The organism is Ignicoccus sp., from assembly GCF_056435145.1.
In genome coordinates, this window is record NZ_JBWNMZ010000016.1 from 55882 (window position 1) to 96334 (window position 40453).

Here is a 40453-nt window from a genome sequence, read left to right on the forward strand (position 1 = left end):
GGTCCGACGAGCTCCGCTCCGGCCACTCATAGCCGCACTCTTCTCTGAGCTTCCTCGTAGCGTCCACTATCATTTTGCTCCCCACAGGGGGGTTAGGCGACGTGTGGTCCAACACGTCAGTTACGTCATTGCTAACGATCTCCACGTCTCTCTCCGGGTCCACCGTGGAAGCCACCGCGTAGGCGACTTCGCCCCAGTCGTGAACGTTGACGTCGTGGTCCACCACTATTATGATTTTCGTAAAGCTCATCTGGCCTAAGCCCAACAAAGCGTGCGCGACCTTTCGCGCGTGGCCAGGGTACTTCTTCCTTATGGATACTATCGCGATGCCGTGGAACAGCCCTTCTGGAGGCAAATTTACGTCCACCACCTCCGGCACGAGCCACTTGATTAGGGGTAGGAATATTCTCTCCGTGGCCTTACCTATGTAGGAATCTTCCATGGGCGGCCTCCCAACCACCGTTCCGTAATATATTGGGTTAGACCTCACGAAGAAGCGCTCAGCCCGGAAGACCGGGTACAAGCCCCTAGGGGTATAGTAGCCGGTGTGGTCGCCGAAGGGGCCCTCCCAAGCGAGCTCCCCTATCCTTACGTGGCCCGTTATCACGACTTCCGCGAAGGCGGGAACCAAGAGTTCGCCCGCCTCAACTACCTTGACGGGCGAGCTCCTCAAGACCCCGGCGAACGCGTACTTGTCTATCCCCTCCGGAACAGGAAGGGCCCCGGTCAGCAAGGTCGCGGGGTCCCCGCCTATTACCACGGCCACCGGCATCTTCTCGTAGCCTAGTTCTTTGTACTTGGTGTAGTGTGAGGCCCCCCTCTTGTGGATCTGCCAGTGTATGACTGCCCTCTTGGGCGAGTACAACATTATCCGGTACACGCCGAAGTTGTGGACGCCGCTTTCGGGGTCCTTTGTCACGGTCAACGCATAAGTCAAATACCTTGAGGCGTCCTTCGGCCACGTCTTGAAGGCGGGCAACGAGAAGAAGTCGGGGTCTTTCTCGTTCTCCAAAACGGGTCCCTTGCGAACCTTCTTGGGCAAATACTTCCCTATGTTTATGAATTCCATTAATGTCTTGACCTTGTCTCCAAAGCTACGCCTCCCGGAGGCCTTGAACGGCGCTACGAGTTTCTCTCCGATCTCTTCGAGCCTTTCCCTCCCCAAGGCTAACTTTATCAAGTCCATTGAGCCGAACAGGTTACCGGCCACCCTCCAGTCGGGGTAACCCTTAAGCCTCTCGAAGAGAACGGCCTTGTCGAACCTTCTCCACATGAGCCTTCTGAGGACCTCAGGGACCTCCTCTACGGGGTCCACCTCGACTTCAACTTTATGCAGTAGCCCCTTTTCGTCGAGTAAGTTCAAGTAGTCTCTTAAGTCATCTAGCAAGCTAGCCCCGCTCAGCTAAACAAAGAAAACCAAATTAACGCTCATCCAGAGAGCCAGCCGAGGGCTCTAAGAGTCATGTGCTTGGGCATACCCGCGACCGTGAAGGAAGTGTACGAGGATGGCACAGCCGCCGTGGACGTGTTCGGCAACGAGGCTATAGTGGACTTAACCTTAGTGCCGGACGTTAAGCCCGGAGATAAGGTGATAGTCCACGCGGGCGCCGCCATAGCGAAAGTGGACGAGGAGCGGTGGCGGGAGGCCTACGAGCTCTGGAAGCAAGTCCTCGAGACGCTCGACAAGCTTTACGAGGAGCAAGCTCAAAGCCAATAAGTAGTTCGGACATGCAGCTGCGGAGCAACCAAAATGAAAGAGCTAGGGCTTGCCGAGGCCGTCGCCCTGGGTGTCGGGATAATAATAGGTGCCAGCATATTCTCGTTGACCGGGGTGGGGGTCAAACTAGCCGGGCCCAACTTACCCGAGGCCTTCGCCCTCTCGGCCGCGTACGCGTTACTGATAGCCTACTCGTACTCTACGCTAAGTAAAAAGTTCGTTTCCAACGCCGGCCCCATAGAGTACGTCGTCCAGGCCTTTGGAGACAACGTGTTAGTCGGTGTATTGGCCTTAATGTACTGGCTTAACTTTGTGTTTTCCATATCATTGTTTGCATACACGATAGCTGGTTATGCCCTAGGCATGCTCGGTCTCTCGAAAAACATCCTCTTGTTTTCTTTGTCTCAAGCCGTGATTATCTCCATATTTGTTGCTCTAAACTTTAAAGGATCAAAGGCAATAGCTGATGCTGAACTTGTACTAGTAATCTTTAAGTTGACTGTACTGTTAATCTTAATATTATTTGGTTTAAGGTTGATTAACCCTAACTTATTGAAGCCCGACTTAGGGCTACAAGGCGCCTTAAACACGCTAGTTGCCTCGAGCTTGTTCTTGCTCAGTTACGCAGGCTTCGGGGTAATAACCAACGCCTCGGAGAACATAAGGGACCCAGAAAAGAACGTCCCCCGAGCGATTTACCTAAGCTTGCTCGTGTCGGCCGCGATTTACCTAGGGGTCTCTACAGTGACCGTAGGCACGACAGAGCTGTCTGCAATAGTTAGGGCCGAGGAACACGCGCTGGCAGTAGTAGCAGAGAAGGCGATAGGCCCTTGGGGATCCACGCTGTTAACGTTAGGGGCTATAGTGTCTGCCTCCACTGCGCTCAACTCAGCCCTATACGGAGGGGCGAACGTGGCCTACTCGTTGGCTAGGAAGGGAGAGCTGCCGGAGTCCTTTGACCGGAGGGTTTGGTTCGGCGAGCCGGAGGGCCTCTACATAACCGCAGCCTTAGCGCTGATATTTTCACTAACGTTGAACCTCGAAGGAGTAGCCGAAGTAACTACTGTATCATTAATATTCACGTACATCGCTGTGGTTCTCTCTCATTGGAAGCTGAGGAGGGTGGTCGGAGGGAACTCCGCCGTGCTGACGCTAGCGTTAGTAACGCTACTCTTCAACGCAGCAATCATACTGCGCCACGAGTTCTTCTCTAACCCATTAGCCTTCCGAATTTCTGTTGGAACGGCTGTGGGTGCGTTAATGTTCGAGGTGATTTACAAATCTTGGAAGAAGCGGGAGATCGAGGCGAGAGCCCTACGGCTCGACAAAAACCACCAACGATAGCCAGTAGAGACAAGCTAACCTCTTAACGCTTCCCTCTACCTCGACCTTGGGTAAGCCTAAGTCGGGGCAGCCTCGGTCTTGATACTTCACCTCCCAGAACCTTTTGTCCTCCTCGAGCTCCCGGGGGTCGTTCACTACAAAGGCGTGCTCCACTAGGCCTGCCTTGACGGAGAGGACTACCAGAGGACTTCGGCCACAACAGACAGCTACGCTACTTCCCCTCTTCAAGTTCTCTCACGAACCGGTTTAGGTAATCTATTGCTTCATCAATAGTTTCCAACAAGACCTTGTAAGGGTCGACTGAGCCGTCGGTCCTTATGGTTATCCACAGCACTTGTCTAAGCGGGTGCTCTACCATGTAAAGCGCAGTGACCCCCTTCTTCTTAGAGGCGAGCTTAGTAATTAGGTTTCCTAGAGTGTGACTCTCGTTTGGTATCCTTATTCGAACTTCCTTGTCGCTCCTGACTACAACCTCGGGGTTAGCGATCACTTGAGCCACAGTCCTCACCATTCTTCGTTGAGCCGCTCTGAGATCTGCCTTATTACTTTCCTCCACTCCCCCCTCTGTTCGTACTTGAAGTCGCCCTCTTCCAGGAAGCCCTCTCGTAGCATAACGTTGACCACCTCGTTAGGGCTCAGCCCGTAGACCGCGCTCAGAACGGCCACGGCCTTCTTCATGCTGTGGGGGAGTCGGAACCTCACCACGTCAGAATCCATAGCTTCCTTCATTTTCCTAGCAAGGGCCGCCACCTCCTCAAAGGGGGCGTCGGACACCAGAGTCCTCCCTTCCACTTTTGCTGAGTAGCCCATCAACTTGAGCGCTTCGACCAACGCGTCCGTTGGGACAGCGGCCTTGACGAGTTTGGGGAGCTCGTCTACGCTTACCCTCGTATATGGCAACGTAACTGACTCTATCTCTTTTTTGAGCTCTTCGATCTCGTACCTTAGTTCCTTTAGTTCGTAGGGTAGACCTAAAGCCTCGATGAACAACTTATTTTCGTGAACCTCGCCCTTAATCCACCTCGTGCTCACCTCTTCGCTTATCCTGTTGAGGAGCTCGTAGCAAACTTCCTCGTTAACACACTTAATAACGAACCGTCTGATTTTCATTATCTTCCTTACTTCTTGGGCTGGTGCTTGGCTTTAAGTATGTAATCGGGAGAGATCAGCCTGTCCTCAACTCTCCCGCAGTAGGGGCACTGGAGCTGGTTGCCCACCTTGTACAAGGGATGGCCGCAGTTGCTGCAGTAAGCCAGTATGACCCCTAACCTGGGGCCCCTGAGGCTCAGCTGGTAGGGCGATGTAGAGAGCACCCTCGCTTTGACCACGTCGCCCGGCCTCACGACATCGTACAAGCTCTCAACGGGCCTTCCAGTTTGACTTATATGGAGGACCGCGCTGAACGCCCTTGCGCTGAAGACCTCGTCAAAGTTCCTGGCTACCTTCAGCTGAGCCAACTCGTTCCTCATACTTATAACCTCTCCGTAGACGACCTCCTTGGGCATCAACACCTTCTTCTCGGCATTGGGTCCCCTTACCTCAATCACGTAATTAACGGCGTCTACCCTCACGACCCCCGGCACGCTAGCCCTAACTATTCCGTCATCCTCGTAAGTCCCCGGCCCCGGCGCGTACTCCTCTATTACGCAGAGGGGGTCCCCGGGGGCCACCACGTCACCGCTCTTGACGAACGGCACTTCTGAACCCCCTTCGGCTCCCAACAGAAGGGATTTTAGGGAGTGACATCTATGAGGGTGAGACTGCGGAACCCAAATCCCAGCGACGCTAAGAGGATATACGAAATCGAGGTGGTCTCCTTCAATCACCCATTCTCGTTCCTCATAATACTCTCCCAAGTGATACTGCACGGAGACACTAGCTTGGTCGCAGAAGTAGAGGGGAAGGTAGTGGGTTACGCCATAGCGGCCAAGGAAGTGGGTAATAGACTACATTTGCTTAACTTTGCAGTCGATCCCCAGTATAGAGGCTTGGGGATAGGTTCTGCACTCTTGAGGGCGCTAGAGAAGTTAGCAAAGAGGAAAGGATTAAAGAAGATATATCTAGAAGTAGAGGAAGACAACTATAGAGCGATAAGGTTGTATAGAAAGGCCGGATTCGCGGAAGTCAAGAGGATGAAGAACTATTACCCTTGGGGCAAGGACGCAATAGTAATGGTTAAAGAGTTAACTTGAGTCCGCTCCTCACTGCAATCTCCGTCACCCCGGGGAAGGGACAAGTTCCCTTGGCCTTTACACCCTCGGGCGTAACTAGGGCCTCGAAAGTTCCCTTGTTGCCCTCTGCAGTAACAAATAACTTAGCCGAGACATGTGACTTAGCAACGTTCAAGTAACCGTCGCCGATGCACTTACGGAGCTCGAGGGTCCCGTCGCCGAACATCAACCTCCACAATTCTTCAGGCGCCTTGGTTGTTAAGTATATTTCAGTGACCTTTTCCGTGCACCGGACCTCCGCCACCGGACCCTCCTCGTCCAGAGACTGGATAGCCTTCACTCCCCCTCCTTCTAAGTAGTCTACGAAATCCAAATATCTCTTCAACAAATTGATTACCTCTTCGGGAGTTGCCTTACACCCCAAGATGTCGGCGCCGTACAAGGGCTCCTCCTCTCCGAAGGCCCAAGGTTCTCCTTATAATCTCCCTCCATCGTGCGGTGACGGTTGATGCCTATTGTGTGGATCGGAGATGCCGTAGGAAACACTCCAGCCGTCCTGTTAAGGAACCTCGTTAGCGGTAAGGGAAATGTGATGGTCAAGCTGGAATTTATGAACCCCAGCGGCAGCATAAAGGACAGGCCAGCCCTATACATGATTAAGGAAGCAGAGGAAGAGGGCGTCTTGAAGCCCGGTTCTACTATAATCGAGCCCTCATCGGGAAACACCGCGCTCTCGCTGGCCATGCTCGCGGCCGCCAGAGGCTACAAAATGGTTGCCGTGGTTCCAGAAACAACAAGTAAGCAAAAAGTGAAAATGATGGAACTATTGGGGGCTAAGGTGATCTTCTCTAAGGCCGGTGTGCCCCTAGGCCACCCAGAACACCACTACACCTTAGCGAGGAGGTTGGCCGAAGAAAACGGGTGGGTTATGCTCGACCAGTACAGAAACGAAGCAAACGTGAGGGCCCACTACGAGACTACTGGGCCGGAGGTGCTCAAGCAAGCAAAAGAGCTAATGAACGGCCTCGACGCGTTCGTAGCGGGGGTAGGCACGGGAGGAACGGTAATAGGCGTAGGAAAGTTCCTAAAGGAAAAACTTAAGGGAGTTAAGGTAGTCGCCGTAGTTCCCAAGGGGACCAAGATAGCCAACTTCTTCGGCTCTGAAGGCGAGAGGCTCAACCACGTAATAGAGGGACTAACCGCTATGCCGGTCAGCAAACTAATCAAAAAGTATAAGGACGTAATAGATGAAATAATAGAGGTGGACGACGAGGAAGCCGTGCAGACCGCGAGGGAGCTCGCCTCGAAAGAGGGCCTCTTGGCCGGCTTGAGCGCCGGCGCCAACGTCCGAGCTGCGTTGGAGCTGGAGAAGGAGGGCTTGAGGGTCGCAACGGTAGCGCCGGACGGGGCTATAAGGTACCTCGAGAGGCTCACTTAATGAAGACCTTGAACTCACAATAAGGATCTCCTTTGGCCTCGCAAGCCACTTCCTTCACATCGACCCTCTTCTCGGTAAGGCCTTCCAAGAGGCCAGCTATTATGCCCGCGACCATAGCGTCCGCCGGCTCGGAGCTCTTTAAGCGGGAGCCGAAGATGAGGCCTTTGCCCCTGATAACCATCCTCTTTTCATCAACTTCTATACTCTTTGCAAAACCGTTGTTCACCAAATAGTCAGCAGTGAAGTACAATGGATTCCCCACCCAACCTTTCATCTCTTTGCCGAGCTTCTTAGCAGACGCCTTGGCTATATTATACAAGAACGCATTGGTAGTATTCATCACCCTCTTCATCTCTGTATACATCATCACGAACAAGTTCTCTGTCTCAAGGGGTTCCTTTTCCTTCGCTTCTTTTAGTCGGGAAGAAATCAAGACTTGTTCACCGCTTACCACTACTTTCCCACCACTATAGTATTCATAGCTGAGAATTGTGTGGGTCAAAGATCTTAACAGAACCAAAAAGTGGCGGCCTTCGACTTATTATTACTCTACAAGCAAGGGAGGAGGAAGCCCATGCCGGCCAACTTAACGCCCGAGGCCCAAGCGAAGCTCGCGGAATATTCCGAGGCAAAGACCGTCGAAGCAAAAATAAGGGCCTTGGAAGAGTTTTTGAAGGTAGCCCCCAAGCACAAGGGAGCAGAGAACCTCCTGTACTGGGCCAGGAGGAGGCTGGCTGAGCTCAAGGATCAACTGGAGACGGAGAAGAAGAAAAGAAGGGGCGGCAAGAATCCCTTTGTTGTTGAGAAGGAGGGTGCGGCCCAAGTTGTTCTCTTTGGGATCCCCAACTCCGGTAAGAGCAGCATAATAGCGACGACGACCAGAGCCAAGGTAGAGGTCTCGCCGAGGCCGTACACGACCTTAGTGCCGGCAGTGGGCATGCTGCCCTTCGATGACGTCCAGTTCCAGCTAGTTGAGGCGCCCGGCGTCGCGCCCGGGGTAAGCTGGATCCACCGGAGCGTGGGGCTAGTCCGAAACGCAGACTTGGTTGCCCTTGTATTGGACTTGAGTTTGAATCCAATTAAACAATATAACTATTTAAAGAACCTCCTCGAAGACAGCGGAATTAGCTTGAAGAAGCCTGAAGGAACGGTCGAGATAACCAAAGAGAGGGCTGGAGGTATAAAGGTAGCGATCATGGGCGAGCTAGTGGACGGCGACGTAGAGGATGTCAAGAAGCTCTTGAGGGAGTACAGAATTCACAGCGCCACCGTGAAGCTAGTAGGTAAGGTCACTCTCGACGACGTCGAAAAAGCGATATTGGGAACGAACCAGTACAAGCCTTCTATAATAATACTGAACAAAGTCGACGTTCCCGGAGGCGAGGAAAAGGCAAAGGAGTTTATCTCCACCTACGACGGAGAGGCGCCTGTGTTGGTGGTTTCGGCGAAGGAGGGCAAGGGACTGGAAGGGTTGGGAGCCACGATATTCAAAGTCCTAGACCTAGTTAGGGTGTACACTAAGAAGCCCAACGGACCGAAGGCAGACAAACCCTTGGTCTTGAAGAGGGGGGCAACGGTGGAGGACGTGGCACGTTCAATACACTCCAAGATGCTCGAGGGCTTTAAGTTCGCGAAGGTTTGGGGGCCCTCGGCGAAGTATCCCGGAGAGAGGGTTGGACTGGACCACAAGGTCCTCGACGGGGACGTAATCGAGATACATTACAAAGGGTAGAATGCTCTCAACACAGCCTTGAGCAGCTTAAAGGCCTTCTTATCGCGGAGCAGCTCGGTCAAGGTTTTCAAGTGGTTGTCGTACTCAGCAACCCTCAGCACTTCTCCGTCTAAAGCACTGAATAGCTTAACGTAAGCCCTTTGCGGCGCGTTGTGGAGGGCCTTGGCAAGCGCCGTTTCAGCCAACAGTCTAGGCACTATCTTGCTATAAGCCCTAACCATCTTGTCGGCGTTTGAGGGGTAACGCGAGGCTACGTAAAGCGAGGGGTAGAGGCCGCCGCCGGTCACCGGCTTGTTCAAACCCGCCGCGTCGCCCGTAGCGCAGACCTTGGAGACGCAAGGGGTTAAGGAGGGTGGGCCCGTTTGAACTACGCCCCCGTACTCCTTCCTCACCTCCCCTTTGACCAACCCCCTCCTCTCGGCCACTTCCAGCACCTTCCTAACCAAGGCCCTTACGTTGTAGCCTCTAGTCGCCGCCGTGCCAACGACGGCCTTCCCCTCGAGCATAACTACCCAAGAAAAGAAGCCTGGGGCCAGCTCCTTGTCGAACCAAACCTCCGTTCTGCCGGGCTGGGCGGTCCTCCCTACAACCTCGACGTTCAAACCGTAAACTCTGCGGGGCTTAGCGGCGATGCCGAGCCTGGCGGAGAGCTCAGCCCTCCACCCCTCGGCGATCACCGCTCCGTCGTACATCTCGTCGTCAACATAGCCCTTTGGAGTTACTCTGAGGACCAGCTTCTTGACGAACTTAACGCCGTCCGCAAGTGCCCTCTCCAATAGTTCCTCTTCAAGTTTCTTTCTGTGGAGCTTTACGGCGAAGCCCTTAGGCCCCCTGAGGGTTAACCCCACGCCCTCCGGGAGACCTAAGAAAAACTCGTCCAACGTTCCTTCAATAACGTCCGAACTAACGAAGGAGGACAAGGTGTCCCACACCGCTCCTGAGACGATCCCGGTGCAATGCTCGGGAACCCCAACTTCGTCGTGCTCCTCGAAAAGCGTCACGTTAGCTACCTTGCTTAAATAAATACTGGAGACGAGGCCGGAGAACCCTGCCCCCACCACGGCCACTCTCATGATAAAGCACCGAATAGGCCCCCGCTCGGCCCTCCTGGGGGGTTAAACTTGCTCGCGTGGCTTGCCGACGCGCGTGAGGGTCCCGGTCTATATAGTGACGACGTCGCGCTCGACGAGCTCAACGAAAAGGGAAGTATAACAGTGGATTCGCTGTTCAAAGTTAAATAAGGAAAACACGCGTACCCGTTCGACGTAATAATTACAGCCGCCCAGAACAAGTTCGGGGCCGATATTGGCTTGGCGCGCCCGCCTCCGGCGCACTCCAGGGGTAAATAACGCGATCGCCCTCGCGGCTGATTGTCGGATACAACGATCGACAACGGGGAGAACAGCACTAGGGTCTCTCGCCTTTTCGCTGAGGAAGCCAACCCCCGTTACGTCAAAAAGTCGCTTATTCACTCACCGCTACTAGGAATGGCTAGCTGGGGGTGGGCGAGTTGTTGCCCGTAAAGAGGTTGGAGAAACACGCCGCGGTGCCGAAGAGGGCTAACCCGTGGGACGCCGGCTTGGACCTCTACGCGCTGGAGGAGGTAGCAGTGGAGCCCGGGGAGGTTAAGCTAGTCCGCACCGGTATAGCTGTGGCCATACCAAAGGGCTTCGTCGGCCTCATCAGGGAGCGCTCATCCAGAGCGTTGAAGGGGTTGCACACCTTGGCAGGGGTGATAGACCCGGGTTATCGGGAGGAAGTCAAAGTTGTTGTTACGAACTTGAGTCGAAATAAAATAGTTATCAAGAAGGGTGAAAGGTTCGCACAAATAATTATAATTCCGGTAGCCTACTTAGAGCCTGTAGAGGTAGAGGAGCTCCCTCCCAACGACGGGAGATCGGGGGGCTTCGGCTCCACGGGATGAGGAGTTGGTCCGGGTCGCGAGGGATGAGCGAGAACGGCCCCCCTAGCCGACTTCATACTTCATCAGCGCCCGAACCTCCTTTGCCTCCGCTGGTAGTCTCTGAGGGCCCTCAGTATGTCTATCTTCCTTATTTCTGGCCAGTAGATATTGGCAAAGTAGAGCTCGCTGTAAGCTGACTGCCACAACAAGAAGTTGCTTATCCTCTCCTCCCCGCTGGTCCTTATTATCAAGTCAGGGTCCGGCAAGTTCTCCGTATACAAGTGTTGGGTTATGACGTTCTCGTCTATCTGGTCCGGCTCCAACTCCCCTCGCTTCACCTTCCAAGCTATCTTCTTCACCGCGTCAACTATTTCTTGGCGTCCCCCGTAGCACACGGCGATGTTGATTACTCTTTTGTTGTAGTGTTTCGTAACCTCCTCTGCCTCCCTCGCTGCTGCTAGGAGGTCTTCGGGCCACAAGTCCTTTCTGCCTATCACCATGACTCTGACCTTGTTGCGGTGGACTATCTCATCCTTGGCGAGTTCCCTCAGCCCGCCGGCGATCAACTCGTAAAGCTTCTCCCTCTCTTCTGGGCTCCTCCGCGTGCAGTTCTCGGTAGACATCGCAAAGACCGTTACTACCTCTATTCCTAGGTCTAACAGCCATAGCAAGACCTCTCTCATCTTCTTGTAGCCTTCTCTATGTCCCAACCACTCTTGCAGCCCCCTCATTCGAGCCCACCTTCTGTTTCCGTCTGGAATTATGGCTACGTGGCTCGGCAAGTGGTCCTTGCTTATCTCGACCTCAAGCTTCTTTTCGTAGAGTTTGTACATCGGCCTCAGCAAGATCTCTGCTGCCCTTAACCCCTTGCTTGTCAGCATCGCTCTAGTTCGCAAAGCATTAGCTCCCGCTCAGCGGGTTCGTAGGAATTAAAATTAAAGTATGAGGAGCTTGGACCCGCGCGGGGATTCAGGAACTTCTAGAAGCCTCGCGAACGGGTTGGCGAGGATGAGAGCGATCGTTCGGGAGGAAGGTTTGAGGGTGGTGGCGGGGCCCCGCATGGTAGCGGGGGGTGGATTTGAACCACCGACCTCGGGGTTATGAGCCCCGCGGGCTACCAGGCTGCCCTACCCCGCTAGGTCTCCCCGCCGTTCATCAGCTTCCATACTGAGTTAATAAGTTTTGCTACATGGTGTGTATCTGCATGGACGCTGCTTCCTTACCGTGGACGCGGTAGTTCGCGCCGGCCCTCTTTCTCATAACTTTGTCGACTGCAGCTATGAAGTCTTCCATAGTTACGTACTTCCTCTTGTTCCTGAGCGCGTTGTAACCGGCTTCCGTGACTATCGCCTTTAAGTCTGCCCCGGTAGCCCCTTCGGTAATTTCGGCGATTTTCTCTAAGTCCACGTCGTCGCCCATCTTCATGTTTCTTGTATGGATTTGTAATATCTCAAGCCTGCCCTTCTTGTCGGGCGGCGGGATGTAGATTATTCGATCAAACCGTCCAGGCCTTAGAATCGCTGGATCTAATATATCCAACCTGTTGGTCGCTGCTATGACGGCTACTCCACTCAACGGGTCGAAACCGTCAAGCTCCGCTAGGAGTTGCATCAGCGTCCTCTGGACCTCCCTCTCGCCCGAAGTGCCCATCTCTATCCTCCTTGCCGCTATGGCGTCTATCTCATCTATGAATATTATGCTGGGTGCCTTCTTCCTAGCCATGTTAAAGACTTCTCTAACTATCCTAGCTCCCTCGCCTATGAACTTGTTGACGAGTTCGCTCCCGACCACCCTTATAAAGGTCGCTCCTACCTCGCCCGCCACCGCCCTTGCTATCAAGGTCTTCCCGCAGCCCGGCGGACCGTAAAGCAAGACCCCCTTCAGCGGTTCAATTCCTATCTCCTTGAACATCTCTGGGTTCTTCAAAGGGAGCTCGACGACTTCCCTAACCTCTTCCAGTTGTTGCTTCAAACCTCCCACGTCGCTGTACCTAGTCTTTGGACGATCTACAACTTCCATTGCTTTCACATACGGGTCTTCCAGCCCTTTTAGCACGTCCACTACGGTTGAGCCCCTCTGGTTGACCGCCACGCTTATGCCGGGTTTTAACATCTCCTTGGGTACGCGGGAGCTAACCTCCACGACCAATACCGGGCCGGCGCTAGACTTAACGATGGCCCTCCCGTCGGGCAAGAGGTCGAGTAACGTCGCCTCTATGAGTGGCGGGTTGGTCAGCTTGTTGACCTCTCCCTTCCAATACTCCAACTCAGACTTAAGCCTTTTAATTTCCTTTGTTAACCTGTTTATCTTTCTCTTGAGTAGTTCGACGTCCTCTATGCCGCTTTCCTCGTCGTCCCTATATTTTCTATCAACATCGAACGCTACCACTAAGCATCCCGTCTTCTAGATAGCTAGCTAAGGAAGTTTTGAGATTGAGCGGCGTGTGTTAACCCGTTATCATAGGGGCCAGTCACAATTTCGAAAAAGAGAATTGAGCTTTATTAGAATCTTCCCGGAGGACCGCGGGGTATCGAAATTTGGAAGTGCCGACTGCGTGGAAGAAGTTCAGGTACCGTGGGAAGACTTTAGAGGAGCTGTTAGAAATGCCCTTGGACGACTTCATAGAGTTGCTTCCGGCCAGGCAGAGGAGGAGCTTGAAGAGAGGCTTCACTGACGCCCAGAGGAGGCTTCTGGAGAAGGTATTGAAGGCAAGGAAGGAGATAGAAAAAGGCAAAAAGGTTAAGATAAGGACGCATGTCAGGGATATGGTTATACTCCCGATAATGGTCGGCTTAACGATAGAGGTGTACAACGGTAAGGAGTTCGTACCGGTTAAGATCGCGCCAGAGATGATAGGTCATTACTTGGGAGAGTTCAGTCACACGACCGCCGTCGTTAAACACGGCGAGCCCGGGCTGAAGGCCACCAGGAGCAGCCTCTTCGTAGCCGCCAAGTGAGGTGTGAACCGTGCCTACGTGGCACTACTCCAGCGATATAGCTGAGAAGAACCCGGAGAAGACCGCTAAAGCGATGATGTGGGATGCGCCGATCTCACCCAAGGAAGCCACGGAGCTGGCGAGGGTGATAAGGGGAATGAAGCTAACCGAGGCCAAAGCGTATCTGGAGAGAGTGATAAAGATGGAAGAAGCCGTGCCGTACAGGAGGTACCACGGGAAAGTAGCCCACAAGAGAGGGTTGGCCGATAAGTACGGGATTCCCATGGGAAGGTACCCTGTGAAAACAGCCAAGTACTTCCTAAAGCTGCTGAAAAACGTCGAGGCGAACGCGGAGTTCAAGGGGCTTGAGGTAGAGAAGTTGAAGATAGTGCACATAGCCTCCCACAAGGGAATGACAATTAAAAGGTGGATGCCGCGTGCCTTCGGAAGGGCCACGCCCGAGTTCGAGAGGAGGACGCACTTAGAGGTGATAGTGGAGGAGGTGGAGTGAGATGAGTGTGACCAAAAAGAACATAAAGAGGTACTTCTTGGAACAGTCCCTCATACAAGTCAAAGTTGACGAGTACTTAGCACACAAGTTCCACAGCGTAGGATACAGCAAGGTGGATCTGCAGAAGACCCCCATGGGCACGAGAGTAGTAATATACGCGGAGAGGTCGGGCGCGATAATAGGTAGAAGGGGACAGACCATCAAACAAATAACTAAGGTCTTGGAAGAGTGGTTCGGAATACCCAACCCCCAGATAACCGTCGTAAAGGTTGAAGAGCCCGAACTCGATGCAAGGGTCATGGCCTTCAGGCTAGCGAACGCCCTCCAGAGAGGCTTCCACTTCAGAAGGGCGGCCTATACCACGCTTAGGAGGATAATGGGGGCCGGCGCTATAGGGGCTCAAGTAAAGGTCTCCGGCAAGCTAAGAGGAGAGAGGGCGCGCTTCGAGAAGTACATAGCGGGCAAGGTCTACAAGAGCGGGAACCAAGTGGTCAGGCTGACGGACAGAGCGATAGCTCACGTCTTACTCAAGGTAGGCGTAGAGGGCGTGGAGGTTATCATATCGAGGAAGAGCGAAGAGGAGAGGCCTGACGACGAAGTCAGGATAAAGAAACCAGAGGAAGTTCAAGAAGTGATCCAGAAGATAAGGGAGGAAATGCAACAGTCCCAGCCCGAGGCCCCCACGTTGGAAGAAGTGGCCCAACAAGGCGGGGGTGAGGCACAATGACTACCTTGAAGCCCAGCGAAATAAGAAAGATGAGTAGAGAAGAGAGGGAACAGAAGCTGAAGGAACTGAAGAGCGAGTTAATAAAGCTAAGGTATCAAGCGAAAATGGGACACATAGACAACCCGGCAAAGATCAGGAACATCAAGAAGACCATTGCTCGGATACTCACAATAAATAGAGAAGAAGAAATGGGCTTGAGAAGGGGCAAACAGTGAAACACAGTCCCAAGAACGTCATTTACCACAACTTAGTAGGTCTCTTGATCGAAGTCGTAACGCACCCCGACCCCTCCTTGAAGGGGTTGAGGGGTCGCATAGTGGGCGAGACCAAATCTTTTCTTCTAATAGATAAAGGAAAGAAGGTCGTGAAGGTACAAAAGCTCGGCATCTTCATCTTAGATCTTCCCAGCGGGAAGAGAGTTCAAGTGAGGGGAGAGCTGTTAAAGGGGAGGCCCGAGGAGAGGCTGAAAAAATTCCTAAAGGCCTAGACTCGAAGACCTTGTTAGAGCTGGTTCGAAGGAAGCCTACGGGACGCGAAATGGTATTACTGAAGTTCCCTAACGAAGTTTCTACATGCGAAGAATGTATATACTACTCGAGGCTCCTCAAGTACTGCCTTAAGTACAAAGTTCCGGTGGAGGACCCGCGCTCCCCTCCGTGCAAACCCAAGGGTTACTTCATGTACACCCGACCCGACGAGAACACTCTAGTAGGCGAGCTGTGTCTTCCGGACGTTAGAATCTTGAGCAAGGTGATTCCATTAAAGCCTAAGGTGCGTGTGGGCGAGATACTCGACGCCTTAGAGGAGGTCGGGTGCAAACCCAAAGAGAGTAAGAGGGTGAAGGAATACGTTACGATTTACTTGACGTGCCCGTGCGCCGTTCGGGCCAGCGTTAAGTGCACTGAAGAGGCGTGCGTCTACAGGATAATGGGTAAAGGAAGGTGAAAGGTGCTCCCAGCGCGCTGATACTCCCGTTCAATTACTTTTTCGAGCTACAAGAGAAGTTCTACTCTCTCGTCGCTGGCAAGGAGGCGTACTTAGTTTCTTCGCCATTCGTGGTAAAGGCCTACTGCAGGGCTGAGAGGCTCTTATTGAGCGTCCCTCCGGGCAGCCTCGTAGCCTACGAGGAGGACCTCCTAGAGTTAGGGGCGTGTGTCGCCCTTGAGTACTTCTGGTTTGAGGGTTGGGAGCTGGGGTGGGAGGTCGAGGACTGGCCCGACTGGGTGGAGGGGGTCGCGAGGAAGGCGGGGTTCCGGAAGGGGAAGGGGAGGCGCTTGAGGGGGCTTGAGGGGAAAGTGGGTGAGATTGAGGTGGTCAAACCGTGGCACCCGGCCGCGAGGGCCCTCGAGGGGCACTGCGAGGGGGGCGAGGCCGAGGGGGTACTGTTGGCTAAGTGCGGCGACTCGAAGTTCCTAGTGGACGGCGGCGAGGAGATATTTATAGGAAAGATAGAGGAGCCTTGGAGGCTCTTGCCCGTTGTAGCCTACGCCTCAAGGCGATGAGGTTTGCACGTCAGACCGATAGGTGAGGAGGGTTGGCCTTTCTGAGCCAAACCCCTTTTACCGCTAAGTACTCAGCTGGTAGCGGCGACAGCAATGGGGCTTCGTAAACCAGAAGAATACATAAGCGCTCTTAGAGAGAGGAGCAAGAGAGCCAAGATCTACGTCCTGGGAGAAGAGGTGGACGACGTAACCAAGCATCCGTTCACGCTACCGGCCGTCAAGGCTTTCGAGTGGACCTACAAGGCCCCGTGGGACCCATACTTCTATGATAAAGAGATGGGAATTCATTTAGCCAAGGCTCACTCGCCTTTTATAAATGAGGAGATAAACCGCTTCAACCACATCCACCAGAGCCCGCAAGATTTGGCCATCAAGGTTAAGTACTTCAGGAAGCTATCCCATAAGGCCGGCTCATGTTTCCAGAGGTGCGTCGGCTGGGACGCGATAAACACCATAAGCATAATCTCCTACGATATAGACAAGTGGTACGAACAGAAGGGCGAGAGGCCGGAGCACTTCGAGCACTTCGGCAGCTACTACGAGAGGTTCCTCAAGTTCCTTAAATACGTACAGAAGGAAGACATCGCCTTGGCCGGAGTGATGACCGACGCCAAAGGAGTTAGATCTCTGAGGCCCCACGAACAGCCCAACAAAGACGTGTATGTGCACGTGAAGGAAGTAACTGACGAAGGGATAATAGTAAGGGGTGCGAAGGCAAACATAACGGGGGTCATAGCTAGCGAAGAAATGATAGTAATGCCCACAAGATCGATGACCGAGAAGGACAAGGACTTCGCCATAGCTTTCGCCGTACCGATAGACGCTGATGGAGTTACCTTGGTCGTGGGGAGGTACACGAACGACACCAGGAGGTTCGAGGAACCCAACGTAGACGCGCTCCCCGGGGTGTTCCCCGCCGAGGCCATAGTAATCTTCGACGACGTGTTCGTTCCGTGGGAGAGGGTATTCATGTTTAGGGAGTATCAATTCGCTGCAGAGCTGGTAGAAATATTCTCTAGCTACCACAGACAAGCCTACGGCGGCTGCAAGCCTGGCTTGGCGGACGTTATAATAGGCGGTGCTTACCACTTAGCGAAACAGATGGGCGTGGCCAATAAGTGCCACATCAAAGAGAAGATAACCGAAATGATATTCCTCACCGAAGCCATGCACGCCGGCGGGCTCGCCGCCGCTTGGGAGGGCAAGAAGGCCGCCTCCGGCACCTACTACGTCGACCAGATGAAGGCAAACGTGACCAAACAGATGGTAACCAGGTTCCCCTACGAGATAGCCAGGCTGGCCCACGACATAGCGGGCGGCCTGATAGGTACTCTGCCCTCCTACAAGGACTTAATGCACGAGAAGATAGGGAAGTACCTACAGCAGTACTTACAGTGCTTGCCCGACTACCCTGCCGAGTGGAGGCACCGCGTCCTCCGCTTACTGGAGAACCTCACCTTGAGCGTAGAATTCTTAATCGAGAGCGTCCACGGAGCCGGGAGCCCAGAGGCCCAGAGGATATGGATGAGGAGGTTCTACCCGCTCGAGGATATGGAAGACGTCGCCCTCACACTGGCCGGCATAAACCCGGAGGAGAAGCCGGATAGGAAAAAGCAGAAGGAGTAACTTCAATAATAGAAGTTTCCGCCAAAGTACCTCATTTTTCCCCTGATCACCGTGGCCACCACCTCTCCCCAGAGGTCCATGCCCCCGAAGGGGCTGTACTTAGCTTTGGACTCGAACTCCCATGGCTCCACCCTTTTCCTCTCGTTCAAGTCCACAACAACGAAAGAGGCCAAGGAGCCCGTCTCCAGCTTCCCTAACTCCGGCCAGAGGCCCAACAGCTTCGCGGGGAGCTCAGAGTAGCTCTTCACTACCTTATTAAGGGAAATTATGCCCCTCTTGTACAAGGTTATCAACAAAGGCAGCGCCGTCTCCAGCCCGGGGAAGCCGGGGGGACACTCGTAGAACGGGAGCTCCTTTTCCCAGAGCGCGTGTGGGGCGTGGTCCGTGACGATCACTACGTCCTCGTTAACGAATATGTCGAACAACATGTCCCTCCGCGCCTCGTCCCGCAGAGGGGGATTTACCTTGGCAATACAACCCTTTTCCTTTTCTACTTCGTTATTCAAGAGTAGGTGATGGGGCGTTACGTCGAACGTGAATCCCATCTCTTTGACTTTTCTAGCCCCCTCGGGGGTGCTCACGTGGGTAAAGTGAACCTTCGAGAACTCCTTGAACAGTTCTACGGCTGCTGGTTCGGCGAATGGAGACCTAGAGAGCCCTCTCTCGCCCGGATCCGGGCTCTCCTTGACGAAAGCCGGGTGCTCTGGGTGAACCACTATCAAGCCTTCGTACCCCCTCAGGGCGCGCAGCTTGAAATAGTCCTCAGGGTACACCTTAACGCCGATCACGTATTTGGACATGGCCCTCAGCTCCTCCGGCTCTTCCGGGACCCCGGCGTACTGGTAACAGTCGACCAAGCAATGCCGCTTAAATTCTTCAATCCGTCTCTTCAACGCTTCTAAATTGTTTATTCTCGGCAAAGTGTTCGGCATGTCTGCGACCGCGACCACCCCTCCCTTGAGGGCCGCGCGGGAAGCCGTCAACGGGTCCTCTTTGTAGGATAGCATGAGTCCCCTCGTGTGCACGTGAGCGTCGACCATCCCGGGTAAGGCAACGGTTCCACTCATCTCCAGGCAAGCGTCGCAGTTGCAAGGGGCTGAGGGACCGCGCACGACCAAACGCTCCCCTTCGGCGAGGAGGGTCGCCTCTACCACTTCTCCCTTATAAAGTATCTTCCCCTTGTATCCTGTGGCGCACTCCTTCACCAACGTTGTTAACCTCTTCCGTGCCCACACCCCTAACGCGGGGCTTGATAATGCAATCAGTTCCCTCGACCCTAGCGGAAGCGTCCCAAGGGGCTCTGCAGAGCCCGCTCATCATTCCGGCCACCAGTCCCCTCTCGAAAGGACAGCCGTAGCTGAAGCCGGGCGCGTCCCTAACTACGATCTCTTCGTCGTCCTTCTCAGCCTCCAAGCCTATCCACCTAACCAGCTCCGGCACCTTCTCTAACGCTTCGCGGGGCTCGAAGTATTTCTTGAAGGCGGAGGAGGCTATGCGAGAGCCTACCTCCCACCCGAACTCGTAGAGGACTAACGTGGCCAGTATTTCGTCCCCCCTCTTGCTGACCTTGTCGTAGATTAAGGTAGGGGCGTCTATCGGCAGCAAGAGCGCCCTTACCTTTCCGATCTTTATCAATGTTCGCACACAAAAACGATCCACTAGGGGCCTTTATTAGCAGTAGAAGAAGTGGAGGAGCAACAGCAAGCTTTCCAGTATGTCCCTGAAAGCCACCACTCCGACCGGCCTCCCCTTATCGTCCACCACCGGCAAGTGCCTCACGTTTGCATCCTTCATTATCTTTATTGCTTCCATTATATCCGTTTTAGCCTTAACACTTATTGGGTCTTCGGTCATTACGTCACTAGCCTTGAGCTTGACCCCGTCCTCGCCTTCGCTTAACGCGTACAACAAGTCCCTCTCGGTCACAATGCCTACCAACTTATCGTCTTCTATCACCAAAGCCGAACCATAGCCGTGTTCCAACATCTTCTTGGCAACGTCAACAACACTCTCGTCCGGACTAACTACCAAGGGCGGTGTGGTCATAATATCGTCTACCGTAAGCGGGATCTTCCTCCTACGACGCACCACGCCTCCCTACGGGGCTTGGAAGAGAAGGTTATTTGGTTAGAGGAAAACACTGTTATTTACTTTCAACGATATTGCCCAGAAGGTGCTAGGGGTTTGAAGCCTCTCCCGGCCTTGCTCGCGCTCGCCGTCATTGTGGCCGCCGAACCGTGGTCCACACCAGGCTTCAGTTTGATTTACATGTACCACGTGAAGGCCTCCGGCTTGCTTTCCCTTAGGGGGAAAGAGATCGATGGTACCATAACCTATACCTACCTCAACACCACTGATAATACAATATATGTAAATATGACTATTAACGCTAACATAACGCTTCTTAACGGTAAGACGAAGAAGCTTACAACTTCATCGATAGTGAAGTTTAGAAAAGACATGTCTTTAGTGTTCCTTACGAACGAGACACTAGAAAAGCTGAAGGAACGGTTGCGCTGTGACGGCAGCTCGTGCACGCTGAATATGTCAGTGGAGCGGACGTTGAAAACCGGAGCTAAGGTATTCTTGAACGCTACATCTAAGTTCGATTTGAAATACATGGTTCTGACGCAGAGCCGTAGCAGCTTAGAAATGACTACCTTAAGCGGGAGGGTCCTAGGGAGGATGTCTAACGAGGTGATGTTGATTAAAATCATTCCCCGCTCAACGGGTACCTCCCGGTGAAGCAGCCCATACAAGCCTTGAGAGGTATTAGCTTTTCCAGCTCTTCGGGCGGGAGCCATTCTATACTCTTAGCTCCTATATACTCGGCGATTTTTTCGTTGTCCATCTTAGCAGCGATCAGCTGGTCCGTAGGAGGCACTTCCACTCCATAAGGGCAGTGGCTTATTATCTTCGGGCTTCCTACTAGCACGTCCACGCTCACAGCCCCCACCTTACTCTTTAAGGTTTGTATCACGGTCCTCAAAGTTAAACCCCTAACCACGCTGTCATCGATGACTAGTGCCCTCTTCTTCTTGAAGGTACTCCTTATTGGGTTCAGCTTCAATTGCACTCCTATCAACCTTTCACTTAAGTCTGGTCTTATGGCAGTCCTCGCCTTCCTTCCGGTCGCGACGAAGCCCAGACGGTAATCCTTCTTGGCTTCCTTCGAATATCCTATCGCAAAGGGTATTGCCGTCTCCGGCACGCCAACCACTACGTCTACCTCCCTAGGGTAGAGTTGGGCCAGCCTCTTGCCTATCTTCTCCCTCACTTCATAAACCTCGACGCCGTCGATGACGGAGTCCGGCCTGGCGTTGTATATGTACTCGAACGCACAGACCACCTTCTCGCTCGGGTTGACCGAGACCTCGTTGAAGTACAGCTGCGAAGCGTAGAAGCCCGTCCCGGGGTCTAGGTCCTTCTTTAGGTCGGCCCCTATCACGTCGAACGCGCTGCTCTCGGACGCGAAGGTGACCATGTCGAAACCCAGCCCCCCGAGTTGGAGCGGCCTCAGCCCCGGCGGGGAGCGGTAGGCTAGGAGCTCTCCGGAGGCCGTCAAGGCTAACATGCTAAACGCGCCCTTTAGGTCCCTCACAAGCTCTTTGAGGAGCTCCTCCCCTTGATAGTCGCTCGCCTTCAGTTCAGAGAGCTTCTTGGCGACGTCGTAGGGAGCCGCGTTAAACAGCTTGCCGTCCAAGACCACGGCCGCCTCTACGGGCTCCTCCGAGTAGGCCCGGTAGCCCGGGTGTTGACTCCACACACCTCCTATGGCCGCCCAGCCCGCCAAGTTGGTCGCTGGGGGGAGCACCTCGTCGACGAAACCCTTGCCGCAGACCCACTCTATTTTCTCGCCGTCCGAAACGTAAAGACACGCCTCCTCTTGGCCCCTGTGCTGGAGAGAGAGCAAGGAGTAGTACACGAACCTAGCTACGTTCCACACCGGATCGAAGGCTAGCGCGCCCGCTATTCCGGCCAATCCTCACTACCGTCGCCACGTTCCTCCTCTTAGGTTAAATTCGGCCCCGCCGAACAGGGCCTTGTAGGCGTTCAGCTCGCTACAGTAGCTTATCCCCCCTATCTCGAGCTGGGAGGTGAGCTGCCACAAGGCCTTCACCGGGTCCTCCCAACCCCTCCTGACCCCCTCTTGTTCGTAGACGCAACCCAATGTGAGCAACACGAGTTTCGCCACCGTCTGAGGGGGCAACATCCCTTGCTTGTACTTAGCGTAGCACTCCTTGCACAAAACTACTCTGAGTACGTCCTCTGATTTATTTAAGAAGCTGGATACGTCGAATACGTTACTAAACTCCCCTTGGGCAATCCTCTCGACAAATTTTTCAATAGTGTTTATATATTCTTTGACATCTACGTCCAAGAACTTATCACAGACCGCGCACTTAGGTCTGAATACATTCTTAACAACTACGTTTTTCCACGTACAATCGCCCTTACTTTCGACAACCCTTATCATCTTTATTCCCAAACCTAAGGAGTCGAGCTTCTTCTGAACGGGGCAAGCCCTCACGCACGCGTGACAGCCCACACAAGCCGCTGGCAAGTGGGTCAAGACGGCCAAGGCGGGAGTGGGAGTTCTCAGCACCAACGAACGCGTGGGACACGCCTCGCTGCACGCAGTACACGCGTCGCAGAACTTCGGGTTTATCACAACTTCGTAGAAGTCCTCCAATGAGTAAGCTATCTTTACCAAGACCAAAGGGGAGACCTCCTCAGGGAGGGAGTGGTCGCAGTGTCGAGGCTCAACCTTGGAAGGGGGGACACAACCCTTATCGTCGCAGTACTCCCAACCCAAGACCTTTGTGAAGTATTCAACAATTATTCTCACGCGCAAGGGTATTCCCAACATGACCAGCGTCCTTTCCTTGAAGTCCGAGGGGGAGACCGTCTCGGGCGTCCTCCGGATTATCCTCTCGGCTACTCCGGCCTTGGCCGGAGGGATAGCCGCGAAGAGCTCGTTGGGCGCGAGGCCCGGCATGTCTAGGGAGTAGAGAGGACAAGCGGCCACGCAAAGCCCACACGACGTACACTTGTCTGGGTCTACCGTCACCTTGCCTTCTTTGAGCTTTATCGCGCCCGAGGGGCACGCTGACTTACACATCTTGCATAGGGGAGACGCACAAGCGAAGGTGTTTTCTGGAAGGGCGACCATCCTAGCCTTGAACCCTTCCTTTACGAGCTTTTGGAGGGCTCCCCTGCGGTCGACCTTCCCCTTCGGGTACTGAAAGCTCAAGGAGTAGTGTACCTCCCAGTGGTCCGCCAACTTAGCGAGGGTCTCCACAACCTCCTCAGGACAGCCCTCGTGGCACAAGAAGAGCCGGTACCAGAAGGACTCTCCGGCCTCCCTCGCGAGCTCCGTCAACCCCCTCGGGTCTCCGACGGCCACTACGCTTCCCCTCTTCAAGGCGTTTCTGAGGTCGTCCTTCACCCTCGGATACTTGTCGAAAATGCTGGGCCTGTCGCTTAACTTGATCACTTCTACCATCTGTGCTCGCGAGGACCTTCGGCGGGGGAAGTAATATCGTGAGGGCCTCAAAAACTTAATAATCCCTTAAGTGACGCCGTATGACGGCGATAGGGCCCGTCGTCTAGCCTGGACTAGGATGCGGGGTACGCCGGCAGCCCCGCGGAAGGGTCCGGCGCCCGACTCGGGTCCCCGTGGCCCCGGGTTCAAATCCCGGCGGGCCCACCACTCAAAACTCCTATGCTAAGACCCGTTGCAGTGGGCCCACAGGTATTGAGACCGCCGAAGTTCGTTCTGGATGAGATAGCAAAGAGCGTGGCCGGGGAGATAGCTCTCTCCGACGACCCTGGTTCCACCTTGAAGAAGTGGAGAGAAATCTTTGGGGTCGGTATAAGGGAGTTGGCGAGGAAAATGAACGTCTCGCCGAGCGTTATAAGCGACTATGAAAAGAACAAAAGGGCTCCGGGCAGCAAGTACATCAAGAAGTTCGTGAGGGCGCTGATAGAAATAGACGCCGAGAGGGACTGGATAGTAATAAATTCCCTAGCCCAAAAGATGCTTGGTATAAAGAGTAAGGCACTAGACATCTACGAGTACAAGAGGAGCGTGCGTTTGGAGGAATTGGTCAACGCGTCCAAGGGCTACATCGTTAACTCGCGGTTCGACCCGAACGAGGCCGTCTACGGCTTCATTATTTTGGATAGCTTGAGAAGCATAGAAGAATTCGACTCTAAAGATTTCTTGTTACTCATGTCAATGTCGTACAAGAAGGCTTTGGTCTTTACTAAGGTAGGCACCGGCAGGCCGCCGATGGTAGCGGTGAGAATATCCCAGATAAAGCCGGTAGTGGTCATACTTCACAAACCAATCAACTTGGACCGTCTGGCCGTGAGAATAGCCGAAAAAGAGGGGGTGGCGCTGATAGTCTCCTTATGCTCGGAACCGGGCGAACTAATGGACAGGCTTAGGATGTTGGACGATCAACAGCCCTCTTCTTGAAGCTTAACTATCGCCTCGGCTATGTCCCCCTTGGTCTCGACCAAGGCTTGTCTAGCCCTCTCTGGGGAACAGCCGGTCTGTTCAACTACGACCTTCACGTCGTCCTCGGAGATCTCTTGAGTCTCTTGAACCTCCTCAACCTTTTTCTCCTTGAATATCTCCTTAGGAGCGATTATCTGGTACGCCTTCGTTTGTCCAGGCAGCTCCAGCTCCAACACCCTCGGTTCGACAAGTATTATCTTCTCATCGGCTCCTTCTATTATCACGCGTTCCACTCCTTCCAGCTCGTAGACCTTTAGGCCAGCCTTCTTTAACATCTTTTCCAAAGCCTTCACGTTGAAGCCGAACGGGAGCACCGCGTTACCACCTCCCTTAAATTACCTTTGTGAAACGGTCCAAAAGGGTTTAGATGAGCGGTGGTGGGGAATGAGCGCAGAGATAACTTTCTTGGGCGGGGCTAGGGAGGTCGGAAGAGCGGCCTACTTGATCAGGGACGGCAAGGCTAGCCTCCTCCTTGACTATGGAGTCAGTTTCGACGAAGAGGACAAGCCGGTGTTCCCAGAATACGTGTCCCCGAAGGACATCGGCGCAGTGGTGCTCAGCCACGCCCACTTGGACCACTCCGGCGCGGTGCCGATGCTTTATTCCGCGATCAGAAGGCCGGCCTACATGACAAGGCTGACTAAGGAGCTTGCTGCAATACTGATAAACGATTTCTTGAAGCTTTCTGGGTACTACGCGACCTACGGAGAAACAGAAGTCAAGGAGTTCTTGGAATCTGTGAGGACCCTAGACTACAGAAGGACTGTGGAGGTTCCTGAGGCCGGCGGGACCCTCTTGACCTTCTACGACGCGGGCCACATACCCGGCAGCGCTATGGTGAAGCTCGAACTGCCCAGCGGACTGAAGGTGCTCTACACCGGCGACGTGAGGCTGAGCGAGACCCAGCTGCTGGGCGGGGCTGACGTGAGCGGTTTGGAGGCCGACGTGTTAATTATAGAAGCAACATACGGGAAGTCAGACCATCCCCCTAGGGAGAACGTAGAGGCCTTATTTGTGAGCGACGTGAAGGAGGTATTGCAAGGCGGCGGGACGGTGCTGGTCCCCGCCTTCGGCGTGGGGAGGGGGCAAGAGATACTCGCGGTAATCGCAGATCACGAGGTGGAGGGCGACGTTTACCTAGATGGCATGGTGAGGAACGTAACTGAGATATTAATTCAAGGTGAAAACAAAAAGTTTCTAAAGAATCCAGACATGTTGGAGAAGGCCTACGAGGAGGCCAGAGTGGTAAGGGGTTGGCAAGACCGGAGGAGGGTTTGGAAGAAGACCGGAGTAATAATAGCTTCTGCCGGAATGCTCAGAGGGGGTCCCTCCCTCTACTATGCGAGGAAGATCCAAGGAATACCGAAGGACTCCATCTTCTTGGTGTCCTTCCAAGCCCCGGGAACGCCCGGGCGCAGGTTGGTAGAGGAAGGGGTCATCGAGGAGGGCGGCCCTAGAGTGGAGGCCAGGACGCAGTGGTTCGACTTCTCGAGCCACGCGGGGGCTAGCGAGCTATTGGAAATAATAAAATCGGTGAACAAGCTAAAAAAAGTCATAATTGTCCACTCTGAAGAAAAGACTGCCCTCTACTTTGCACAGAGAGTGAGAGAGGAAACCGGACTCGACGTAATAGTCCCGAAAATTATGGAGACGTTAAAGATAGAGGTTTGAATTACTTCTTGTAAAGCGCCTTTTTAACTTCGTACACTTCCACTTCCAAGTCTTCCTTACCCACCTCCTTCTTTATGCTCTCTAAGACCTCTTCGAGCATATCAGACTGTACTATAGTGACGTACATCCTCCTGTTAGTCACGACCTTCACCTTGCTGTAGTCAGGGGCCTTAGTTACCTTCACCTTCTTAACCGCGTCCTTGGCCTTTACCAACACCCTGGACTTGAGCTCCTCGACGTCCTTGAGGAGTACCGGCAAGACTGGCCCACCCGGGGCTACGTGTTGCTGGTCCCCAGTTAAACGCTTCTGCTGCCGCACCTCTCTGCGTACTCCTTCTTTAAGTCCCTCTCCTTTACCTCTCCCTTGGGCTCCAATTCCGTCCAAGTCCTACCTCTATAAAGCACGGCTTCCGTGCCATCGTCCAACCAACAGTCCGGCGGCATGCCAGCCTTCACGCACGTCTCTGCAATGAAGGTTTCTGGGTCCCAACAGTACTCAACTGGAACCTCGGGCAAGAGGACTCCGGAGAAGGGGCCGTGCTTTATTATTATTCCGGTCTCCCCTATCCTTATGTAGGGTAGAGCCAGCCTAGCCGGTTTGAAGGGGGTGTGATCGCCCAAGACGCTGACCTCTATAACCACATTGTCCAGTTCCTCCGGAGTCATAGGGGGGAACCTTGGGTCTTGGGTGGCCGCTGCCACAGCGACCTCCACAACGGTCTGGACTAAGGGCTTCACGGGCTCTACGTAGCCTATGCACCCTCTGAGCTCTCTTTCGGGGTAGGTCAAGATAGTAACGAAGGCTGCCCCCAGCTTCTTTAGCTTCTCAGAAGCTTCGAGCGGGGGGAGCCTTCCCGCAATTAAGTAACTCTCTATAGCCTTCCTAGCCAGCCTCACTAGGAACTCGCCGTCCTCCTGGGTGAGCTCGTCCAGCGAGATTATCATTACGAATCCCTTTAAGGGATCCCGCTAGTCAGCTTTTTATGCATGGGGCCTGTGAGGAGGCTTTCAAGGCTCGAGTGGTGAAGAGCCCGCGCAGGGCCGAGGCCCCGGCTCACTCCGGGTAGCGCCCCTCGACAACGAAGACCACTTGGCTGGCCACTTGCACGCTGTGGTCGGCTGCTCTCTCTAGGAACTTTATAGAAAGGGCCTCAACAACTGCGCAAGGCACGTTTTCGTAGTTCTTGATTATGTTCATTAGCATACTGTGGTATGTTTCGTCCACCTCGTCATCCTTTGCTATTACTTTCATTGCATTGAGTATGTCCATCTTCTTTAAAGCTTCTATGCTACCCTCTATCATAGATTTCACTATCGGCACGAGGTTCGCGAAGTGAGTTGGCTCGCACCTAACCCCTAAGCTCTCCAAGCGCGCGAAGGCAGAAAGGGCATCATAGGCGTAACGGGCGAAGCGGAAGAACGCGTAGCTCAACTCGAGAGATGCCTTGACCTTCCTCAAGTCCTTAGCTACGGGCTGGTAGCGCGCTATTATCTCCAACGCTAGTTCGTTCACTTCCTCCCTTAGTTGCCTCAACTCAGTAACCATCTTCTTTACTTCGTCCTTTAACTCGCTGGCCCTCCTCTCTTCTATTGCATTGGTGGAGAGTTCGAAGGCCTTTTTGCTGAGTTCTGCCATCTTCATTATTTGATTGTCCAACTCTTTAAGGCCTATCTCCACGAGTCTCAAGACGTTGCCCGTGGGACTGGAGCGCTTGGGGCTTCTAAGTTTAGGAAGTTAGCGGAGAAATAGGGTTTAAACGCAACAACCTTGTAGCGCGTAGGTGTGAGTGTGGCCCAAATATGGAGAGACGATGACGTATCCTTAGAAGCACTAAAGGGTAAGAAAGTGGCGATCATAGGGTACGGCTCCCAAGGCAGGGCATGGGCGCTGAACATAAGGGATAGCGGCGTCGATGTGGTAGTCGGGCTGAGGCCCGGAGGCAAGAGCTGGGAGCTGGCTACGAAGGACGGCTTCGAACCCAAACCAATACCAGAGGCCGCTAAGGAGGGCGACGTCATAGCTATGTTAATCCCCGACATGGCCCAGCCCGAGATTTACGAGAAATACGTAGAGCCAAACCTCCATGAAGGCAACGCGTTGGTGTTCGCACACGGCTTCAACATCCACTACGGCTTAATAAAACCTCCGAAGAACGTGGATGTCGTGATGGTCGCCCCGAAGAGTCCGGGGCCGAAGGTAAGGGAGGCCTTCCTCTCTGGAAGGGGCGTCCCGGCCCTAGTCGCTGTCTACCAAGACCACACCGGAAAGGCTTGGGACCTCGTGCTGGCGTTGGCCAAAGCGCTAGGGTGTACGAGGGCCGGCGTCATAAGGACCACTTTCAAGGAAGAGACTGAGAGCGACCTCATAGGCGAGCAGACCGTGCTCGTGGGCGGACTGATGGAGCTGTTGAAGAAGGGGTTCGAGAACCTAGTAGAGCTGGGCTACCAGCCGGAGGTGGCTTACTTCGAAGCCATAAATGAGGCGAAGCTTATAATGGACCTCATCTGGCAGTACGGCTTCTACGGTATGCTCTTGAGGGTGAGCGACACCGCGAAGTACGGAGGCCTTACCGTAGGACCCAAGGTCATTGACGAACACGTGAAGGATAACATGAAGAAGGCCTCAGATAGAGTCATAAACGGCGAATTCGCGAGAGAATGGGTCGAAGAATACAAGAAGGGTATGCCCACCCTGAAGGACTTGATGGAGAAGATAAAGGAGCACCAGGCTGAGAAGGTGGGTAAAGAACTAAGGAGGCTCATGGGCCTGGAGGAGTAAAAGGAGTAAAGCTGGAGGCACCGTTTTTCATAACCTTTACACGACCCGAGCCTTTCCAAAAACTCACTTTATAAGAGACAAGATGAAGCTGCCGTATGCGTAAATTACAATTACGAGTGCGCTTAGCAAGTATACATATAACAAAACTCTCAAGAGGTCGTCGTAGTTCATTTGCATTCACCTTTTTGAGAGGGCAAGAAGGCGCTTACTTAAAAATTCAGAAATCTCGCCTCCTTATTGCTCTATGACTATCTTGGTGTACTGGACCGCAGGCTCGAAGAGCTTTCCGCGGTCTACGTAGAACTTAGTGAACCATTCGTAGAAGTGAAGCCTTAAGTTATGGATGAAGCTCACCAGACCCTCTAGCATTATCACCATTATGTTTGCCAACACATAGAGCACGGCTAGCAACACCGGCCCGCCTATCTCGCCTATCACTTGGAAGGCGAACACTAAGCCCCAGTGTGCCAAGGCTAGCGCCATAATCCTCACATACGATATTATGTTGCTTATCACCAGCAAGAAGTTGTCGAACATCTCCATACCTATTATGCTTGCTTGTGCACGCCCATGCTCGTGTTCTAGCTCCAGCTTGATGCCGTAGCCTCTCCAGAGCAATGCCAGGACGAAGAGCGCGAACAGCGGACCGACGTAGCCTGTCTTCAAGTCGAACATCCACTCGTTGAAGTAGAGCCCAGTTAGGTACATCATCTGTTGTATGTCGCTGCCGAAGCCGCTGGCGATAAAGCCGGCAGCGAAGGGGGCTCCCGCTGTAGCATACATCAGCATGAACGGGAAGACGTAGTGGAGTGCCTTCCACGAGCGCCCGAACCTGAGTTCGTTGATTATCCCTATCAAGAACCCTATTAGCAAGTGGAAGTAACCTATCGTTATGCTCAACAGTACATACTTAATCACGGTGTCTCCTAAGTGCTCAAGCCAGAAGCTGAGCGGGGGTGTCATGCCCAGCGCTCCCCATAGCCACGTGGCTGGATCCGCCACACTCTCCCCTATCAATGGGCCGAAGAATTCAGCTGAGAGCCAGCCAGTTACTATGGACGCTGTACCTACTAGCATCATAATGCGTCCTAGGAACTCGGTTCCTTTCGTGAACCTCTTCAAGCCGAAGGGCTTGAAGACTGCTAGGGCCCAACTCTTGCGGTTGGTGAGCCCCCAGCCGAACAAGAGTAACACTAACGCGTGACCCCAGTCCGGGAACATGAACATATAAATGAACGGCAGCGTGAAGGCCATTATTGCGGCCGGGACGAGCTCCCGAGGGTCTGGAGGGCCGTAGATGTTTTCTACGTCATAAGCAGTCTTGGCGCTTTCACTCTCTACCTTAACGTACGTGGGTGGTTTTTCTGAGTCGTAGTCGACCATGTGAATTACCGCGAAGCCCGAGTCGGCCACGTACTCTTTTATGGTTTTTAACGCGTTCTTGAAGAAGCTCTCGGGGACGTAGCCCTCCAAGTAGACGAAGTAATTGCTTTCTCTCCCTTTCGAGAATACTTCTAAGGCACTCTTAACGCTCAAGAGTAGCGAATACACGTCGCTTATTTCTATCTCATAATCGCTGGCCCAAGCCTTAGCTTCCTCTATCAAGAACTTCTTTTCTTCCTCTAGAAGCTTCAACAACTCTAGGGCTATCTTTCTCACGATCTCAGTGCTTACCTTCAAAGCCTCTTTGGCTGCCAAGTCGACTACAGCTAGGTCCTTCCTCAGGTCGGCGGGCACCTCACGAGATATTATTAGATTGAACGTTTCCTTCAACTTTTCGACTACATCCCTTGGGAGCTCTGTGGGTTTGGATATTATGGTACTTACGTCAAATATTTTAGCCTCTATTTCTTTAATCTTGGCCACGTATTTCTCGAACTCCTCTTCTATCTTCTTAGCCTTCTCCACAGCCACCTTAGCTGCTTCTTCCCAACTCTTGACCTTTAGGGGCTCTCCCATCTCTGGCTCTATGCTGAGCTCAAAGTACTCGAAGTATTGTTCGAGCTTGTTAATGTGGTCCATTACTATGAGTAGCTCTCTGCGGGCCCACTCGATCGGTGCTCCGAACTCTACATTGATTTCGGCTGGCTCGTAGATTCCCAAGTTCACTATCTTTTCCACTAGTTTGTCTGCGTTGTCTTTAGGCACGACTATTCTCACTTTGAACATTCTGTCAGGGAACAGCGCAGCCTTTAGGCACACGTCACTTCTCCCTATCCCTTCACAGCGAAGCCATTTTATAAAGATCTTGAAGGAGGGCGGAAGAAGGTCTTCAAATAACTCTCCGACGTTAAATGGTGTGGAAGGTAAGCTTGAAGATCGTGTACCCAGAGGCAAAAATATTCCAAAGCTTGGTAGAGGCGGTAGGAAAGATCGTTGACGAAGTAGCCTTAGTAGCTAGGCCGGAAGGGGTAGAGATGAAGGCAATCGATCCCGCCCAAGTCGTAATGATAAGGATCCACATCCCTGCCGACGCTTTCAGCGAGTACGAAGTAGAGGAAGAAGAGACCTTCGGCTTCAACATAGGTGGCGTACTCAAGTTCTTCAAAAGGGCGAAGAAGGGTTACAAACTAGAGCTCGGGAGCGAGGCCGAAGGGTCCAAGATAAGGATCGTCCTAGAAGGAGCCTTGATAAAGAAGTACGTCATACCAAACCTGGAAGTGGTATCCGAGGAGCTACCCGACTTGAGCAACTTGGACTTCAAAGTACGAGCACTACTGCTGGCTTCAGTAATAAAAGAAGCCATTAAAGACATAGAGGCGGTGAGCGACGCCATTGTAATAGAGGCTCCGGACGCAGACAACTTGTACTTGAAAGGGGCTGGCGTAGCCGAAGCTGTTACCAGAGTTTCCAGGGCCTCTTCGGCCCTCTTGGAATTGGAGGTAGAGGAACCGTCTAAGGCTGCCTATGATTTAGCGTATCTCAAGCATATAATTGGAATTACGAAAGTATCCGACAACGTAGAGTTGAAATTCGGAACCGACATGCCGTTGTATTTGAAATTCAATATATTGACGGGGGGCGAGGCGGAGTACGTGGTGGCACCTCAGGCTCTATAGGTAATAAAAAACGTATTTAAGACCTATACCCCGTCGCCCTCGATCAGAGAGCGGTCAGCGTTGCCCTCGACGACCTTCTTAGCCTCTAGGTTGCGGACGATGAAATCGAAAGCCTTGCGGGGGTTGGTATGGCTCCCGCAAGAGTAAACGTCTACCGTAGCGAAGGCGAACTCAGGCCACGTGTGGATCGTTATGTGGCTCTCGAGCACTATGGCCACGACGCTCACACCCTCCCCCATCTTCCAAGACTTGACGTCTAGCAGAGTCATATTGCCTATCTTTGCCGCCTCGACTACCAGCTCCCTCAAGTAGTCTTCATCCTTCAACTTCTCTACGTTACATCCGTAGAGGTTGCCGTAGTAATGCTTTCCGTAAACCTTCACCGCCGGGCCTCTCTCAGCTATGTTCAGCGTCTCTCTACTCGCCATCATGGTCCGTCCCCTTTCGGGAAGGGGGCTATTGGGGAGACCTTATATCTGAAACCCCCCTCTAAGGCCGGGCCCCAAGGAGATGAGCTCGGACGCCCAACGGCGCGCTGTGAATCATGCCATACTGGTCGTCGATCCTTTTCTTAAGAGCGCTATAGAAAACATGATGAGAGAGGGCTTGATAGGCAACCTCTCCGAAACCACCTTCCCTGACATAGTATTCACCAAGTCGTGGACTAACGAGTTGGCCTTGCTAACCTTCGCGGACTCCCAGTATCTAGCTGAAGCCATATTAGAGGTTAAGGTACTTGGCGTGAGGAAGATGGTCTTTTTGGACGTGGCAACGGCGCTTAAACCAAGCTTGAAAGTATCCCAAGCGTACCCAGTTTACGCCACCAGCTCGCCGGTAAAGGAGGATTTCTACCTCCCCTTGGTGCCTAGCGTGCAACTGTTTAACGCTATAATAGAGCTCTTAAAACCAGAGAGAGAAGTGATTGCTTTCACTTCGCGTTTACCCCCTCAAGACATCGCTATAACAGACCTCCTTAAGAAGAAGGGATTCGACGTCATTGACAAGAACTCCGGATTAATTTATAAGGTATGCAGAGGGAGCGTGGAGTGTGTAGTACTAGACTTGATCGACTCAAACCTCGCCAAGGGTATAGAGAAGGGAACCGTGTGGGAAGAAGGGGGTAAGTACTATTCGGGTATTCTGGTTGCACTGACAGACTTATTCAAGAAGCTTCTGAGCGCCGAACTGTAGGGGGAGCATGAAATTCGATATCTCTAAAATAAGAACGATGTTAGAGCAGCTGTCCGCAAAAGAGAGAAAGAGGAGGAGACCCGGAGAGCGCGCAGTGCCTGCATACTTGCGGAAGTGCAAATATTGCAAACATCTCGAGTTGACGTATTGTAGGTTCCACGCAGTCACTATACACCCGGAGTCAAGGGCGTGTCCGGCCTTCGTCCTAAGGGAGGAGTTCACCACCCAGACCAAGAAGGAGGAGAGTACCTTTACGTGAGCTTCCCCTTCGGAGAAGGGTAGGTTAACCCTTCTTATAGGGGGCGCCGGGGGCCGGAGTGAAGAGATTCGTAGCTGAGGTAGCGTCGCTTGTAATACAAGCTGTCCTAGAGGCTGTAGTGGGCCACTTGTGGTCCTTGGCCTCCCCGCTGCTCGAAAGGCACCCCGGGATACTGATAGCGATGCCCGGGCTCGCGGAGGACAGGGGGGCTGTGTACGGTTCGCTGGCGGCTAAATACTCCACTATGTTGTACGTGGGTGAGGCCAGCAACATCAAAGAGTTGTTGACATCCAAAATAACTTACTCGGCAGCGGTAGTGGGCGTCATCGGAGGCCTTTACGTAATACTCATAGTTTCGCTGATATCCGAGCCTCTCGCCCCTCTCCTCTACTTCTTGGCCTCTAGGGGGCTAATACTGTCAATACTCGTGCCGCTTACAGCCTACTTGTGCTACTTCGCGTTTCTCAGGGGCCTCGACATAGACCTTACTGTGGTCTCGCTAATCACTGTCATAGCTGACTTGCTGAGTGCTCTTTCTTTGTTCTTAGTGTTCAGTGACGTGTCGTGGGCGCTGATAGTTGTTACCTTAATAGTCACCTATAAATCAGCGACGGTAGTGGGGATTAGGAAGCTGTTGAGATATAAGGGAGAGTATTTAGCCTCCTCCCTAATAGCGTCCACCGTTTCGACCTTAGCAGGCTTAACATTGGCTAACGGGGGAGCTGCCAAGGCTCCCCTCTTGTTAGCTGTTGCCCCGTTAGTAATGGCATTAAACGGTTCCGCTTCCATGAACTTCGCCTCTTGGCTAGGCACGGCTCTTGCCTTAGGAGAGGTAGAAGCGTCAAGACCGTTCTCGAAGAAGGTGCTACTTACCAGCATTAGGGTAACTATTGAGGTACTAATCGCGCTTTCAGTATCCTCCATAATCTTCGCGCTCGGTCCTCACGGCTTGGAGGCCTTCGAAGTTGCGCTCACGAGTACGTTAGTGTTAAGGATAGTTATGCCCTTAGTAACTGTAATCTTGGCCTCTTGGAGCTACTTGAGGGGCTGGGACCCGGACTTGATAACCATTCCTATACTTTCGAGTCTGGGGGACTTGGTGTCTACCAATATACTCCTCTTGACGTACCGCTTACTCTACAAACCCTAAACCGGACGATAGGATACCCTCCTCAAGCCGTAGAGCTCGAGCCTAGAGGTGAACCACTGGGCCGCACTGGCGCGGGATGCATCTATTATTATTTCCTTGGATTTCGACTCCAAAATGTAGTATTCTAGATCCTCCAAGTCTGCGTGGTCGCTAAAGCCCACCCTCCAAGCCCTGGAACCTACCTTTTGGACGGGGACGAACTGCCACCCATCTAAGATTACCTTGCTGCCCCTCACCTTCTCCTGCTTAAAGTTGTGGAATTTAGAAAAGCGCACGTACCACCCGTCCCTCTCCACTTCCCTCGCTTCCGGGCTCCCCTCAACCAAGTACTCGCCGAAGGCGTATCCTAACCTTTCAAGGTCCTTCGCTATCAAGAAGTCCCGACGCGAAAGTAGGTAGGGCGCCTCCACGCCGTAAGCCCGGAGGAGCTCCATAACTTCTTGTAGCTTGCCGTTGTAGGCATAAACGTGGACGGGGCCCCTCCCCAAGAGCTCTAGCACAAGCTTTGCTAGCTCCTCCGTGATGACCTCTTTAAACTTCCGTACGCAGAGGGGGCAGCCGTAGGTCGCGTCCACTACGAGGGCGTCCAAACCCTGGAGCACAGGCGTTCCCACCCCAGGGTCCTTGAAGTCGCCAGTGTAGCCGAACGTCCTTCCATCCTCGTCCTCCACTACCACTTGGACGGAGCCGGGAATGTGGGAGGCCCTTACGAACTTGACTACCTCGTACCCTCCCCTTCGGGAGTCCACCGCCACCTTGTAGGTTTGACCTGGCTTGAGTACTACCAGTTTCCTCGTGTTCCTCAAGCTGCGGTAGGTATGTTTTAAAAATACTGCCGTCTCCTCCGTGGTCAAGATCGTCTCTTGATAGCTCAAGCTCTTACCGAAGTCTTTAGTGTGGTCCGCGTGGGCGTGGGTGATTACCCTTACCTTCCTCCGGGGGGCAAAGCCGTCGACAGTCACTTGGGAGCCTAAGAGTATTGCTTTGGTCTCCGTGACTGTAGCTACGCTAAACATCTTTTCCTCGTAAGCCAGAGGCCTTGGGATAACTAATATCTTGCTTAGACCTCTAAGCTTACTGTCCTTATGGCAGGCTTGCCTCTGAATGGAATGACGAGGACGTCTATGCCGTCGCCGGACAAGCTGTCGCGCCCGCTCGCTACCCTTATACTCTCTACTGCTAAGTTCTGAGCCTCTTCCAAACTCATGTTCTCCCCGTACTCTTTGTCCAATAGGGCCATGGCTAGCGGAGCGCCCGTACCCACGGCAGAGTACTTCTCCTCTATGACTGAACCCACGGGGTCCAACACGAATATCCTCGGCTCGTCGTCGTACCCGCCAAATATAGTCTCAGTCATCAGTGGGAAAAGCTTGTTCGAGTAGAGGATGAGACCTAACAGCCGCGCCGCCGACCTCACCTTCATCTTTCTCTTATTAGAGATTTCGTAGTATCTAATCTCATTCTCCAGAGCTCTAGCTATCGCTTGCATGTCCGCATAAAGGCCAGCACACGCCATCCCCATCCTATCCCCTATCTTAAATACCTTCTTGGCAGCCTTACTCATTATGAAGCCGCCATAGCTCATCCTCCTCTCGGCTGCCAACACGACTCCTTCCTTTACCTTAATACCCACAGCAGTTGCCCCTGGTCCGCTCAAAGCCTACGACCACCGCACAGAGGTGAGGAGGGGGAGTAATTACCACACGCCAGTGCGTATGTATCTGAAGGCCGTAAACCCAGCTATGTAGCCCTGAGCCGCCGCAACGATTATTCTCTTAGGCGCTGGAGTTATGTCACCGGCAGCGAAAATCCCCTTGACGTTAGTTCTCATTTTATCATCGACCAATATCTCTTTACCCTTCATGTTGACCCCGAGAGTCTTGACCCACTCCAAGTCCGGGGGCTCGAAGCCTATGGATATCACCAAGTGATCCAGCGGGAGCACGGTTTCGCCTCCCTCCTTGTGAGAGACTACCAAGGCAGTAGCTCTGCCGTTTTTTGCTATTATCTCCTTCGGGACGCTGTTCAAGACCATCTTCACGCCGGCTCTCACCATCCTCTCGATGCTTCTCATCGGTGCCCTGAACTGATCTCTGCGGTGAACTATAGTTACCCGAGCTCCGCATTCAGCTAATACGGCAGCCGTGTCGACTGCCGTGTCGCCCCCGCCGACCACGACCACCTTAGAACCCGCGAAGACCGTTGGATCCTTAACTACGTAATGCACGTTCGGCGCCTCCTCGTTCGGGAGGCCAAGCCTTCTCGGCTTGCCCAAAATGCCTATAGCTATTATGAGCGTCCTCCCTTCGTATTCGTTTCCGCTCTGGGTGCCCAGAACTATCTTGTCGCCGTCCCTCCAAGCTTTAACTACCCTCTCCTTCTCCACAACCTCCACACCAAAGAACTTCTGCATACCTTCGAACGCTTTGGCTATTTCTATAGCCTTCTTCCCGTCGAAGCCAGGGTAGTTTTCCACAGGCTTCCAAGCGTAGGAGTAGACCGTTGCCATGACCTTTTCTGCCTCTATCACTAGGGGTTCTATGCCATACTGCTTAAGGGTTGCCGCCGCCGTCAAGCCCGCAGGTCCGGCGCCCACCACCAACGCGTCCCTCATCCCACCTTCACCCCACACAACTTCTTTGCGAGATCTTTAAGACCAATATATTCACTGACCAAGCCGTAGAAGCTAGAACAAGGAGATGGTTTCATGGAGTTGTAGAAATGATAACAAGCCTCGGGCAACCAGCTCGCGTTTCCCAAACCCTTAATCCCACAAGGGCTTGAACCCTCGAGCGCCGAGTCTCGGGCGTGGTGAGCATAGGACAACGTCAAGTGCGTATAAGCGAGAACTAGTAGCTTGGACACGTCCGTAACCACGCGAGCGAGGTCGTTTGCTATAGAAGCCGTAAAGGTAGGAGGCAAGTTGGCTTTTATTGAATTGATGTACCTAGTCACGTTCTTCATAATCATATATGACTTAATGTAAACAACCTTGGTACTGTTTGCGCACACCGAAGACATGCATGAAGACTTGTAGAGGGAAAAGGCGCTAGAGGTGGCAAACGCCCCTAGGTAATCCAAGTAAGATACGAGTTCGTTGAGCGTCTTGAGCTTCATGAGTCCTATTGTGTCTTGGGTAATCAACGTGAAATACAGCGTAGCTAGATATTTTACCATTGCCATACTATATTCCTTCCTTAACATTAGGGTATGGGCTTCTGAGTAGAAAGCCCTCGCCCTCTGGAGACCATCTAGAGCCAAATCATAGAGTGTTCTCTGATACTCGTTCTGGGGGTTTAGAGTTATGATGTCTGCATTTATCCTTTCTATAAATCCCTTTATCATGTTGTCGTAGCGAAGCACGGTTTCCTCGTCGAATCCCAGTCGCGCAGCTAGATTGCATGCAGAGAAAGCGCTGCTTATTAGTAGTAAGACAAGTATACTGGCCTTTCTCAATTCGCTTCCCTCGGAACGGGCTTATCGACCTGTATAAGCGGTGCATACGTACCTGGCCAAGCTGCGGTGAACCCTCATAGTGTGGCACTTGTTCAAGCTTAACGAAGCACTTCTAACCATCTCCTCGGCATTCATGAACGTCGAGGTAGCGAACACGACCCATGACCCTTCCCTTAATATCCTCTTCGCTTCGTTTAGAAACTGAGACAAGAGCTCCTCCGCGTCGTGTCCTAAACTCACAACGCTTCTCCCGTAGGGAGGGTCGGTCGCTATTGCCGAGAAAGAGGACTTCCTGAAGGGCATCTGGGCCGAGTCTTGAAGCAAGTGTTCTGTGTCGACACCTATGTGTTGAGCGTTTATCCTCGCGCCGTATACCATACTTGGGTCCAAGTCCGCACAGAAGCTGAGCGCACCCAGCCTTTGAGCTTCGTGAGCGATCACGCCAGTACCGCAGAAGGGGTCCAAGAAACGCTCTCCCGGCTTGATCCTGCTTAAGTTAACCATAGCTCTTGCGAGCAACGGATCCATGGAACCCGGCGAGAAGAAGGGGCCTTTGGGAGTCCTTCCGACCTTCCTTACTACCTTTTCTTTACTTATCACGAAAAACCCTTCGAGCGCCGTGGCCGTAGCGGTGCCGGCGCCCGGAACCGTTTGGAACGGTCTGACCCGTGGGGGAGCAAGTCCTCCCAACTTCCTAAGCTTAAGACGTTCGAATTCACAATCGTCAAACCAGTTGCACGAGAGCTCGTCACAGATCGCGCACACTTTGCCGACCTCTTTCACAAACGCACTTCTCTCAACAATTCTTTTGGAACATTGGAAGTCGGCCTTAGCTAAGACTAGGTTGTAATGGACTGAGAGAAGTTCTAAAGGGCACGAGTATACCTCGTGTAAGGCCTCTATCTCTTCTATGGGTAAAGTCCGGTGAGCCCCAGAGGTCACGAAGTAGACGACTTCCAAGGTCTCTCAGCCTTCTCCTCCTCTTCCTTCACTATCCGGGTCAACCAAGGCTTTACTTCCTCTTCATACCATTCAAATAAGTCAGCGTCGTACCATTTGTCCACCTTCTCGCCTCTCATAGCTTTTATCATCATTACCACGGTCCTTCCAACGTTCAACGCGTCGAGGACAAAGTTTCTTATCTCCAAGGCGTCGCCGGGACCGTTTATGTACGCCATACTCCACGGCGGTATTACAGCTCCCATGGAATTCAAGATGGTCATCAACTGCGCCACGGCGAACATCGCGCCGCTGTCGTTGCCCGTAGCTACAAATCCCACTACCTTTCCGTCCAACCAACTCTTCCCGTCTATATGTATCATGTTCTCTAAGGCAGTAAGTCGGTCTATAACGTTTTTCATAACTGCGCTTGGGGAGTACCAGTAAACTGGCGTAGCGAATATTATTCCGTCAGCCTCGATCATCTTATCGTAAACCAGTTTCATGTCGTCCTTTATAACGCACGGGTACTTACAGGCCTTGATTTCCTCTGAAACGCAGCCCAAACACGGCTTTATGTTTAAGTCGTACAAGTGGACCCATTCAACCTCTGCGCCGAAGCGCTCTGCCGCCTTGAGGGCTATCATTAACCCCTTGAACGAGTTGCCATACTTCCTGGGCGACCCTAACAGTCCCAAAACTTTCATTTCTAAGCGCCCGCCTCGGTTAGGAGCGAAGAGGTTTTATTGCCGATGAGGAACGTGGGCTACGTCGAGAGGGTGAGCGAGCAGACCTCGGGACCTGAGGCATCAAGGCACTATCCAAGTTCCTTCCCTTTCTCTCAAACACCTTAGAGGGTCAGAGGTCGTGCCGTCACATATAACCACCTTAGTTCCTCCGGCCGCCACCCTCCCCGCCATTATTATCTTGATGTTCATCCCGGGACCGACCCTCTTGGCGACCTTCTCCGCTTCTGAAGACTTTATCTCGGGTATTACATTGCCGTCCATTAGCACTCCTGGAACGTCGGACAAGAGCACGAGGTAGTCCGCAGATAGAGCTCTGGCCAGTTCTGCCGCCATTTGGTCTCCGTTTACGTTTAAGAGATTCCCTTCGGGGCTGACAGCTATGGGAGCAACGACCGGTATCAAACCGCTCTCGACTATGGTCCTGATGAAGTTCGTTTTCACCTCTTTTATTTTGCCCGTATAGCCGCCCGCGATTGCCCTCTTGACTAACCTTTCGCCGACCTTCTCTTGAACAATTACCCTCTTCTTTCTCTCCGCTATAACGCTGGGGCCGTCGGCCCCGGTTAAGCCAACTGCGCCCCTTCCGTATGACAGAAAGGAGGCAACTATCTTCTTGTTTAAGAGGCCTCCGAGTACCGCTACGAATACCTCTAACTCTTTCTCATCCGTGTACCTAAACCTTATCCCGGACGCGGACACCTTGAACTGTGGTTCCATTCCCATTTTCCTCTCCCACTCGTCTACCAAGTCCCCGCCCCCGTGGACGAATACCACCTTCTCTAAGCGGGAGACGCTCTTAACTATCTCGTCCATATTACTTAACAACGTCCTACCGCCCGCTTTTACTACTATCATTGGTAAGACCACCGAAGGGTACGGGGAAGAAAAGGTCTTCACACTTACGCCAAAACTTATTAACCCACCCCCTCTCCGGGGTTCTCGGAGCGGGCCCGTAGCTCAGCCTGGTAGAGCGGCGGGCTCTTAACCCGTAGAGGCGGGGCTTGGCCCGTTTCCCGCCGCGGAAGTCCCGGGTTCAAATCCCGGCGGGCCCGCCACACAGCAGCACG

The 40453-nt window shown here is 53.1% G+C and carries 50 protein-coding genes and 3 tRNA genes (1 of these 53 cut by a window edge); 24 read left to right on the forward strand and 29 right to left on the reverse strand.

What is annotated here, in order from left to right; genetic code table 11:
• Positions 1-1387: the 5' portion of a UbiD family decarboxylase gene (locus AC1HCZ_RS05465; RefSeq protein ID WP_479462536.1), read on the reverse strand. 50 nt of this gene lie to the left of the window's left edge; the window shows 1387 of its 1437 coding nt (coding positions 1-1387); its start codon is at positions 1385-1387; its stop codon lies beyond the left edge, outside the window.
• Positions 1388-1462: 75 nt separating this feature from the next.
• Here AC1HCZ_RS05465 and AC1HCZ_RS05470 point away from each other — a divergent pair, with 75 nt between their 5' ends.
• Complete coding sequence (locus AC1HCZ_RS05470) at positions 1463-1717, forward strand: HypC/HybG/HupF family hydrogenase formation chaperone (RefSeq protein ID WP_011998606.1); 255 nt, start codon at positions 1463-1465, stop codon at positions 1715-1717.
• Between the two features lie 33 nt (positions 1718-1750).
• Positions 1751-3061 carry an APC family permease gene (locus AC1HCZ_RS05475; protein ID WP_479462537.1) on the forward strand — a complete coding sequence of 437 codons (1311 nt, stop codon included), beginning with the start codon at positions 1751-1753 and terminating at the stop codon, positions 3059-3061.
• Here AC1HCZ_RS05475 and AC1HCZ_RS05480 read toward each other — a convergent pair.
• From AC1HCZ_RS05480 to AC1HCZ_RS05495, 4 genes are read right to left on the reverse strand one after another with little or no spacing between them, the layout of a single operon-like run.
• Positions 3032-3289: a hypothetical protein gene (locus tag AC1HCZ_RS05480; protein WP_479462538.1), complete on the reverse strand. Its 258-nt coding sequence runs from the start codon at positions 3287-3289 to the stop codon at positions 3032-3034. The two genes, AC1HCZ_RS05475 and AC1HCZ_RS05480, sit on opposite strands and share 30 nt — an antisense overlap.
• Entirely contained in the window at positions 3273-3560 is a 288-nt protein-coding gene (locus AC1HCZ_RS05485; RefSeq protein ID WP_479462539.1) for an RpoL/Rpb11 RNA polymerase subunit family protein, read from the reverse strand. The genes AC1HCZ_RS05480 and AC1HCZ_RS05485 overlap by 17 nt, the downstream gene beginning before the upstream one ends.
• Before the next feature lie 5 nt (positions 3561-3565).
• A complete protein-coding gene (locus AC1HCZ_RS05490) occupies positions 3566-4171 on the reverse strand; it encodes a DUF2067 domain-containing protein (RefSeq protein ID WP_479462540.1) in 606 nt (201 codons plus the stop codon).
• A gap of 8 nt (positions 4172-4179) precedes the next feature.
• Complete coding sequence (locus AC1HCZ_RS05495; protein ID WP_479462541.1) at positions 4180-4758, reverse strand: exosome complex RNA-binding protein Csl4; 579 nt, start codon at positions 4756-4758, stop codon at positions 4180-4182.
• Between the two features lie 51 nt (positions 4759-4809).
• Between AC1HCZ_RS05495 and rimI the strand changes: the two genes are divergently transcribed.
• Positions 4810-5253 carry a ribosomal protein S18-alanine N-acetyltransferase gene (rimI, locus tag AC1HCZ_RS05500; protein ID WP_479462542.1) on the forward strand — a complete coding sequence of 148 codons (444 nt, stop codon included), beginning with the start codon at positions 4810-4812 and terminating at the stop codon, positions 5251-5253.
• Here the strand turns inward: rimI and AC1HCZ_RS05505 are convergent.
• Positions 5237-5674 carry a hypothetical protein gene (locus AC1HCZ_RS05505; RefSeq protein WP_479462543.1) on the reverse strand — a complete coding sequence of 146 codons (438 nt, stop codon included), beginning with the start codon at positions 5672-5674 and terminating at the stop codon, positions 5237-5239. The genes rimI and AC1HCZ_RS05505 overlap by 17 nt on opposite strands.
• A 66-nt stretch (positions 5675-5740) precedes the next feature.
• Here AC1HCZ_RS05505 and AC1HCZ_RS05510 point away from each other — a divergent pair, with 66 nt between their 5' ends.
• On the forward strand, positions 5741-6670 hold the full coding sequence (locus AC1HCZ_RS05510) for a PLP-dependent cysteine synthase family protein (RefSeq protein ID WP_479462544.1): 930 nt from the start codon (positions 5741-5743) through the stop codon (positions 6668-6670).
• Here AC1HCZ_RS05510 and AC1HCZ_RS05515 read toward each other — a convergent pair.
• Complete coding sequence (locus AC1HCZ_RS05515; protein ID WP_479462545.1) at positions 6663-7172, reverse strand: V4R domain-containing protein; 510 nt, start codon at positions 7170-7172, stop codon at positions 6663-6665. The two genes, AC1HCZ_RS05510 and AC1HCZ_RS05515, sit on opposite strands and share 8 nt — an antisense overlap.
• A 21-nt stretch (positions 7173-7193) precedes the next feature.
• Between AC1HCZ_RS05515 and AC1HCZ_RS05520 the strand changes: the two genes are divergently transcribed.
• Complete coding sequence (locus AC1HCZ_RS05520) at positions 7194-8402, forward strand: OBG GTPase family GTP-binding protein (RefSeq protein WP_479462546.1); 1209 nt, start codon at positions 7194-7196, stop codon at positions 8400-8402.
• Here AC1HCZ_RS05520 and AC1HCZ_RS05525 read toward each other — a convergent pair.
• Entirely contained in the window at positions 8390-9475 is a 1086-nt protein-coding gene (locus AC1HCZ_RS05525; protein ID WP_479462547.1) for an NAD(P)-binding protein, read from the reverse strand. The two genes, AC1HCZ_RS05520 and AC1HCZ_RS05525, sit on opposite strands and share 13 nt — an antisense overlap.
• 428 nt (positions 9476-9903) lie before the next feature.
• Between AC1HCZ_RS05525 and dut the strand changes: the two genes are divergently transcribed.
• Positions 9904-10326, forward strand: a complete 423-nt coding sequence (gene dut / locus AC1HCZ_RS05530; RefSeq protein WP_479462548.1) for a dUTP diphosphatase — start codon at positions 9904-9906, stop codon at positions 10324-10326.
• 62 nt (positions 10327-10388) lie between these two features.
• Here the strand turns inward: dut and uppS are convergent, their stop codons facing one another.
• The 3 genes from uppS to AC1HCZ_RS05545 form a co-directional block, all read right to left on the reverse strand.
• Entirely contained in the window at positions 10389-11201 is an 813-nt protein-coding gene (uppS, locus tag AC1HCZ_RS05535) for a polyprenyl diphosphate synthase (protein ID WP_479462549.1), read from the reverse strand.
• Between the two features lie 164 nt (positions 11202-11365).
• A tRNA-Met gene (locus AC1HCZ_RS05540) sits at positions 11366-11442 on the reverse strand.
• 48 nt (positions 11443-11490) lie between these two features.
• Entirely contained in the window at positions 11491-12693 is a 1203-nt protein-coding gene (locus AC1HCZ_RS05545) for a proteasome-activating nucleotidase (RefSeq protein ID WP_479462550.1), read from the reverse strand.
• A 149-nt stretch (positions 12694-12842) separates the two neighbouring features.
• Here AC1HCZ_RS05545 and AC1HCZ_RS05550 point away from each other — a divergent pair, with 149 nt between their 5' ends.
• From AC1HCZ_RS05550 to AC1HCZ_RS05585, 8 genes are all read left to right on the forward strand, one after another.
• Positions 12843-13262, forward strand: a complete 420-nt coding sequence (locus AC1HCZ_RS05550) for a 30S ribosomal protein S19 (RefSeq protein ID WP_479462551.1) — start codon at positions 12843-12845, stop codon at positions 13260-13262.
• Positions 13263-13272: 10 nt separating this feature from the next.
• Complete coding sequence (locus AC1HCZ_RS05555) at positions 13273-13752, forward strand: 50S ribosomal protein L22 (RefSeq protein WP_479462552.1); 480 nt, start codon at positions 13273-13275, stop codon at positions 13750-13752.
• A 1-nt stretch (position 13753) separates the two neighbouring features.
• On the forward strand, positions 13754-14479 hold the full coding sequence (locus tag AC1HCZ_RS05560) for a 30S ribosomal protein S3 (RefSeq protein WP_479462553.1): 726 nt from the start codon (positions 13754-13756) through the stop codon (positions 14477-14479).
• 5 nt (positions 14480-14484) lie between these two features.
• Positions 14485-14694, forward strand: coding sequence for a 50S ribosomal protein L29 (rpmC, locus tag AC1HCZ_RS05565; protein WP_479462585.1), 210 nt, complete (start codon positions 14485-14487; stop codon positions 14692-14694).
• Complete coding sequence (locus AC1HCZ_RS05570; RefSeq protein WP_479462554.1) at positions 14691-14966, forward strand: ribonuclease P protein component 1; 276 nt, start codon at positions 14691-14693, stop codon at positions 14964-14966. Before rpmC ends, AC1HCZ_RS05570 begins: the two co-directional genes overlap by 4 nt.
• Positions 14967-14977: 11 nt before the next feature.
• On the forward strand, positions 14978-15424 hold the full coding sequence (locus AC1HCZ_RS05575; protein WP_479462555.1) for a hypothetical protein: 447 nt from the start codon (positions 14978-14980) through the stop codon (positions 15422-15424).
• Entirely contained in the window at positions 15421-15981 is a 561-nt protein-coding gene (locus AC1HCZ_RS05580) for a hypothetical protein (RefSeq protein ID WP_479462556.1), read from the forward strand. Before AC1HCZ_RS05575 ends, AC1HCZ_RS05580 begins: the two co-directional genes overlap by 4 nt.
• Positions 15982-16074: 93 nt before the next feature.
• A complete protein-coding gene (locus AC1HCZ_RS05585; protein WP_479462557.1) occupies positions 16075-17607 on the forward strand; it encodes a 4-hydroxyphenylacetate 3-hydroxylase N-terminal domain-containing protein in 1533 nt (510 codons plus the stop codon).
• Positions 17608-17609: 2 nt separating this feature from the next.
• Here AC1HCZ_RS05585 and pyrC read toward each other — a convergent pair whose 3' ends face one another.
• Genes pyrC through AC1HCZ_RS05600 form a run of 3 tightly spaced genes read right to left on the reverse strand, consistent with a single transcriptional unit; the run spans position 17610 to position 19695 of the window.
• Positions 17610-18812 carry a dihydroorotase gene (gene pyrC, locus AC1HCZ_RS05590; protein ID WP_479462586.1) on the reverse strand — a complete coding sequence of 401 codons (1203 nt, stop codon included), beginning with the start codon at positions 18810-18812 and terminating at the stop codon, positions 17610-17612.
• The gene (locus tag AC1HCZ_RS05595) at positions 18769-19242 is read right to left on the reverse strand and encodes a hypothetical protein (protein WP_479462558.1); all 474 of its coding nucleotides are present in this window, start codon (positions 19240-19242) and stop codon (positions 18769-18771) included. Before AC1HCZ_RS05595 ends, pyrC begins: the two co-directional genes overlap by 44 nt.
• Before the next feature lie 36 nt (positions 19243-19278).
• A complete protein-coding gene (locus tag AC1HCZ_RS05600; RefSeq protein ID WP_479462559.1) occupies positions 19279-19695 on the reverse strand; it encodes a CBS domain-containing protein in 417 nt (138 codons plus the stop codon).
• Positions 19696-19791: 96 nt separating this feature from the next.
• Here AC1HCZ_RS05600 and AC1HCZ_RS05605 point away from each other — a divergent pair, with 96 nt between their 5' ends.
• A complete protein-coding gene (locus AC1HCZ_RS05605) occupies positions 19792-20352 on the forward strand; it encodes a hypothetical protein (RefSeq protein WP_479462560.1) in 561 nt (186 codons plus the stop codon).
• Here AC1HCZ_RS05605 and AC1HCZ_RS05610 read toward each other — a convergent pair.
• Positions 20321-21589, reverse strand: coding sequence for an amidophosphoribosyltransferase (locus tag AC1HCZ_RS05610; RefSeq protein WP_479462561.1), 1269 nt, complete (start codon positions 21587-21589; stop codon positions 20321-20323). The two genes, AC1HCZ_RS05605 and AC1HCZ_RS05610, sit on opposite strands and share 32 nt — an antisense overlap.
• 6 nt (positions 21590-21595) lie before the next feature.
• Entirely contained in the window at positions 21596-23113 is a 1518-nt protein-coding gene (locus tag AC1HCZ_RS05615; RefSeq protein ID WP_479462562.1) for a 4Fe-4S binding protein, read from the reverse strand.
• A gap of 92 nt (positions 23114-23205) precedes the next feature.
• Here AC1HCZ_RS05615 and AC1HCZ_RS05620 point away from each other — a divergent pair.
• Both AC1HCZ_RS05620 and AC1HCZ_RS05625 read left to right on the forward strand, forming a co-directional pair.
• Positions 23206-23320 (forward strand) — tRNA-Pro (locus AC1HCZ_RS05620).
• A gap of 45 nt (positions 23321-23365) precedes the next feature.
• Complete coding sequence (locus AC1HCZ_RS05625; RefSeq protein WP_479462563.1) at positions 23366-24091, forward strand: helix-turn-helix domain-containing protein; 726 nt, start codon at positions 23366-23368, stop codon at positions 24089-24091.
• On the opposite strand, the gene AC1HCZ_RS05630 is transcribed toward AC1HCZ_RS05625, so the two are convergent.
• Entirely contained in the window at positions 24073-24447 is a 375-nt protein-coding gene (locus AC1HCZ_RS05630) for a nascent polypeptide-associated complex protein (protein WP_479462564.1), read from the reverse strand. The two genes, AC1HCZ_RS05625 and AC1HCZ_RS05630, sit on opposite strands and share 19 nt — an antisense overlap.
• A 70-nt stretch (positions 24448-24517) precedes the next feature.
• Between AC1HCZ_RS05630 and AC1HCZ_RS05635 the strand changes: the two genes are divergently transcribed.
• Positions 24518-25804 (forward strand): MBL fold metallo-hydrolase, encoded by a 1287-nt coding sequence (locus AC1HCZ_RS05635; RefSeq protein WP_479462565.1) that lies wholly within the window; start codon positions 24518-24520, stop codon positions 25802-25804.
• Position 25805: 1 nt separating this feature from the next.
• Here the strand turns inward: AC1HCZ_RS05635 and AC1HCZ_RS05640 are convergent, their stop codons facing one another.
• From AC1HCZ_RS05640 to AC1HCZ_RS05650, 3 genes are all read right to left on the reverse strand, one after another.
• Positions 25806-26063, reverse strand: a complete 258-nt coding sequence (locus tag AC1HCZ_RS05640) for a hypothetical protein (RefSeq protein WP_479462566.1) — start codon at positions 26061-26063, stop codon at positions 25806-25808.
• 38 nt (positions 26064-26101) lie between these two features.
• Positions 26102-26749, reverse strand: coding sequence for a TIGR00296 family protein (locus AC1HCZ_RS05645; protein ID WP_479462567.1), 648 nt, complete (start codon positions 26747-26749; stop codon positions 26102-26104).
• A gap of 109 nt (positions 26750-26858) precedes the next feature.
• The gene (locus tag AC1HCZ_RS05650; RefSeq protein ID WP_479462587.1) at positions 26859-27482 is read right to left on the reverse strand and encodes a phosphate signaling complex PhoU family protein; all 624 of its coding nucleotides are present in this window, start codon (positions 27480-27482) and stop codon (positions 26859-26861) included.
• Positions 27483-27593: 111 nt separating this feature from the next.
• Between AC1HCZ_RS05650 and ilvC the strand changes: the two genes are divergently transcribed.
• On the forward strand, positions 27594-28583 hold the full coding sequence (ilvC, locus tag AC1HCZ_RS05655; RefSeq protein WP_479462568.1) for a ketol-acid reductoisomerase: 990 nt from the start codon (positions 27594-27596) through the stop codon (positions 28581-28583).
• 234 nt (positions 28584-28817) lie between these two features.
• Here ilvC and AC1HCZ_RS05660 read toward each other — a convergent pair whose 3' ends face one another.
• On the reverse strand, positions 28818-30785 hold the full coding sequence (locus AC1HCZ_RS05660) for a V-type ATP synthase subunit I (RefSeq protein WP_479462569.1): 1968 nt from the start codon (positions 30783-30785) through the stop codon (positions 28818-28820).
• Between the two features lie 92 nt (positions 30786-30877).
• On the opposite strand from AC1HCZ_RS05660, the gene AC1HCZ_RS05665 reads away from it, so the two are divergent.
• The gene (locus AC1HCZ_RS05665) at positions 30878-31642 is read left to right on the forward strand and encodes a DNA polymerase sliding clamp (RefSeq protein ID WP_479462570.1); all 765 of its coding nucleotides are present in this window, start codon (positions 30878-30880) and stop codon (positions 31640-31642) included.
• 23 nt (positions 31643-31665) lie between these two features.
• Here the strand turns inward: AC1HCZ_RS05665 and speD are convergent, their stop codons facing one another.
• The gene (gene speD, locus AC1HCZ_RS05670; protein ID WP_479462571.1) at positions 31666-32073 is read right to left on the reverse strand and encodes an adenosylmethionine decarboxylase; all 408 of its coding nucleotides are present in this window, start codon (positions 32071-32073) and stop codon (positions 31666-31668) included.
• Between the two features lie 79 nt (positions 32074-32152).
• Between speD and AC1HCZ_RS05675 the strand changes: the two genes are divergently transcribed.
• From AC1HCZ_RS05675 to AC1HCZ_RS05685, 3 genes are read left to right on the forward strand one after another with little or no spacing between them, the layout of a single operon-like run.
• Positions 32153-32833, forward strand: coding sequence for a hypothetical protein (locus AC1HCZ_RS05675; protein ID WP_479462572.1), 681 nt, complete (start codon positions 32153-32155; stop codon positions 32831-32833).
• 7 nt (positions 32834-32840) lie between these two features.
• Positions 32841-33092 carry a hypothetical protein gene (locus AC1HCZ_RS05680; RefSeq protein ID WP_479462573.1) on the forward strand — a complete coding sequence of 84 codons (252 nt, stop codon included), beginning with the start codon at positions 32841-32843 and terminating at the stop codon, positions 33090-33092.
• Positions 33093-33150: 58 nt separating this feature from the next.
• Positions 33151-34242 carry a magnesium transporter gene (locus tag AC1HCZ_RS05685; RefSeq protein WP_479462574.1) on the forward strand — a complete coding sequence of 364 codons (1092 nt, stop codon included), beginning with the start codon at positions 33151-33153 and terminating at the stop codon, positions 34240-34242.
• Here AC1HCZ_RS05685 and AC1HCZ_RS05690 read toward each other — a convergent pair.
• The 7 genes from AC1HCZ_RS05690 to AC1HCZ_RS05720 all read right to left on the reverse strand — a co-directional run bounded on the left by AC1HCZ_RS05690 (position 34239) and on the right by AC1HCZ_RS05720 (position 40241).
• Positions 34239-35258 (reverse strand): MBL fold metallo-hydrolase, encoded by a 1020-nt coding sequence (locus tag AC1HCZ_RS05690; protein WP_479462575.1) that lies wholly within the window; start codon positions 35256-35258, stop codon positions 34239-34241. The two genes, AC1HCZ_RS05685 and AC1HCZ_RS05690, sit on opposite strands and share 4 nt — an antisense overlap.
• A 44-nt stretch (positions 35259-35302) precedes the next feature.
• Entirely contained in the window at positions 35303-35899 is a 597-nt protein-coding gene (psmB, locus tag AC1HCZ_RS05695; RefSeq protein WP_479462576.1) for an archaeal proteasome endopeptidase complex subunit beta, read from the reverse strand.
• Between the two features lie 39 nt (positions 35900-35938).
• Entirely contained in the window at positions 35939-36856 is a 918-nt protein-coding gene (locus AC1HCZ_RS05700) for an NAD(P)/FAD-dependent oxidoreductase (RefSeq protein WP_479462577.1), read from the reverse strand.
• Entirely contained in the window at positions 36853-37698 is an 846-nt protein-coding gene (locus tag AC1HCZ_RS05705; protein WP_479462578.1) for a hypothetical protein, read from the reverse strand. The genes AC1HCZ_RS05700 and AC1HCZ_RS05705 overlap by 4 nt, the downstream gene beginning before the upstream one ends.
• A 21-nt stretch (positions 37699-37719) precedes the next feature.
• The gene (locus AC1HCZ_RS05710; RefSeq protein WP_479462579.1) at positions 37720-38658 is read right to left on the reverse strand and encodes a TRM11 family SAM-dependent methyltransferase; all 939 of its coding nucleotides are present in this window, start codon (positions 38656-38658) and stop codon (positions 37720-37722) included.
• Positions 38637-39344, reverse strand: a complete 708-nt coding sequence (locus AC1HCZ_RS05715) for a flavodoxin family protein (protein WP_479462580.1) — start codon at positions 39342-39344, stop codon at positions 38637-38639. The genes AC1HCZ_RS05710 and AC1HCZ_RS05715 overlap by 22 nt, the downstream gene beginning before the upstream one ends.
• 102 nt (positions 39345-39446) lie before the next feature.
• The gene (locus tag AC1HCZ_RS05720; RefSeq protein ID WP_479462581.1) at positions 39447-40241 is read right to left on the reverse strand and encodes a [LysW]-aminoadipate/[LysW]-glutamate kinase; all 795 of its coding nucleotides are present in this window, start codon (positions 40239-40241) and stop codon (positions 39447-39449) included.
• Positions 40242-40332: 91 nt separating this feature from the next.
• On the opposite strand from AC1HCZ_RS05720, the gene AC1HCZ_RS05725 reads away from it, so the two are divergent.
• A tRNA-Lys gene (locus AC1HCZ_RS05725) sits at positions 40333-40441 on the forward strand.
• Positions 40442-40453 lie beyond the last annotated feature (12 nt).

What these genes read in the sequence shown, in the direction of transcription:
- rimI (WP_479462542.1), top strand. Translation starts at nt 4,810, where the DNA reads ATGAGGGTGAGACTGCGGAACCCAAATCCCAGCGACGCTAAGAGGATA.
- AC1HCZ_RS05675 (WP_479462572.1), top strand. Translation starts at nt 32,153, where the DNA reads ATGAGCTCGGACGCCCAACGGCGCGCTGTGAATCATGCCATACTGGTC.
- AC1HCZ_RS05690 (WP_479462575.1), bottom strand. Translation starts at nt 35,258, where the DNA reads ATGTTTAGCGTAGCTACAGTCACGGAGACCAAAGCAATACTCTTAGGC.
- AC1HCZ_RS05585 (WP_479462557.1), top strand. Translation starts at nt 16,075, where the DNA reads ATGGGGCTTCGTAAACCAGAAGAATACATAAGCGCTCTTAGAGAGAGG.
- AC1HCZ_RS05635 (WP_479462565.1), top strand. Translation starts at nt 24,518, where the DNA reads ATGAGCGCAGAGATAACTTTCTTGGGCGGGGCTAGGGAGGTCGGAAGA.
- AC1HCZ_RS05470 (WP_011998606.1), top strand. Translation starts at nt 1,463, where the DNA reads ATGTGCTTGGGCATACCCGCGACCGTGAAGGAAGTGTACGAGGATGGC.
- AC1HCZ_RS05700 (WP_479462577.1), bottom strand. Translation starts at nt 36,856, where the DNA reads ATGAGGGACGCGTTGGTGGTGGGCGCCGGACCTGCGGGCTTGACGGCG.
- AC1HCZ_RS05510 (WP_479462544.1), top strand. Translation starts at nt 5,741, where the DNA reads ATGCCTATTGTGTGGATCGGAGATGCCGTAGGAAACACTCCAGCCGTC.
- AC1HCZ_RS05680 (WP_479462573.1), top strand. Translation starts at nt 32,841, where the DNA reads ATGAAATTCGATATCTCTAAAATAAGAACGATGTTAGAGCAGCTGTCC.
- AC1HCZ_RS05665 (WP_479462570.1), top strand. Translation starts at nt 30,878, where the DNA reads ATGGTGTGGAAGGTAAGCTTGAAGATCGTGTACCCAGAGGCAAAAATA.
- AC1HCZ_RS05720 (WP_479462581.1), bottom strand. Translation starts at nt 40,241, where the DNA reads ATGATAGTAGTAAAAGCGGGCGGTAGGACGTTGTTAAGTAATATGGAC.
- AC1HCZ_RS05490 (WP_479462540.1), bottom strand. Translation starts at nt 4,171, where the DNA reads ATGAAAATCAGACGGTTCGTTATTAAGTGTGTTAACGAGGAAGTTTGC.
- speD (WP_479462571.1), bottom strand. Translation starts at nt 32,073, where the DNA reads ATGATGGCGAGTAGAGAGACGCTGAACATAGCTGAGAGAGGCCCGGCG.
- AC1HCZ_RS05715 (WP_479462580.1), bottom strand. Translation starts at nt 39,344, where the DNA reads ATGAAAGTTTTGGGACTGTTAGGGTCGCCCAGGAAGTATGGCAACTCG.
- AC1HCZ_RS05615 (WP_479462562.1), bottom strand. Translation starts at nt 23,113, where the DNA reads ATGGTAGAAGTGATCAAGTTAAGCGACAGGCCCAGCATTTTCGACAAG.
- AC1HCZ_RS05560 (WP_479462553.1), top strand. Translation starts at nt 13,754, where the DNA reads ATGAGTGTGACCAAAAAGAACATAAAGAGGTACTTCTTGGAACAGTCC.
- AC1HCZ_RS05475 (WP_479462537.1), top strand. Translation starts at nt 1,751, where the DNA reads ATGAAAGAGCTAGGGCTTGCCGAGGCCGTCGCCCTGGGTGTCGGGATA.
- AC1HCZ_RS05645 (WP_479462567.1), bottom strand. Translation starts at nt 26,749, where the DNA reads ATGATAATCTCGCTGGACGAGCTCACCCAGGAGGACGGCGAGTTCCTA.
- AC1HCZ_RS05525 (WP_479462547.1), bottom strand. Translation starts at nt 9,475, where the DNA reads ATGAGAGTGGCCGTGGTGGGGGCAGGGTTCTCCGGCCTCGTCTCCAGT.